Origin of the sequence: Pseudomonas sp. PS02302 (assembly GCF_029959585.1) — a bacterium.
GTDB lineage: Bacteria > Pseudomonadota > Gammaproteobacteria > Pseudomonadales > Pseudomonadaceae > Chryseomonas > Chryseomonas aestiva.
This window is the reverse complement of record NZ_JASCON010000006.1, coordinates 55993-103256: the sequence shown is the minus strand read 5'-3', so window position 1 is coordinate 103256 and position 47264 is coordinate 55993. Positions and strand designations below refer to the sequence as shown.

Below are 47264 nucleotides of genomic sequence, written 5' to 3'. Positions count from 1 at the left end.
TCTGGCAGAGCGGCATCAGCCAGGTCATCTGGATCGTCTGCATCCTGATGGTGGCCCTGCCCTTCTACCGTGCCTGGCGCAAGCGGCGCGCGCCCAAGCCCGCGACCGTCTGAAGTCGGTGACACCAGCGCCCGCGGCCGGAGTCCTTCCGCCCGCGGGCGCTTTCGTTCTGAGCGGCTAACAAAGCGTAGCGAGCGGCTGTCAGGCGGGTGCGCGCGGCGCGCAGGAACCGCACCGGGCTGGCGCTCGAGTGTACGAGCGGTACATGAGGATTCCGAGCACTGCACGCGCCCGCCTGGCGGACGCGCAGTAGGGTTGTCAGCTGCTCTAGGAGGACTTGAAGCTCTTCTTCGGATAGATGTCGTAGCGGCTGGACTTGCCCTCCAGCACATAGCCCGGCTTCACGCCCTCGATGGCCGGCGCCTTGCGCGGACGCTTGACCACCACCCGGTGACTCGCGCGGGCCAGGGCCGCGGCCAGCAGCGCCGGGGCGTCCAGGTCGTCGCCCACCAGCGGCCGGAACAGGCGCATCTCCTTCTTCACCAGGGCGCTCTTGTCGCGATGCGGGAACATGGGATCCAGATAGATCACCTCGGGCGCCTCGCCTTCCCCGCCTTGCAGGTAGGCGGTGGAATCGGCCGGCACCAGGGTCATCAGGGCGGCGATGCCGGCCGCTTCATGATCCCGCGCGGCGCGGGCGAGGCCGTCTTCGAGCAGGGCGGCGATCAGCGGCTGGCGCTCGACCAGCGTCACCATGCAGCCCAGGGTCGCCAGCACGAAGGCGTCGCGGCCCAGACCCGCGGTGGCGTCGAGCACGCGCGGGCGCACGCCGGGTCCGACCCCGACCGCCTTGGCGATCATCTGGCCGGCGCCACCGCCGAACTTGCGTCTGTGCGCCGCCGCGCCCTCGACGAAGTCCACCCGTACCGGACCCGGTGCATCCGGGCCGCGCTGCACCAGCTGCAGGCCCTGAGCACCGACCTGCAGGGCGAACTCCTCGGTCGTGGCGGTGCCCAGGGGCAGGTCAAGGCGCGCGGCCCAGGCAGCAGCAGCCTCGGTGAAGGCAGGTTCCAGGGCTTCGACGATAAGCGCGGGGCGGGCGGTGGACATGGGGGACTCGCTGGCGAAAGGACCGGCCATTCTACCGGCAGACGCGAAAGCCACCCATGTCGACATGGAAATGATCGCGGTGCGCCGCGTTGTAGTCCGGTCCCAGGGTGGTATTGAAGGACCGGCAGGCCCCATCGCGTACCAGGCGCAGGAAGCGCCGGGCCTGGGGATCGCCGTTCCAGTCCCGCGCCACGCTGATGCGGCGGCCATCGGCCAGGCGCAGTCCGGCGATGTCCAGGGCGTTGGCGGTGGCGTGCTGACTGCGCCGGCCGCTGGCGCGGCCATAGATGTTGCGGCAGGCAAAGCTGCCGTAGTGCTCCACTTCGGCCACCCGCTGGCCATAGACGGCTTCGGCCGCCGGCTGCAGGGCCTGCCGCTCGAACAGCGCGAAGCTCACCGCCAGGGGACAGCTGGCGAGGAAGCTGCCGCTGAGCCTTACCCCTTCGCCGCGCTGGATGCGCACCGTCCGCTCCAGCGGGCAGTCGGCCGAACCGGCATTGCCGCGCAATTCGCGATAGTTGAGCGCCGAGGTGGCCAGGGACGCCGCGCAATAGTCGGCATCGGCCTGCAGGCGCCAGAGCTTGAGTCGGGTGACGGCATTGGTGGGTGCCTGGATGTCCAGCGGCGCCCAGGGGTTGTAGGCCGGCGGAATACGCAGCCAACCCTGGTCAAAGGCGGTGTGCAGACCGCCATAGAGCAGGATGACGAGACCGAGCAGGTGTCTGGCTTTCATGCGGTGCGCCGAAGAGGATCGTCAAGCAGAGACTTCATCTGACCGGAGCGGACCACGGGAATGCCGGCGAAAACGTCGCCAAACGTATCGCGGTGGAGGGCGCGGACTAGAGCAGGCCGAGTTGTTCGGTGTCGGCGGTGCTCAACTCGGGTAACGCCGGCAAGCCGGGCAGGCGTTCGCGCAGCTGGGCGTGGAATCTCAGGGCCAGCTCGGGCGCCTGGCGGTTGTCTGGGGTGTGCAGGAAGACATAGGGCACCTTGCCCGCCTCGATCCAGTCGGCTACCCGGGTGACCCACTTGGCCAGGTAATAGTCGTTGGCGGCCAGCTCCAGGCGGCCGATGAAGCGCACCTGGGGATGCTCGCTGAACGCCAGAGCACGCGCCGGTACCCGCGGCTTCTTGGCCTGGGCCAGGCGCACGGCCGGCTCGCTCGGATCGGCGCTGAACAGGGCAGCCGAATCCAGGCCGACGCGCTCCACGCCCAGGTCCATGAGCAGGCGGTTCAAGGCCCGCTCGGACTCGCCCTTGTCAAAAAAGGCCAGGTGCCGGACCTCCACGGCCAGGGCGCAACGCGGCGCCATGGCCGAGAGAAAGACCTGCAGTTCCTTGAGCCGATCGGGCCCGAAGCCGGCGGGCAGCTGCAGCCACAGCGGACTGGCCCGCTCGCCCAGGGGCGCCAGCAAGTCGAGAAAGGTGCGCGCGCTGGCGAGTTGCACGCGCAGATCCTCGGCATGGCTGATGTCGCGGGGAAACTTGGCGCAGAAGCGGAAGTCGGCAGGCATCAGCTCGGCCCAGCGGCGGATGGTGTCCGCCGCGGGCCAGGCATAGAAGGTGGTATTGCCTTCCACGGCATTGAACACCTGGGCGTAGCGCGGCAGGAAATCACCCGGGCGCAGGCCGTGATAGAGGCTTTCACGCCAGGCGTTGTCGTTCCAGGAGGGGCAGCCGAGAAAGTACGGCAGCATCAGGCGTAGAGATCGAGACCCACGACGCTGGAGGAGCCGTCCGGCTCGGCGCCGAGGGCGGCGGTGCTGCCGTAGCTGGCCAGCGCCTGTTGCGCACGCGCGGTGAGCTGACTGGCAAAGCGCCCTTCCCGCTCGCTGAGCACCAGGCCATTGCCACCGCCGTTGCCGGTATCGGTCGCCGCGGCCGCCTCGACGCGGCGCACGGGCGCGACGTCGGGCCGGGGATTACCCGTGGCCTCGCGGGCGATGGCGTTCTGACGGGCGTCCTCGTCCTTCGCCACCTCGCGTACGGGCGTGACCGCGCGCGAGGAACGATTCAGGGGATAAGCAGAGGAGGAATAGCCGCTGTCAATGCGCATGGCAGGTCCCGAACGGATGGCACTACTGTAAGTAGGGTCGAAAGCTATGACAATCAAGGGCCGGACGCCCGTCGCGACCGGCGGACGAGCGGCATATACGGCTTGGACGTCAGACTATTACGCCGGGTTTCCTGACGTCAGACCGACTGCTTGGGAGTGGCGACCCGATCACGCAGATAGACGGGTTGCGCCGCTTCGGATTCGGCCGACACGGCTTCGCCGCGCTGCCAGGCCGTGGCCGCCAGCACCGCCAGATCCTGCGCATGGGGCAACAGGCTGGCATCCCGCTCGGTCAGGCGCACGGCCATGCGATCGCCGTAACCCCAGCCGGTGCCGGCACCGAACCAGTCTCCGGTGGCGGCAGCCGGCAGGCCAACGGCCTCGGGCGCCAGCACGGCTTCCGCCCCGGCCAGCACCATGGCCGCTTCGTCGAGGCGATAGCAGCCCCAGTAGACCTCGTCCATGCGCGCGTCGATGGCGGCGGCCACCTGGGTCACGCCGCGCTCGCGCCAGGCGCGCTGGGCGATGATCGCCAGATTGGACACCGGCAGCACTGGCCGGTCCAGGCCGAAGGCCAGGCCCTGCACCACGCCGATGGCGATCCGCACGCCGGTGAAGGCGCCGGGACCGCGACCGAAGGCGATGGCGTCCACCTGCACCAGACTCAGACCGGTTTCGGCCAACAGCTCCTGCACCATGGGCAGTACCCGCTGGGCATGCAGACGTGGCGCGATCTCGTAGCGATGGATGATCTCGTCGCCCAGATGCAAGGCGACCGAACAGGCTTCGGTGGCGGTGTCGAGGGCGAGCAGGATGGACATGGGGGCGAATCCGCGACGAGGAAAAGGGCTGCGCATTCTAGAGGAAGACGGGACGCGAGGGGACCCGCCCATCGGTCATGACGCCAGGGCGGCGCCTTGACCGGACCGCCTGCAGGCACAGGCGGCCGTTACCGGCGTTTAGTTCAGGGCCTGCAGCACCTTGGCGGTGATGGCATCCACCGAACCCACGCCCTCGATGCGGCTGCACTTCGGCGTGCCCTGGGCGGCGCCCAGCTTCTGGTAGAAATCCACCAGCGGCTTGGTCTGGGAATGATAGAGGTCCAGACGCTTGCGAATGGTGGCTTCGCGGTCGTCTTCGCGCTGTACCAGCGGCTCGCCGGTCAGGTCGTCGGTGTCGGCGACCTTCGGCGGATTGTGCTCGACGTGATAGACGCGACCCGAACCCGGGTGCACGCGGCGACCGGACAGGCGCTGGACGATTTCCTCGTCATCGACGGCGATTTCCAGCACGTGGTCGATCTTGACGCCCGCGGCTTCGAGGGCCTCGGCCTGGGGAATGGTGCGCGGGAAGCCGTCGAACAGGAATCCCTTGGCGCAATCGGCGTCGAGGATGCGTTCGCTGATCAGGGCGATGATGATCTCGTCGGAGACCAGGCCGCCGTTGTCCATGATGTCCTTGACCTGCAGGCCCAGGGGCGTGCCGGCCTTGACCGCGGCACGCAGCATGTCGCCGGTGGAAACCTGCGGAATGCCGAATTTCTCAGTGATGAACCGGGCCTGAGTACCTTTGCCGGCACCGGGCGCTCCCAGCAGGATTACGCGCATCTGTTGCTCCTTAGAATGGTCTCGGACTGGCAGCCCGCATAGGGCGCTGTCGCGATGATTGTTGTCGACGACACGAGACGGCCAAAGGGACCAACCATACACAGCGCCCCCTGGCCGCACAAGTTACCAAGCGTCGCAGGTGCCGGGGCCGTCCAGACGACGCCGAACCCCGGCAAAAGCGACAGTCTGTTCAACCGGTATTGCGCAGTCCGGCGGCGATCCCGGCCACGCTTACCAGCAGGGCCTGATCGAGTGCGGCCGGCTGGCTTTCGCCCGCCGCTCGCGCCCGGGCCAGCAACTCGATCTGCAAGAGATGCAGCGGATCGAGATAGGTGTTGCGCACGGCAATGAACACCAGGGTTTCCGGATGGTGCTCGAGCAATTCGGCCTGCCCGGTCAGGCGCAGGACCGCCACCCCGGCCTGGCGCAGCCGCTCGCGCAACTGGCTGCCGAGCACCTGCAGATCGGCTTCCACCAGGCGTTGGTCATAGAGCCGCGCCAGTTCGGCCTCGGCCTTGGCCAGCACCATTTCCAGCATGTCGATACGCGTCTGGAAGAACGGCCAGCGCTCGCGCATCTCGCGCAAAAGCGGCGATTCACCCCGGCGCTCGGCTTCTTCCAGCGCCCTTTCCCAGCCGAGCCAGGCCGGCAGCATCAGCCGGGTCTGGGTCCAGGCAAAGATCCAGGGAATGGCCCTGAGGCTTTCCACGCCGCCTTCGCGGCGCTTGGCCGGACGACTGCCCAGGGGCAACCGGCCCAGCTCCTGCTCGGGCGTGGCCTGCCGGAAATAGCTGACGAAATGCGGATCCTCGCGCACCACCCCGCGATAGGCCTGCAGACTGTCGCGGGCGAGGCGATCCATCTGCTCGCGCCAGGCTGGTTCGGGTGCCGGTGGCGGCAACAGGGTGGCCTCCAGCACCGCGCCCAGGTACAGCGCCAGATTCTGCTCGGCGATGGCCGGCTGACCGAACTTGAAGCGGATCATCTCGCCCTGTTCGGTGGTGCGGAAGCGCCCGGCCACCGAGCCCGGCGGTTGCGAGAGGATGGCCGCGTGAGCCGGGCCACCGCCCCGCCCCACGGTGCCGCCACGGCCATGGAACAGCAGCAGTTCGACGCCACGGCTGGCGCAGATGTCCACCAGGGCTTCCTGGGCACGGTACTGAGCCCAGGCCGCCGCCAGGGTGCCGGCGTCCTTGGCCGAGTCGGAATAGCCGATCATGACCTCCTGGGGACCGGCCAGACGCGCACGATAGTCGGGCAGGTCGAGCAGGCTGGCGATGGCCGTACCGGCGTGATCCAGATCGTCGAGGGTCTCGAACAGCGGCACCACGCGCATCGGCTGCCGCACCCCGCACTCGCGCAGCAGCAGCTGCACGGCCAGCACGTCGGACGCCGCGCCGGCCATGGAGATGACATAGGAACCCAGGGCGTCGGGCGGCGAGGCGGCGATGACGCGGCAGGTGGCGAGCACCTCCCGGGTATCGGCCTCCAGCTCGGCGTCCACCGGCAGCAGGGGCCGCCGACTGGCCAATTCGCCGCGGAGGAATTCCAGGCGCTGCTCCTCGCTCCAGGCGGCATAGTCGCCCAGGTCCAGGTAGCGGCAGATGTCGGCCAGGGCCGCGGCATGGCGCGCGGCGTCCTGGCGGATGTCCAGACGCACCAGATAGAGGCCGAAGGTGCGGGCCCGGCGCAGGGTATCGAGCAGGGAGCCGTCGGCGATGACCCCCAGGCCGCAGCGCTGCAGGGAGTCGTAGCACAGCTGCAGCGGCGCGATCAGCTCGGCGTTGTCGCTGAGGACATGGCGGGCGCCGGCATGGGGATCGGTGATGGCATGGGCCGCCCAGCTGCGGGTGATCTGCAGCCGTTCGCGCAGCACCTTGAGCACCTTGCGATAGGGTTCCGGGTGATCGCCGGCCTGCTCACGCAGGGCCGGACTCGCCGCCTGCATGGACAACTCGGCGGCGAGCCGGTCGACATCGCGCAGGTAGAGATCGGCGGCCATCCAGCGCGCCAGCAGGAGCACCTCGCGGGTGATGGCGGCGGTGACATTGGGATTGCCGTCGCGGTCGCCCCCCATCCAGGACGAGAAGCGCACCGGCGCCGCCGTCAGCGGCAACCGCTGGCCGGTGCGTTGCTGCAGGCCGGCATCCAGCTTGCGCAGCAGACTGGGTATCGCCTGCCAGAGCGAATTCTCGATCACCGCGAAGCCCCACTTGGCTTCATCCACCGGCGTCGGGCGCTGGCGGCGGATCTCCTCGGTGTGCCAGGCCTCGGCGATCAGCCGGCGCAACCGTGCCTCGATGGCGGCCACCTCGGTAGCGGTCAGGTCGCGATGATCGAGGGCCGCCAGTTGCGCGCTGATCTCGTCGTATTTCTGGATCAGGGTGCGCCGGGAAACCTCGGTGGGGTGGGCGGTCAGCACCAGATCGATGTCCAGCGCCGCGACCCGCTCGGCCAGCGCCTGAGCGGAATGCCCGGCCGCGCCCAGGCGCTCCAGCAATTCCGGCAGCACCTGCTGCTCGAAGGGCGGCGGCTCGTCTTCGGTGCGCCGTCTGACCCGGTGATATTCCTCGGCGATGTTGGCCAGGTTGAGAAAATGGCTGAAGGCCCGCGCCACTGGCAGCAGCTCGTCTTCGGCCAGGGTATCCAGGGTGTCGCCCAGTTGGCGGGCACCCTCCGCGGAGCCGCCACGAGCGGCCTTGGCGCCCTTGCGGATCCGCTCGATCTTGTCGAGAAAAGCCGCGCCATGCTGGTCGGCGATGGTCTGCCCCAGCAGATCGCCCAGCAACCGCACCTGCTCGCGCAGGCGAACGTCGATTTCCACCATCTCGTGCTCCTCGAAAGTACCGGTTCGGACCTCACGGCAACCGCTGCGGTCTAGCGCAGAGGACAGCACCCTGCTGTCACGGTTGCAAGCCCCGGCTGTTGCAGGGTGCCCAGCCTCGCTCAACCTGAATATCCGACCTTTGCCTAAGCCACGGGAGATGCTCATGAAGATTCGCGAACTCGCTCACCAATGGGAGCAGCAGGCCACCACCTCCAGCCCCACCCGCAGCTACCGCCTCGACCTGGAAGTCGAGACCGCGGCCCGTCTCGAGGCGCTCTGCGAACTCTATCCCCAACGCACGCCCGAAGCCCTGCTCGGCGAGTTGCTGGCGGCCGCCTTCGAAGAACTGGAAGCCAGTTTCCCCTATGTGCAGGGCGAGGAAGTGGTGGCCACCGATGAACTCGGCGATCCCCTCTATGCCGATGCCGGCACGACCCCGCGTTTCCTCGAACTGGCGCGCAAGCACCTGCATCGCCTGCAGTCCGAAACGGCCGGCTAGCGTCGACCTGCAGCTTTACCTACGCCGCTACCGCTCTGCCAAGGGCCTCCGCGCACGGCGAAATTCGATAGCCAGTGAACATTTTTGCCGGATGAGCGGTCACAGAGTCAGACCGCAGCGCTGGACGAGGGCTGGTTACCAGTACCCGTCACGGCCCCTTGGGGACGGATCGGACTTGCTTCCACGTGCGGCTTTCACCTGACCAGGCGCCCGCCCTGCCCGTGCCGGCGGCGCGCTTTTCGGATCAACAACGGAGCTTGAATCCATGAAGAGTGCCACTGCCCAAAAGTCCCTTTCCAAAGCCTGCACCCTGAAACTTGCAGCCCTTGCCCTGGGCAGCTCGCTGTTGCTGGCCGGTTGCGCCGGCAATCCGCCGACTGCGCAGATGGCCGTGACCCAGTCCGCCGTCAACGAGGCCGTGAGCGGCGGCGGCAACCAGTTCGCCCCGATCGAGACCAAGTCGGCCCAGGACAAGTGGACCCAGGCCCAGACTGCCCTCTCCAACGAGAAGTACGACGAAGCCAAGCAACTGGCCGAACAGGCCGAGTGGGATGCTCGCCTGGCCACCCGCAAGACCCAGGCCGCCAAGGCCGACGCTGCACTCAAGGATGCCCAGAACAGCATCCAGCAGATCCGTGAGGAAGGTCAGATCAACCTGCAGCTCCAGCAGAACCTGCAGAAGAAGGTCCAGCAGTAAGCGACCGCCCCTTTCCTCCCTTCACGAATTCAAAGGACGACAATCATGCGTAAACACATTCTGATCCCTGCCGTGTCGCTGCTCAGCCTGGCCCTGGCCGCCTGCTCCACGCCGCCTAACCCGAATCTGGAACAGGCCAAGTCCGACTATTCGGCGCTGGAATCCCAGCCCCAGGCCGCGCAACTGGCCGCCCTGGAAACCAAGGACGCCGGTGCCTGGCTGCAGAAGACCGAGAAGGCCTACAAGGACGGTGAAAACGAGAAGACCGTCGACCAACTGGCCTACCTGACCAACCAGCGCATCCAGACGGCCATGCAGACCATCAAGCTGCGCATGACCGAAGCCCAGATGCAGAATGTCGACGCCGAGCGCACCCAGGCTCGCCTGGACGCCCGTACCGCCCAGCTCAAGCAGCTGCAGGATGCCCTGCAGGCCAAGCAGACCGAGCGCGGCACCGTGGTGACCTTCGGCAACGTGCTGTTCGACTTCAACAAGGCCGAACTCAAGCCCCAGGGCTACGCCAATGCTCAGAAGCTGGCCGATTACCTGAAGCAGAATCCCGAGCGCAAGGTGATCGTCGAGGGTTACACCGACAGCGTCGGCAGCGACTCCTACAACCAGCAGCTGTCCGAGCGTCGCGCCCAGGCCATCCAGACCGCCCTGGTCAGCGCCGGCGTCGAGCCGAGCCGCATCCAGACCCGTGGCTATGGCAAGGCCTTCCCGGTGGCCAGCAACAGCAACGCCTCCGACCGCGCCCTGAACCGTCGCGTGGAAGTGACCATCTCCAACGACGCCAACCCCGTCGCCCCGCGCATGTAATGACTGCGTGAAGCGCAAGGACCCCGCCCAGGCGGGGTCTTTTTTTGCCTGCGGTCCGGCTAGCGGCGCTTGCCACCCAGCAGGGAGCCAAGCAGCCCCCGAACCAGCTGCCGTCCGAGCTGATTGGCCGCCTGGCGTGCCGCGCTCCTGAGTGCATTTCCCGCGAGTTGGCCTACCAGATCGCCGAGCGCACCGCCCTCCCCGGCCTTCTTTTCCGGTGCCGGCGCCTCGGCCGGTACCCGCTCGGCCTGACGCTCGCGCAGAATCTCGTAGGCCGATTCGCGATCCACGGCCCGGTCATAGCGACCCGCCTGGGGCGACTCGCGGATCAGCGTCTGGCGCTCGGCTTCGCTCAGCGGGCCGACCCGGGATTGCGGCGGGGCGATGGCCACGCGCTGGACCATCGCCGGTGTGCCCTTGTCTTCCAGGCTGCCCACCAGGGCTTCACCGATGCCCAGCTCGGTCAGCACCTGCAGGCTGTCGAACGCCGGATTGGGCCGGAAGCCGTCGGCCACCGCGCGCAGGGCCTTCTGCTCCCGGGCGGTGAAGGCGCGCAGGCCGTGCTGGATGCGCAATCCCAGCTGGGCGAGGATGGCGTCCGGCAGGTCGCTGGGCGACTGGGTGACGAAATAGACGCCGACGCCCTTGGAGCGGATCAGTCGCACCACCTGCTCCAGGCGATCGCGCAGGGCCTTGGGGGTGTCGCCAAACAGCAGATGGGCCTCGTCGAAGAACAGCGCCAGCACCGGCTTATCGGCATCGCCGCGCTCGGGCAGTTGCTCGAACAGCTCGGCCAGCAGCCAGATCAGAAAGGTGGCATAGACCTTGGGCGCCTCGTGCACCAGGCGACTGGCGTCGAGCAGATGGATGCGTCCGCGACCGTCGGCCTCCGGGCGCAGCACGTCTTCCAGTTGCAGCGCCGGCTCGCCGAAGAAGGCCTCGGCGCCCTGCTGTTCCAGGGTCGCCAGCCGCCGCAGCAGCGCCTGGGCCGAGGCGCCGGCGAACAGCGCGCGGTCTTCGCCCAGGGCCTCGGGCTGTTCGCGCAGGTGATTGAGGACGGCCTTGAGGTCCTTGAGATCGAGCAGCAGCAGGCCTTCGCGATCGGCCACCTTGAAGGCGGCGTGCAAGGCGGCCTGCTGGCTATCGGTCAACTCCAGCAGGTTGCCCAGCAGCAGCGGACCCATCTCGCTCAGGGTGGTACGCAGCGGATGACCGCGCTTGCCGTCGACGTCCCAGAGGGTGACCGGATAGGTCCGGGGCTGGTAGGGCAGGCCCTGGGCGGCGATGCGCTCGGCCAGCTTGCCCTGGGGCGTGCCAGCCGCGCCGAGACCGCAGAGATCGCCCTTGATGTCGGCGGCGAAGACGGCGACGCCGGCGTCGCTGAAGGCCTCGGCGAGGCGCTGCAGGGTTACGGTCTTGCCGGTGCCGGTGGCGCCGGCGATCAGACCGTGCCGATTGGCCAGCTTGAGCGGATGACCGAGCGGTTGGCCAGTGTTCGGGGCGGCAGAAACGGCAGTACCAAGGATCAGCAGGGGCGTCGAGGACATGGCGCAGCTCCGTAGCGGTTATGCGCCCAGCTTAACCCGGGACTCCGCGCTCAGGTACGGTTGCGGATCCGCTCGACGATAGCGGTGGTGGAGCTGTTTTCCACCAGGCCGAGGATGCGCACCTCGCCACCATAGGCCTGCACGATCTGGGCGCCGACCACCTCTTCGACGCTCTTGTAGTCGCCACCCTTGACCAGCACATCCGGACGCACCTGCTCCAGCAGGCGCTCCGGGGTGTTCTCGCTGAAGGGGATGACCCAGTCCACCGCGCCGAGGCCGGCCAGCACCGCCATGCGCCGGTCGACGCTGTTGATCGGTCGGCCCGGCCCCTTGAGGCGGGTCACGGAGGCGTCGTCGTTGACCGCCACGATCAGGCGATCGCCCTGGGCCCGCGCCTGTTCCAGATAGGTCACGTGACCGGCGTGGAGGATGTCGAAGCAGCCGTTGGTGAAGACGATCTTCTCGCCGTGGGCGCGGGCGTCCTCGATGGCCAGCTGCAGCTGTTCCAGGCTCAGGACGCCGCGCTCGGAGCCTTCCGAACGCTGCACCGCGCGCCGCAGCTCTGGAGCGCTGATGGCGGCGGTACCCAGCTTGCCGACGACGATGCCGGCAGCCAGGTTGGCCAGCCCCACGGCCTGGGGCAGGTCTTCACCGGCGGCCAGGGCAGCGGCCAGGGTGGAGATCACGGTGTCGCCCGCGCCGGTGACATCGAACACCTCGCGCGCACGCGCGGGCAGATGCACGGCCGGTTGAGCGGGACGCAGCAGGGTCATGCCGTGCTCGCCACGGGTCACCAGCAGCGCCCCCAGATCCAGGCGCGCCATCAGTTCGCTGCCCTTGGCGACCAGCTCGGCGTCGTCGGCGCAGACGCCGACGATGGCTTCGAATTCGGAGAGATTCGGCGTGATCAGGCTGGCGCCGCGATAGATGGAAAAGTCCTTGCCCTTGGGATCGGCCAGCACCGGGATGTTGCGCGCCTTGGCCAGCTGGATGAGGGCCTGGTGATTCTTCAGGGCGCCCTTGCCATAGTCGGACAGCACCAGCACCTTGACCCCGGCCAGCATGGCGGCGGTGTCCGAGGCCAGTGCCTGGGCATCGGTGTCGAAGGGCTCTTCGAAGTCGACCCGGATCAGTTGCTGATGGCGACTCATGATGCGCAGCTTGACGATGGTCGGCTGCTGGGCGATGCGCTGGAAGCGCACCTGCACATGGGCGGCTCTCAGGCTGTCGGTGAGGGCATCGGCGGCTTCGTCCTGGCCGGTGACGCCGACCAGATAGGCCGGCGCGCCCAGGGCGGCGATGTTGAGGGCGACGTTGGCCGCGCCACCGGGACGATCCTCGTGCTGGTCGACGCGCACCACGGGTACCGGTGCCTCGGGCGAGATCCGCGAGGTGGTGCCGTGCCAGTAGCGGTCGAGCATCACGTCGCCGACCACCAGGACCGGCGCGAGATCGAAGCGAGGCATGGTCAGCTTCATAGGGACAGGCTCCAAAGCGCGAAAATGGCGGCGATCATAGCATAGGGGCCCAGGCGTCCCGGAAGCGCCTGCCAGCGGGAGACGCCGGGTTCAGAGCTCGTCGCGGCGGTCTATCCAGAACAGCTCGTGACGGCGTACGGCCTTGCGAAAGAACTCGTCTTCGCCGGTGCGCGGCCAGCGGCGACCGGCCAGCAGCCACTGGATGGCCCGACGCAGGCGTTTCTTCGCCGGCAGCGGCACCAGCAGGTCGTGCTGCAACCCCAGGGCCATGGCCTTGTCCAGACGCTGCTCCGGCGTCAGCAACGGACTCCAGGGCACCAGCGGCGCGGGCGTCTCAATGGCCGGCGGCAGGGCGATGCCGCCCTCGGCCGGGCCCATGGGCCAGCGGTCGTTGTCGTGCAGGTGGTTGGCGTAGAGCAGTTCGAGTTCGGGCTGCCACTGGCTCAAGGTCAGGGCTTCGCGCAGGGCCTGGGTACTGGCCACGTGATCGGCATGGGGATCGATCTGCGGATGCGGCAGCACCACCACCTCGGGACGGAAGTGCTCCAGCAGGGCCACCAGATCGGCCACCAGATTGCGCCAGGTGGGGGCGCCGTCGACATCGCCGGGCAGTTGCAGGGGATTGTGGCGCCGGGCGCTGCGCACATCGCTGTCACCGGACTCGCGGGAGCCGAAGGTGTCTTCCGGCGCCTGGCGCATGGCTGGCAATTGCAGGCAGTAGTAGCCCAGCTGCACGCAGCGCTCCGGCGGTACCCCGCCCCACAGCGGCGTGACCAGGCTGTCCCAGGTGCGCAGCCGTCCCTTGAGCCGGGCCGCGGCCTGGCGATCAAGGCCCAGGCGCTGGTAGTACCCGGCCTCGATCTCTCCCTGGGTCAGGGTGACGATGCTGGCTTGCCGCGCCTGGCTGTAGAGGCCGAAGGCCGCCAGTTCGGCGTCGTCGGCGTGGGGCGCGATGACCATAACGCTCTTGCTGCGGAGATCCGGCTGGGCGAAGACGTGCAGGCGCAGCTCGCCCTGCAGCCGGCAGAAACGCGTCCAGAGGTGCAGTTCGCCACGCCGCAGGGCCTCGGCGTAGCCACTGAGATTGATGTAGCGCCGCCCGGCCACGCCGCGCTCGAAGTCCTGGCGATCGGTGTCATCACCGGCACGCAGGCGCACCTGGGGATCCAGCAGGCGACCGAGCCAGCCCGCCCGCAGCCGACCTTCCAGAAACAGCGTCAGCTCGCCCGGCGGCAACTCCACCGCGGCCAGTCGACCGTGCTCCAGATGCAGCCCCAGCACCAGGGTGTCGGCAGGGAACTGGTAGCTGTAGTTGTCGCGCGGCGAATAGAAGAGGTGATCGGCGAACCAGGCCTCGTGGCCAAGCCAGACCAGCAGCGCCAGCAGTGGCGCGCTCCACCAGGGCCCGAGCGCCAGGCAGCCGAGCAGCACGACGGCGATGACCGCCAGGACCAGCCGCTTGTGACGGCGGTGACGTTTGAGCAGGGCTTGTTTGCGGGCGGTCATCTCAGCTCTCGAAGACGGTGACGCGGTGGCACCAGCGGTCCTTGTAGTCGCGATCGGCGCGGCCGAAGGAGTAGCGCAACGCCTTGCCGAGGGCGCGGGCATCCTGCCAGGCGGCCTGGGTGTTCAAATAGGTAAGGACGCTGCCGGGACTCAGGTCGCTAGCAGCGGGATCGACACCGCCGTTGACGTATTCGACGCTGATCCAGTCGGGCGCTTCAACCCGATAGAGCACCTGGATGGCCACCGGACGTTCGCCGAGCATGAGCAGCGAACCGGTCATGAATTCCCGCAGCAGGCCGAACACCTCGGCCAGCCGGGCCTTGCCCGGTACCTCGAAGCCCCAGCGCGCCTCGAACAGCTCGGCATAGATCCGCGCCTGCTCGGCGCTGTCCAGCTCGGCCACGGGGACCACGCGGCCACCGGCGTCTTCGAACAGGCGCTGCTCGCGACGCTGGTTGTAGCGGAATTTCTTCGACCAGGCTTCCGGCTCGCGAAGCATGGCCAGTTCTTCGCTCTGCCGGCGCAGGCCGGCGAAACGCTCGTCGCACAGGGGCGACAGATAGCGGGCGCGCTGGCGCAGGGGCGCCGCGCTATCCGGGGCGGCGGGCAGGATGATTTCGGCGTTGCCCAGGTCGAACAGGGCACGCTGGCGGCGCTTCTTGAGCACCGTGCGCGACAGCGCCAGCTCGCGTCCCCAGCAGGGCACCGCGGCCTGCAGGCCATCCGCGCCAGGCCAGCCCAGGTAGCGCACCGGAATGCCGGCCAGTCCGGCCAGCCGGTCGACCACCTCGGGGTGGCTGGCGACGCTGCCGCCATGGCGCTGCCAGGCGGCGGCGTAGTCGGCGGCGGAAATGGTCGTCCAGCCGCGCTCACGCCAGAAACGGAATCTATTCAGCATTCGATCGTCGGCGCCGGCGGCACGACCTCCTCGAATTGCTTGGCGTGCAGGCGCGCATAGTAGCCGTTCAGCGCCAGCAGCTCACTGTGGCTGCCGCGCTCGACGATGCGACCATGGTCCATCACCAGGATCAGGTCGGCCTTCTCGATGGTGGAGAGGCGGTGGGCGATCACCAGGGTGGTCCGGCCCTGCATGACCCGGTCCAGCGCCGCCTGGATGTGGCGTTCGGATTCGGTGTCCAGCGCCGAGGTGGCCTCGTCGAGGATCAGCAGCGGTGCGTTCTTCAGCAGCGCCCGGGCGATCGCCAGGCGCTGGCGTTGACCGCCGGAGAGCAGCACGCCGTTCTCGCCGACCTGGGTGTCGTACTGCTGCGGCAGGCGCTGGATGAATTCGTCGGCATAGGCCGCCTCGGCCGCTGCCCTGACCTGCTCCATCGGCGCCCCGGCCAGATCGCCATAGGCGATGTTGTTGGTGACGCTGTCGTTGAACAGGGTGACGTGCTGGGTCACCAGGGCGATGTGCCGGCGCAGGTTGGTCAGCCGATAGTCCTGGATCTCCAGGCCGTCGAGGAGGATCTCGCCCTGCCCGTGCTGATAGAACCGCGGGATGAGGTTGGCCAGGGTCGACTTGCCGCTGCCCGAACGGCCCACCAGGGCCACCATCTGGCCGGGCTCGGCGACGAAGTCGATGCCTTCCAGCACCGGCTTGTCGGTGCCCGGATAGCGGAAGGTCAGGTTGCGTACTTCCAGGCGCCCCTGAACGTGCTCGCGTTCTTCACGGCCGTCGTCACGTTCGGCGGGCTCGTCGAGTTGCTCGAAGATGCTTTCCGCACCGGCCACGCCGCGCTGGATGGTGGAGCTGACCTCGGAGAGCTGGCGGATCGGCTTGGGCAGCAGGCCGGCCATGGTGATGTAGGCCACCAGGTCACCGGCGGAGGCTTCGCCACGCAGCCAGAGCACCAGGAACATCAGCACCGCCATGGCGGAATAGATGACCAGCTGCAGCATCGGCGTATAGACCGCGCCGGTCTTGGTCATGGTCAGCTGCTTGTCGGTGTTGGCCAGGCTGGAGTCGAGGAAGCGCCGTTGCTCATAGGGCTCGCCGCCGAAGCTGCGCACCACCCGATAGCCCTGAATGGCCTCGGAGGTGATGTGGGTGACGTCGCCCATGGCCGACTGGATCTTGCTGCTCTGCTTGCGGAACTTGCGACTGGCGCTGGTCACCATCAGGGCGATCAGCGGCAGGATGGCCACCATCACCAGGGTCAGCTTCCAGTTCATCCACAGCAGCGAGGCGAACAGGAAGACCACGGTCATGCCTTCGCGGATCACCACCTTGATCGCCTCGGTGGCGGCACCGGTCACCATGGTGACGTTGAAGGTGATGCGCGAGATCAGGTGACCCGAGTTGTTGGCGTCGAAGTAGCGATTGGGCAGGCGCAGCATGTGGTTGAACAGCGCCACCCGCAGGTCGTGCACCAGGCCGAGGGAGACCCGCGCCAGGAAGTAGTTGCCGAGAAAGGAACCGACCCCCTGCCAGGCGGCGATCAGGATGATCATCAGCGGCACCGCCTGCACCAGGTGCAGGCCACCGACGATGGGCCAGCCCGGGAACATGGAGGCGTTGGGGTTGTTCAGGCCATCGACGAAATACTTGAGGATGCCCGCCAGCATCGGCTGGGTGGAGGCGAAGATCAGAAAGCCGACGATACTCAGGGCGAACATGCCGATGTAGGGCCGCACGTAGCCGAGCAGGCGGAAATAGATCTTCAGACTGGAGGTCTGCGCAGGGGAGTCTTGGCTCATGGTCTCGTCGTGACGCAAAAGCGCCATGTTAACACGCACCCGCCGCCGGCCCAGCGGCGGGATTTTCCGCTAGGCTCTGCACGAAAAGTCGTTGAGCGAAGGTCAGGCGAGGCGAAAAAGGCTGAAGAAGCGGAGTTTACGAGCGGTAAATGAGCATTCCGAATGCCTTTTTCAACGAAGCATCACCGAGCGCAGACACTTTTCGTACAGAGCCCAGGCTTGCCCTACCCCGACCCGGAACACCTATCATGTCGCCGCTGATCGCCACCTTCGCCGAACTCAAGGATTACTGGCGCCTGGAGGTGCTGGACGCACCCGGCAAGCCCTTGCGACTCAAGCGTCTGCTCCGGCGCGTCACCGCGGGAGAGAGTCCGAGCTTTCTATTCTGGTATCGCCTGGCGCAATTCCTCTATTGCCGACCGCGCGGCCTGCTCAACTACCGCAAGCTGGCCGAGCGGATCAATCGCCGGCTGATCCGTCGCCACAATATCGAGATCCTGCTGGGCGCCCGTATCGGCCCCGGGCTGCGCCTGCCCCATCGCATGGGCATCTGCGTGTCCAATCTGGCGGTGATCGGCCGCAACGTGATGATCCGCCAGCACACCACCATCGGCATCAAGAGCGATGATCCGGCGCAACTGGTCGGCATCTTCATCGGCGACAACGTCAGCCTCGGCGCCCACGTCTGCATCGTCGGCGACCACCTGACCATCGGCGACAACGTGGTGGTCGGCGCCGGCGCCCTGGTGATGCGCGACATTCCCGCCGACAGCCTCTACTACAGTCGCCACGAGGCGGTGATCCGTCCGCTGCCGGGCGCTACGCCCGGGGATGCCGCCCGCTGAGGACGGTCCGCAGCATCTGCGGCAGCACGCCGTACAGATACGGCCGATTGCCCAGCAGCTGCCGCACCAGGTAGCGCAGCACCTTGCCGCGCGAGGCGCCCTTGTAGTGCAGGCGCAGCAGCAGGGCGACATAGAACTTCTCGATGTCGCGAAAGCGCCGCTGGGCCGGGGTTTCCGCTTCCAGTTCGGACAGCGAATGATCGAGGATGCCCGCGCACAGCAGCTCCACCGGCTCGTTCCGCGCCAGCGCCTGCACCCGCAGGAAAAAGGACACGTCCACGCCATAGAGGGCGAAGCGCTCGTCGAAGACATCGCCGTGGCGGGCGGCGATACGCGCGGCCAGGCCCTGCGTCAGGCACAGGCCCGAACTGATGGTCACGGTGGCCTGGGGATCCAGGGGTCCCTCTGCGGTCACCACCGCCTTGTACTGATGGGGATAGCGGATGGCGCCCGCCCCCTGCACCAGGGGTACCAGCAATTCGGCGTCCTGGCCAAGCGCCTGCAGAAAGCGCCCGTCCACCACGCTGTCCTGGTCGAAGACCACCAGACGCTCGGCGCCCAGCCGCAGGGCCTGGTTGTAGACCCGACTCAGGGGCGGATTGCCGAGGTCTTCCTCGATCAGGACCGTCGTCCAACCCGGGGCCGCCAGCAGCGCCTGGCGCTCCGCGGCCGCCAGCGTCCGGGGGCCGTTGTTCCAGACCAGCAGGGCGCTGTCGGCCGGCAGGCTGGCCGGGGGCTGGGCCAGCAGGCTGTCGAGGGTGGCCGACTCCGCGGGACGCAAGCCATAGAGGACGACGAGAAAGAGCGTTCGCATGGAATTTCCTGGGGATCGCGGCCTAGCCGCGCACCCGCTTGCGCAGATAGTCGAGGGCCGCGCCGGCTTCGTCGGCCAGGTGCGGACGCGGCAGGTCGTTGGGCCAGATGCCTTCGGCGAAGGCCTGGCGATCGCCGCCGCCGAGACGCTCGCTCAGCGCCCGCTCCCACCAGACGTGGCGACAGGCACGGGCATAGCTGTCCTGGGGCGCCAGGCAGCCATAGAGCAGCTTGCGTCCCAGGCTCGCCCGCTGCTTGTCCAGGCCGGCCAGCTGCCACTTCACCCGCAACCGGGTCCAGACATCGGGCAGCGGCTTGGTCAGGGGTACCTCCTGCCAGTGCTGCTGCAGCGCCGGCGAATAGTCCTCGCCATAGCGCTCGAAGAAGTGCGCCAGCATGAAGTGCAGAAAGCGCTTTTCCGCGTAGTAGTGGCGTACGGGGCCACGCGCCTCGCCGATGGCCAGATCCGCCAGGCTGAACGACAGGGCGATCTGCTCCAGGGTATGGACCTCCTCGTCGTGGCCATGCCAGTCATCGATCAGGGCGATGGCCTGCTCGACCCGCGGCAGATGGACCCGCGCCAGACCGCAGACGCCGCTGTTGTAGAGCCGGGTCTCTTCCGCCGGCTCCTGGCCACGCGCGGCCAGGGCCGCCGCGAAGCGGGCGAATTCCGGGCGGGTACGGGCCTTGCGCCAGGGCCACTCCTCGATGTCCAGCAGCCCGCGTCCGCTGTCGATGCCGTCGAATAGTGAAGCCAGCGGCGCCTGGACCACGGTGTCGCTATCCAGGAACAGGGTCTTGTCGGCCCGCGGCAAGGCCCAGGCGATGGCGCAGGCCTTGCTGCGATGCAGATAGCCGTGCTGCCCCTGCCACTCCCTGAGCGTCGCGGCCTCGATGGCCACGACTTCCGCCGGCCAGCCGCGGTAGTCCTGCGGCCGATCGGTCAGGATACGGAGGGCGATGTCCTGGCCCTGCCGCCAGTACAGGGCGCTGAGCAGGCTGAACTTCAGCTCCTGCCGATAGGCCTGGGCACCGCCGTAGACGAAATACAGGAGTTGACGTGTGGGGCGCATGTAAAGCTGCCGGCAAAAATCTGATTTCTGATTCTAGCAACAAGCGACCGGATAGGTCGCAGGGGTCACTTCACAGCCTGCCACCTTCGGGTAACATGCACGCCCTGACGTTGACGGGTCCTGCATGAAGCCTCTCGAACATTCGCGCTATCTCGAACTGCGCGACGCCGCCCAGGTAGTGGAAGCCGATCACCATGGCGACAAGGTCCTGCGCCTCACCGATGGCAGCTATCTCAAGCTCTTTCGCCGCAAGCGGCTGCTGACCTCGGCGGCGCTGTTTCCCTATGCCCAGCGCTTTGCCGACAACGCCCGCCAACTGGCCGAGCGCGGCATTCCCTGTCCGCAGGTGCTGGAGGTCTATCGCGCCGCCTCGCTGCAGCGCGATCTGGTGCACTACAGCCCGCTGCCGGGTGCCACCCTGCGCCAGCTGCGCACCTCGGACGAGGCCGCGGCGCTGCGCCCCGCCCTGGGTCGCTTCATCGCCGAGCTGCACGACAGCGGCGTCTACTTCCGCTCGCTGCACCTGGGCAACGTGGTGCTGACCCCCGCCGGCGAACTGGGGCTGATCGACATCGCCGATCTGCGCTGTCATGCGCGGCGTCTGCCGCTGCGCCTGCGGGTGCGCAACTTCCATCACCTGCTGCGCTACGACGAAGACCGCGACTGGCTGTTCGAGCCCGGTCGCGAACCCTTCCTCAGGGCCTATGCCGAAGCCTGTCGCCAGCCCCTGGACTGGCGCGAACTCGACCGGCAGCTGCAGGACTAGCTCAGGACTGGACCGGCACCGCCTGTCCCAGCGCCAGCTTGCGCCGGCGCTGCACCTCGGCGCCGACGATCATCGCCGCAGGCAACAGCACCAGCGGCCACAACTCGTCCGGATTGCCGATCAGCTTGGCGCCGTCGAAATTGAGCATCAGCAGGGCCACCGCCAGATAAAGCCCCCAGGGATCACGCTGGCGCAGGGCCGCGCCCAGGCTGGCCAGCATCAGCACGCCGAAGATCAGCAGCGACACCAGGCCGGTGTAGATGCCGAAGGAGACGAAGATGTTGTGCGGGTGCTGGATGGCTTCGGTGCCATGCAGCAGGTCGTGACTCTGGTAACCCAGGCCGCAGCCCAGCCACCAGCCGCAGGACTCCCAGTCCTTGATCATGAAGTGGAACAGCTCGATGCGTCCGGAATCCGCCCGACCCCAGAAGGCGACAAACCAGGCCTCGGTATGCACCACCTGGACCACTCCGGCGATCAGGGCACTGACCAGGACGACCAGCGCCAGGGTACGCAGCGGAAAGCGTGGAAAGGCAAACAGCACGCCGAGGGCGGCCAGGAAGCCGATGCCCACCAGACCGGTGCGGGTCTGCAGGGCAAAGGAGATGCCGACGATGCTGACCACCACCGCCGCCAGCAACTCGATCCAGCGCCGCTCGCGGATCCAGGTGGGCGCGGCCAGGCCGCCCAGGCAGACCATCCAGATGCTCACATAGATGGGATTGGAGATGCGTCCCGGCAGGTGGATGACCCGCTGGCCGACGGCATAGTGGCCGGTCAGCCAGAACACCAGGCTGGAGCCCACGGCATAGGCGCAGACCACCCAGAAGGCCAGGCGTACGAGGCCGGGGCGACGAAAGAAGTCGCCATCCACCAGGCAGGCCACGGTCAGCACGAACAGCAGCACATAGAGGATGTGCTTGAAGAACTGCCCCTCCTCGGCCCGTGCCCCCGGCACGATGAACCAGGCGAGAAACACCAGCCAGAGCAGCAGCAGCGGCGAGCGCCAGTCGATCAGCCGCGGCCGCAGCACGAAGAGGATCAGCGCCGGCAGGGCGATCGCCGCATAGAAGTAGCTGTTGATCCACTTGGCCGTGGGGATGCACAGGTAGGCGGCCATGAACACCAGCACCGCCAGGGTGAAATAACGACTCTGCTGCAGGCGATCGAGCAAGGGTGTCACCACAACAGGGCTCCCAGGAGTGCGCCGACCAGGAAGGCCAGTGCCAGTTTGATGCGTTCCATCCGCCGCCGCTTCTGCTTGTCGTTGCGGTCCTTGTCGCTGACCACGTGCTGGCCGAAGCCGGTGTGCAGCACGGCATCGTTTTCCAGGATCAGCGCGTGGCGATGGGCGTCGGCATAGCGCCGGGACAGCTCCTTCTCGCCGCTCAGGTCGCCGTAGGGGGCGTGCAGCAGGTAGTCGGCGCGCCGGCGCAGACCGGGATTGAAGGAAAAGCCCTGCCATTCGGGCTTGTGCGAACCGACTTCGTAAAAGGCGATACCGGCATGCACCTGCCGCGACTTGAGATAGACGTAGGGGCTGTGGATCGCCAGGTCATGGGCATGGCTGCGCAGCCAGACCTGCAGCGCCTGGGGATCGGCCTCCAGCAGCGCCTGGGAGTCCTCGATGAAGCCCGGGCGATAGAAGGCCCAGTCATCCTCGCAGTGGAAGATCCAGCGGGTCTCGACCCGGGCATAGGCGGCGTCGACACTGCGCATCTGGCCAAGCTTGGGGTTGTTGACGATGAACTCGGTGTGCTCGCGCCAGTGGGCCGGGATGCAGTCCCGTACCGCCTCGTCACCGGAGTCCTCGGTAATGAAGACGCGGCGGATGGGCGCGCTGTTGAATGCGTCGAAGGTCGCCAGCGTCTGCCGCAGCAGGTCGAAGCGCCCGCAACTGGTGACCACCACGGAGATGTCGCTGTCGGCGGAAAACTGCACGTTCTACCCTTTCTGCCAGTTGAGTCGAAAGCCGGACCTCGGGCAGCGCATCAGCGTCCCAGCCTGCCGAGCAGGCGGTGCAGGAACCCCGGAGCGACTGCCGGTCGCAGCGCTGGGGTTATAGCCGAAACGATGCGCTCACCCAAGTGGCCGAAAGCGAAAGAGTGACGCGCCAGGGCCTCTCCAGCCCTGGCGATGGCCGCGGCGTGCGCCGGATCGCCGCGCAGCCGGGCGAGTTTCTCGCGCAACTCGTCCAGCGAGCGATAGAGCACCACGTTGACGTCATCCGCGAAACCCAGGGCGCGGTTCTCCTCTTCACCCTGATCGAAGGTGAAGAGCACGCAACCGCAGGCCATGGCCTCGAAGTTCTTGATCATGTATTCGCCCATGCCGACATCGGCGCCGACAAAGAAGCGGATGCGGTTGAGGGTCTGCAAGTATTCGTCGCCCGAGCGGGTCTTGGTGATCAGCAGCGGCTCGACCTGAGCCAGGTCTTCCAGCAGCTGCTTGCGCCCACTGTAGGCCACGCTGCCGAGGCTGCCGACGAAGCCCAGCTCGATGTCGCGTTCGAGCCCCAGGTCGCGCAGGCGGCTGTCGTCGTAGCCCTTGGGCACGAAGTGGGCGTCCACCCCCTCCTCCTGCAGCCGCCGCGCCACGCCGGCGCCGGAGACCAGCACCCGCACGTGGGGCATGGCCCGGTAGTAGCGGCTGAATTTGCCGGTGTACTTGCAGGGGATGAAATTCTGGTAGGCGTCGTGCTCCAGCTCCACCAGATTGGGCAGGCTGCGGATGAAGGCGACCTGCCTGAGCTGCTTCTTGAATCGCAGAAACAGCAGGATGCGATCGTATTGCTCGGGCTGGGGCACCGCGCGGCGGAAATAACCGCGCAGATCGGCCTGTTCCTCATCACTCAGCCAGCGCAGGTCGCAGTCGCAGTGGGCGGCGATGCTGGCATAGAAGTGGTCCAGCAGGATGCGTTGCTCCTTCTGGACCAGGAACAGGACTTTCACGGCGCCGGGGCCCTGAAGGCGGCGACCATCGGCAGGCGCCAGAAGTCACGGCGCACCGCTTCGTCGGAGAAGCGTTCGGCCAGGCGCTCGCGCATGTGCTGCACGCAGGCGCGTCTCTGGCTCGGCGCCAGGCGGCCGAGGTGCTGCAGGCCCTGAGCAAGGGCTTCGGCGTCGCCCAGGGGAAAGAGGAAGCCGACCCCCTCGACAATCTCCCGGGCGCCGCCGCAGGAAGTGGCGATCAGCGGGACGCCGGCGGCCATGGCCTCCAGCAGGACCATGCCGAAGGGCTCGTGGTCGGAACTCAGGGCAAAGACGTCGAAAGCCTTGAAATAGCGCCGGGCGCCGTCCACCTGACCAAGGAACAGCACCCGGTCGGCGATGGCCAGTTCGCGGGCCAGGTCCTTGAGGTCTTCTTCCAGGCGGCCCTTGCCGAGGATCGCCAGCAGGGCATTGGCCGGCAGATTCGGCAGGGCGGCGGCGAAGCCGCGCAGCAGGGTGGCCTGGTCCTTGTCCGGATGCAGGCGACCGACGTTGCCGACGATCCAGGCGTCCTGGGGCAGCTTGAGCCCGCCGCGGGCCTCGTCGGCCGGCAGCAGTTCGCGCTCCACCGCCTCGACATCCAGACGGTTGTAGAGGGTCTCGATGCGCTCCGCTGGCCAGTCCTTGAGGCGCTGCCGCAACTCGTCGCGCACCGCGTCGGAGACGCCCAGCAGGGTCAGGCGCTTGCTCATCAGCTTGGCGAACAGCCGCCGGCCGAGCCGGTCGTAGTCGCCAAAGGCATGGTGGACGCCGATCACCGGGAGGTTGGTGGCCAGGCAGGCGATCCAGATCGGCTTGAATCTATGGGCGATGACGAAGCGGATACCGCGCGAGCGGACGATCTCGCGCAGCGCCTGGATGGCGCCGAGCTTGAGACCGCGCACGTCCTTGGAGGAATACTCCAGGAACAGCACCTCGTCGCTGCCGCAGCCGGCGGCCACCTCGGCATCGGCCGTACCGGTGAGAAAGACCGTGGTGACGCGATAGCCGCTGCCCGCGAAGAGGCTGGCGGTCTGGCGAGCGCAGTCGAGGAAGGGACCGTCGTAGCCATGACAGAACTGCAGCACCCGCGGTTCGGCGGAACGCGTCATAGGCCGGCCCCCTCCTTGATCACCAGGACGTCTTCCATAATCAGGTACTGCAGGTCCGAGCCGAAGAACATGTTCAGGGCATCGGTGGGCGAGCAGACCATGGGTTCGCCGCGGCGGTTGAGCGAGGTATTGAGGGAGACACCGTTGCCGGTGAGCTTTTCCAGCTCGACCATGAGGTCGTACCAGCGCGGATTATGCCGGCGCTCCAGCACCTGGGCGCGGGAGGTGCCGTCTTCGTGGACCACCTCGGGCACCCGGTTCTTCCACTCGTCATTGACCTCGAAGGTAAAGGTCATGAAGGGCGAGGGATGGTCGACCTTGAGCATCTGCGGCGCCACGGTATCGAGCATGGACGGGCAGAAGGGCCGCCAGCGCTCGCGGAACTTGATCTGGGCGTTGATGCGATCGGCCACGCCCGGCACGCTGGGGCAGCCGATGATGGAGCGACCGCCCAGGGCGCGCGGACCGAACTCCAGGCGACCCTGGAACCAGGCCACCGGGTTGCCGGCCACCATGATCTCGGCGATGCGCTGGGGCATGTTGTCGATCCGCTCCCACCTGGGTGCGTTGGGATGGCGGGCGCAGGCGGCGATGACGTCCTCGTTGCTGTAGCCGGGGCCGAGATAGACGTGCTCCATCTTCTCCACCGGCACGCCACGGGCGTGGGAGACGTAGGCGGCAGCGCCGACGGCGGTGCCGGCGTCGCCCGAGGCGGGCTGGACGAACAGCTCCTTGACCTCGGGACGGGCGATGATCTTCTGGTTGAGCTTGACGTTGAGCGCGCAGCCGCCGGCAAAGGCGATCTTCCCGGTCTGGCGGATGATGTCGCCCAGGTAGTAGTCCATCATCTCCAGCGCCAGGCGTTCGAACAGTGCCTGCATGCTGGCGGCATAGTGGATGTAGGGATCGTCGGCGATGTCGCCTTCACGCTTGGGTCCCAGCCACTCGATCAGCTTGGGCGAGAAGTAGTAGCCCTTGCCCTTTTCCTTGTAGCGGCGGAAGCCGATGACGTTGGCGTAGTCGGTGTTGATGATCAGCTCGCCGTTCTCGAATTTCGCCAGGCGCGAGAAATCGTACTTGCTGGCATCGCCATAGGGCGCCATGCCCATGACCTTGAATTCGCCGTCGAGCATCTCGAAGCCGAGGAATTCGGTGAGGGCGCCATAGAGGCCACCCAGGGAGTCCGGGTCGTAGAACTCCTTGATCTTGTGGATCTTGCCGTTCTCGCCGTAGCCGAAGAAGGTGGTGGCGTACTCGCCCTTGCCGTCGATGCCGAGGATCGCGGTCTTTTCGCTGAAACCCGAGCAGTGGTAGGCACTGGAGGCATGGGCCAGGTGGTGCTCGACGGCTTCCAGCTTGACCTTCTTCAGGTCGAAGCCGAGCTGCACCAGGCACCACTCGATGCGCTTCTGGTAGCGGTGGTAGCGACGATTGCCGAACAGGATGGCGTCCAGGGCGCGATCCGGGGCGTAGGCATAGCGCTTGGCGTAGTGCCAGCGGGCTTCGCCGAAGAGACTGATGGGCGCATAGGGAATGGCCACCACGTCGACATCGGCGGGGCTGATCCCGGCCTGTTCCAGGCAGAACTTGGCCGACTCGTAGGGCATGCGATTCTTGGCATGCTTGTCGCGCACGAAGCGTTCTTCTTCCACCGCGGCGATCAGCTTGCCGTCGATATAGAGCGCGGCGGAGGGATCGTGGCTGAGGGCGCCGGACAGGCCAAGGACGGTCAGGGACACAGGTAAAGCCTCTGTACAGGGCGAAGCCAGAGGAGTTCGCCGGGGTTTCGCGAGGCCGCTGCAGGCCCGCCTCGCCTCAAAAACGGCGAATTATAGCTGTTCAGGCAGGCCACGGGTAATGGCCGCACGCCGGAGCGGGGCCTAGCGCACGGCGATTCAGCCCCGGTACAGATGGCGGGTCGGCGCTCAGGCCGGCGGCAGGCGCTCGTCGAGCAGGCGATGCAGGGCGCTGTCGGCCGGCCAGTTGCGCAGCAGTCGGGCGCGGTCGCGGGCATAGGCGGCGGCGTAGGCACGGTCGCTGGCGTGGGCCTGGAGGGCGTCGAGGTCGATCACCAGCCAGCGACCTTCATGCCAGATCAGGTTGGTGCCCTTGAAATCGCCATGGCCGAGGCGCTCGCGACGCAGGGCCTCGACCAGCGCCAGCAGGGCCTCCAGCTCGACCGCGGGTGGCGCCGACTGCACATAGGGCGCGAAGCGCTCCAGCAGATTGGGCCCGTCGACGAAGGGCGTGACCAGATAGGCGCGCCCGCGCAGGCCGAGAAAGCGGCGCTCGCGCACGGCCAGCGGCTCGGGGGTGGGAATGCCGAGGAATCGCAGCCGGTGCCCTTCGCGCCAGCTGTGCCAGGCCCGGCTCGGTCGCCAGAAGCGCGTCAGCCAATGGCCGAAGCCCTTGATGTTGTATCTCTTGAGCACCAGGCCCTGGTCCTGCCACTGCACGCGGGCCACGGTGGCGGCGCCGCCGTCCTTGAAGGTCGGCAGGCCGGCCAGGGCGGCGTCGGGATCGGCCAGCAGGCCTTCCAGGCGACTCAGCCAGGTGCGCCGCACGGCGATCAGGCCAAAGGCGCTACGGGTGACGGCGAACAGCGTGCACTCCCGGCCGCTCTTCTTCAGGTAGTCGGCCAGGCGCCAGCGGCGGATCTCGGCGGTGCGCGCCAGCAGGGCTTCCAGGCGCAGGGCGTGTTCGGCATTGACCAGCAGGTAGTGGATCAGCAGCTCTTCCAGCTGGGCATCCAGGGTGGCCGGCAGCTGGGCGAAGAACACTGCCAGATTCTCCTGCACCCGCGCCTGGGACAGCGGCTGGCCGACGGTCTCGGCCTGGATGTCCGCCGCGTCTATGACCAGAGCGGCGCCGTCCTTGACCAGCAGGTTGTCCAGGTGCAGATCGGCCTGCCAGAGCCCCTGGGCATGCAGCCGCGCCAGGGTGGCGAGGGCCGCGCCGAGCAACGCGTCCTGTGCCGGCGACAGGGGCGGTTCGGTGGCGAGCGGCTGCCAGAGCTGCTCGACGCTGGGCGCCGCCGCGATGAAGTCGAACAGCAGCCAGGCGCCCTGCCCGCTCGTCTCGCCGCTCTCCAGCAGCGCGGGGGTCGGCGCCGCGGCGGCCGCCAGCAGGCGACAACCCTCACGCTCGCGGGCGAATTGCCGACTCGCGCGCTCGCCGACCAGCAGCTTGGCCAGCACCCGCCGGCCCTGCCAGCGGGCCTCGCCGACATAGCGCTGACCGGGCAGCACCCTGAGCAGCGACAGCAGTTCCAGCTCGCCACTGGGCAGTTCGATGCGCAGTGGCAGGGTCGGCGCACGACCGGCCTTGGTCAGTTGCTCCAGGGTCATGCCTTGCGCTCCTTGTGGCGGCGACGCCCGGCCAGACGCCGACTCCAGTCGCGTACGGCAGCGCTGTCCAGCGGCTGGTCCAGATAGCTCGCCAGCAGGTGGGCGATGTCCTGCTCGCGCCATTGCGGCGCGCGGCGCAGCAGGGGTTCGAGATCGCGCAGGCGATCGCGCCGGCCGAACAGCAGCGGCCGGGTCTTTTCCAGATCGATCAGCCGCGCGGCCAGGCCTTCGCCCTGACGCTGCAGGAACAGATGCTTGGGATAGAAGCAGCCGTGCACCTGGCCGGCGGCGTGCAGCTGGCGAGCCAGTTCGCCGACGGCGACCAGCACCGCCTGGCGCTCTTCGGGGGCCAGGTGCGTCCAGACGCGTAGCCAGCTGTCGAGATCGCGCCAGTCATCCAGCGCCCGCGTCAGCAGGATGGCACGCCAGCCCTGGTCATCGCGGCGCTCGCCGTAATAGGCCAGCTCCAGCGCCGGGATGCCGCGCTCGGCGTAGCGGCGGATATTGCGACTCTCGCGGGCGAAGGTCGGCTCGCCCAGCGGGCGGGCCAAAGTGCGGGTCAGGTAGTCGCGCTGGCGCTTGAGGTAGTAGCCATGGCCGCCAACGTCCAGGCGAAACACCTGGCTGAACCCGCCGCGTCCCTGGTTGGGTTCGTCCACCGCGGTCAGCTCCAGCGCCCATAGCGCCGCGAAGCTGTCCAGGCCCTGGCCGGCCAGCACGGCCCGATCCTCGGCCGCCCACACCTCGTTCATTCCCGCCCCTTGAAATAGTCCAGCACCTCGCGGATGCGCCCCTTGTCGTTGTCGCTGAGGCGCGCGCGACCGCGGTATTGCAGATAGAACCTGAGGCGCTGGGTGCGCGACAGCTGGTACTTGGCCACCTTGTCCAGGCAGGCCAGGTCCTTGACGATGCGCCAGCGCAGCCAGTGGCCGACCCAGAAGGCGCCGGCCGGGCAGTCGATGAGATAGAGCACGCCCTGGCCATCCACCAGCAGGTTGCGCCACTTGAGATCGTTATGGACGAAATGGTGGTCGTGCAGGGTCCGGGTCGCCGCGGCCAGCTGGCGGCTGACGTTGTCCACCCACACCCGGTCGCGCAGCCGCGGATCTTCGCGGCGGGCCAGCTCGGCAAGATCCAGGGTGTCGGGAATCTCGCGGGTGATCATGGCGCCGCGAGCGAAGCCCCGGGGCGAGCGCTCCATCCCCCAGGCCACCACCGGCGCGGTGGCGATGCCCCACTTGGCGAAACGCTTGAGATTCTGCCATTCGGCCTTGACCCGCGGCCGCCCGACATAGCGCCGCAGACCCTTGCCGGCGCCGTGGTAGCGCTTGACGTAGTAGCGGATGCCGTCGCGCTCGATGCGCACCACTTCCGACAGCGGATCGCTGGTCAGGCGTTCGCCGCCGAGGGCGAACACCGCTTCCAGGGTGGCGAATTCGGGCAGGTGGGCGACGCTGGAATCGATGCGCCAGTCAGCCATCAGAGCCGGTCCCCGTAGCGTTCCTTGCGTTCCAGCAAGGCGGCGGCCTTGCGTTCCAGACGCGCCAGCAGCGGCGCCTCGTCGCGCAGGATCTCGCGCAGCGGCCGCTGGAAGTAGCCGCGCAGGAAGCGCAGGAAGTCACGTCGCGTCAGGCCGATGCCCAGGGCGGAGAAATACAGCCCGGCCAGGTCCTTGTCGCGCCAGCGCCGGGGCACCTGGGTGCGGCACTGGGCGCGGTGCAGGTCGATCAGCCAGAGTCGCAGAGTGGCCACGGTGACCGGCTGGGCGGTGTCGAGCAGGAAATGGCAGATGTAGCAGTCGCGATGGTTGACGCCCGCCCGGTGCATAGCGCCGGTCATGCGTGCCACCTCGGCGATCAGCGCCCGCTTGAGCAGGGGTTCGGGCGGCTGGCAGAGCCAGTCGAGGCTGAAGTCTTCGAGACTGACGGTGGGCGCCAGCTCCTCGGTGATGATGAAGGAGTGCTGGGTCGCCGGATTGGCGCCGCGCTCGCCGAAGGCCACTGCGGTCATGGTCGGCACGCCGACCTGGTGCAGTCGCTCGATGGCCTGCCATTCCTGGCGCGCGCCCAGCACCGGCTGCTTGGCCTGCAGCAGATTCTTGGCGATCTCGCCCCAGCCGATACCGCGGTGGATCTTGACGAAGTAGCCACGGCCGGCCACCTCGGTGCGCAGGGTGCGGCGTCCGTCCAGCTCGCGATAGACCTGGCCCTGCAGGGCCTCCACGGCGACGAAGGGATCCTGGCCGGCCCAGCGGCTGGCGAAGGGCTCACGCAATTCCAGGGTCATGCCACCCCCAGGATGACATCGGCGGCGCGTTCGGGCAGCGAATAGAGATCGGCGCTGGCGGCGAAGGTCAGGCCATTGCGGCCCTGCACCGCGCGGCGCTCGGGATCGGCCAGCAGCTCGGCGAGCATCCTATCTAGCGTCTCCTGGGCGAAGGGTGACGGCACCACCGCGCCGGCGCGGGCCTCGTCGATGTAGTGGGCATAGCCGCAGACGTCGGTGACCAGCACCGGCAGCCCGGCGACCAGCGCCTCCAGCAGCACGGTGCCGGTGTTCTCGTTGTAGGCCGGATGGATCAGCAGATCGGCGCCGAGCAGGAAGCGCGGGATATCGCTGCGCCCCTTGAGGATCTCGACCCGCTCGCTGACGCCCAGGGCCTTGGCCTGCAGCAGGAAGGGCTTGGGATCGTCCTGGCCGATGGCGAACAACCGGGTGCGGCGGCGCAGTTCCCTGGGCAGGGACGCCAGGGCGCGCAGGCTGCGATCCAAGCCCTTGGTCTTGAAGCCGGAACCGATCTGCACCAGCAGCAGCTCGCCCTCCTCCAGCCCGAATTCGCGCCGGAAATCGGCGCGGATCTCGGCGGCGTTGGCCGGCGCGCGGCGATCGGCGGCGATGCCGGGCGGCAAGAGGTGGAAGCGCGGCGCCGGCGTGGCGTAGTGCTTGACGAACAGCGGCTGCTGCACCTCGGAGATCATCAGGATCTCGGTCGACGACTCGGGGGCGAACACCGCGCGTTCGTACTCGGCGAAATGGCGATAGCGGCCCCACTGGCGATACAGCGGATTGCGCAGGGTCTGGGCCTTGTCCTCGAAGCAGGGATCGGCGGCGTAATAGACGTCCAGCCCCGGCATCTTGTTGAAGCCGATCACCCGGTCCACCGGATCGCGGGCGAGATCGGCCTGCAGCCAGGCGTGGAATTTCTCGTTGCGTCTGTGATTGAACAGGGCGCTGACCCTGGCCACCCGCACGTCGAAGCCCTCCGGCACCGGGCCTTCCCAGATCAGGGTGTAGACGCGGATGGCATGGCCCCGGCGCTGGCACTCCTGGGCGATGCGCAGGAAGTCCCGCTGCAGGCCGCCAAAGGGAAAGTACTTGTAGAGCACGAAAGCCAGGGTCATGCGGGGAGGTCTTCCAACAGCAGGGTTTCCAGTTCCAGTTCGACCCGCTCCGGGGTCAGGGCGGCGAGACTGGCCGCGGGCTGGTCGCGCGGCTCGTCGGTGCCGTCCAGCCCCACGGCGCTCAGGTGCACCTGGGAGCGGCCATAGGCGCCGACCTTCTTCGGACTGGTCGGGCCATAGAGCGACACGCTGGGCACGTCCAGGGCCGCGGCCAGATGACCGAGGCCGGTATCCACCGCCACGCAGGCACGGGCGCCGGCCAGGACCTTGGCCACCCCGGCGAGATTCAGTCGCGGCAGCACCTGGACGCCATCCAGGCCGTCGGCGATGCGTTCGGCACGGGCATGTTCCGCCTCGCTGCCCCACAGCAGTCGCACCGGCCAGTCCAGCCGGCTCATGCGTTCGGCCAGTTCGCGCCAGTGGGCCTCGGGCCAGTGCTTGCTGACCCAGGTGGTGCCGTGCAGGAAGACCACATAGGGCGTCTCGTTGGGGCCGGCCAGGCGTTGCCGATCCAGGCCGTAGTCACCCACGCCCGCCGGCAGCGGATAGTCCAGGGCCTGAGCGAACAGCTGGCGGATCCGCTCCAGGGCGTGCTGCCCCTTGGCGACGTGATAGCGCTCGTCATAGAAGCGGCTGGCCAGGGGCTCGCGGGCGGAGTTGCGGTCGAGACCGGCCACCGGCGCCTCGGCGTAGCGGGTCAGCCAGGCGCTCTTGAGCAGGCCCTGGGCATCGATCACCCGGTCATAGCGCTGCTCGCGCACGCGCGCCTTGAATTCGCCCCACTCGCCACTGGCCCAAGCGGAAAAGGGCTGCTTGCGCCAGCGGCGCAGGGCCACCGGGATCACCTGGCTCACCGCCGGGTGCCAGGCGGGAATCTCGGCGAAGCCCTCCTCCACCACCCAGTCGAAGCAGATGCCGGGGATGGCCCGGGCCGCATCGGTCAGGGCCGGCAGGGTATGGATGACATCGCCAAGGGAGGAGGTCTTGATCAGCAGCACGCGCATCTAGCCCACCTCGATCGGATCGGCGACCAGGCGGCCGAGCGCCTCTTGCACCAGGCTCGGCTGCAGCAGGCGCAGGCAATCGTAATGGCCGAAGCGGCAGGTACGGTCGAAACAGGGACTGCACTCCAGCCCCAGGCGCACCACCTCGAACTGGCTGGCCAGCGGCGGCGTGAAGCCCGGCGAGGTGGAGCCATAGACCGCCACCAGCGGGCGATCCAGGGCGGCGGCCACGTGCATCAGGCCGGAATCGTTGCTGATGACCGCACCGGCACAGGAAAGCAGATCGATGGCCTCGGCCAGGGAAGTACGCCCGGCCAGGTTGTAGACATCTTCCTCGAAACCGGGGGTGACCCACTCGCGGATCTCTTCGCCACCGGGGGCGTCCTTCTGCGAGCCGAACAGCCAGACCTGCCAGCCCTGACGCAGCCGGGCATCGGCCACGGCGGCGTAGTGCTCGGCCGGCCAGCGCTTGGCCTCGCCGAATTCGGCGCCCGGACAGAGCGCCAGCACCGGCCGGTCCAGACTCAGGCCGAAGCGCTCCAGGGCGGCGTCACGGCTGGCCGGGTCGATGGCCAGCCGTGGCTTGGGATAGGGTTTGGGCAACTCCGCACCGGGCGCGTAAGCCAGCGCCATGAAGCGCTCGATCATCAGCGGATAGCGCGCCTTATCGAGGGTGCGGATATCGTTGAGCAGGCCGAATCTCATCTCGCCACGCCAACCGGTGCGCGTAGGAATGCCGGCGAAATAGGGCACCAGCGCCGACTTCAGCGAATTGGGCAACAGAATCGCCTGGTCATAGCGACCGCGCAGCTGCTGGCCGATGCGCCGGCGGGTGGCCAGCTCGAAGGCGCCGTGGCCGAGGGGAAAGCTCAGGGCTTCGCGCACCTCGGGCATGCGCTCGAGCAGCGGGCGACTCCACTCGGGGGCGAGGACGTCGATCTGGCAGTCGGGGTGCTGGCGCTTGAGGCAGACGAAGAGGGTCTGCGCCATCACCATGTCGCCGACCCAACTGGGTCCGATGATCAGAATATTCATGCTGGAAGGCGATCGGCACCTAGCGGGTGGCCGACTCCCACTCCCTCAGACCCGGCCTGATCGAAAGCTCGCGCACGGACATCGACATCTTGCCTCTCCTTACTGATGACGGCCTAAAAGGTGGCCGGATTGCCAGACGGCGTGTCCAGCCCCAGGCCGTGCCAGATACGGCGCACTTCGTCGCGCTCGGCGAGAAAGCCGTCGGCCGGCACCTTGCCCGGCTGCTTCTGCAGCACCAGGCGGTGCAGCGCGGCGCGGTAGACCTTGTAGGCTTCGCGCAGGGCAATGGCGTCCGTGGCCGGTACCAGACCAGCCGCTTCGAGGGATTCCAGGATGCGGATGTTGTCGGGAAAACGCAGCAATTCGGGATGCTGCCACGACCAGGCCAGAACGGCATATTGGACCATAAATTCGATATCGACGATACCGCCGGCATCCTGCTTGAGGTCGAAGCGCTGCTCCGGCCGGCGCGCGTTCGGCCCCAGTCCGCCGGCGGTCACCGCGGTACCGAGGTTGTCGAGCATCTTGTCACGCATGCCGGCCACGTCGGCCTGCAGGGTCGCCAGCTCCCGCTGCCGACCGAGGATGCGCGCCCGCACCGCGTCGAAGCGCGCGCCAAGCTGCGGGCAACCCGCCACCACCCGCGCGCGCACCAGTGCCTGGTGCTCCCAGGTCCAGGCCTCGCTCTGCTGGTAGCGCTCGAAGGCCTCCAGCGAACTCACCAGCAGCCCCGCCGCGCCGGACGGCCGCAGGCGCATGTCCACCTCGTAGAGGGTGCCCACCGGGGTGATGGTGGTGAGCAGATGGATGATGCGTTGCCCGAGGCGATTGAAGAACTGGGCGCCATCCATGGGCTTGCCGCCATCGGTCTCGGCCAGGGGATCGGCGTCGTGGATGAACACCAGGTCGAGGTCCGAGCCGTGGCCGAGTTCGATGCCGCCGACCTTGCCGTAGCCGACGATGACGAAGTCCGGCTGGCAGGGCGAGCCGTCGCGTCGCTGCGGCGTGCCATGGCGCTGCACCAGCTGGCGCCAGGCCAGGCCGAAGACCTCTTCGAGGATCACCTCGGCGAGCCAGGTGAGATAGTCGCTGACCTTCATCAGCGGCAGGCTGCCGGCGATTTCCGCCGCCGCCACCCGCAGGCTGTGGGCGCGCTTGAAGTGACGCAGTACGTCCATCTGCTGCTCCAGGTCCTCTTCGGGCAGGCGCATCAGGCGTTCGCGCAATTCGGCGGCCAGTTCCGGCTTTTGCGGCGGATGATAGAGCCGGCCCTCGTTGAGCAATTCGTCGAGCAGCGCCGGATAGCGGGTGATCTGTTCGGCCACCCAGGCACTGGCGCCGCAGAGCTCCAGCAGCCGCGCCAGGGCCGGCGGATTCTCGCTGAGCAGGACCAGGTAGGCGGAGCGTCGCGCCACGGCTTCCACCAGCGGCAGCACCCGCTCCAGCGCCCGATCGGGCTGCTCGTCGGCGCTGACCGCATCCAGCAGCCGCGGCATGAAGGCATCCAGGCGCTCGCGACCGGCGCGCTGCATGGCCCGCACCTGGCCGCTGGCCCGCAGACTGGCCAGCAATTCCAGCGCCTGCTCCGGCGCCTGGAAGCCCGCCGCGCGCAGTCGCGCCAGGGACTCCTCGGGGTCGAGCAGGTCGTCCCACAGCGGCAGCCAGCTGTCTTCCAGCTCGGCGCTCTGGGTCTCCTCCTCGGGATCGGCGATGGTCTGCTGGAAGTGCCAGTCGATGCGGCTGCGCCAGCCGTCGAGTGCCGCGCTGAAGTCATCCCAGTCGGCATACCCCATGAGGAAGGCCACCCGCGCCCGGCCCTGGGGGTCCACCGGCAGGGTCTGGGTCTGCTGGTCGGCGATGGCCTGCAGCCCGTGCTCCACATAACGCAGGAAGCAATAGCCCTCGCGGAGCTCCGCTTCCGCCGCGGCCGGCAGATAGTCGCGCTCGCGCAGACTGGTCAGCACCCTGAGCAGCGAGCGCTGCTGCAGCGCCGGATCGCGCCCGCCATGGATCAGCTGGTAGGCCTGGGCGATGAATTCCACTTCGCGGATGCCACCCGCGCCCAGCTTGACGTTGTCGGTCATGCCGCGCCGGCGCACCTCCTGGCGGATCAGCTGCTTCATGCTGCGCAGGGCTTCGATGGCGGAGAAATCCAGGTAGCGCCGATAGACGAAGGGCCGCAGCAGGGTCAGCAGCTCGGCGCCGCTGGCCTGATCGCCGCCGACCACCCGTGCCTTGATCATGGCGTAGCGTTCCCAGTCGCGGCCCTGGTCCTGGTAGTAGAGCTCCATGGCGGCAAAGCTCAGCACCAGGGCGCCGGCGCTGCCATAGGGTCGCAGGCGCATGTCGACGCGAAAGACGAAGCCCTCCACCGTGGTGGCGTCCAGCGCCTTTATCAGTCGCTGCCCGAGGCGGGTGAAGAATTCCTGGTTGTCCTGCTCGCGCCGCGCGCCGCGCGTCTCCCCGCCCTCGCCATAGGCGAAGATCAGGTCGATATCGGACGACAGATTCAGCTCTCCCGCACCGAGCTTGCCCATGCCCAGCACCACCAGCTGCTGGGGCTGGCCGCTGTGGCGTCCGGTCGGCACGCCGAACTGGCTGCACTGCTGGGCATAGAGCCAGGCGCAGGCCTGGTCGATGCAGGCGTCGGCCAGGTCGCTGAGGTCGCGACAGGTCTCCACCAGATCGGCGCGCCGGGTCAGGTCGCGCCAGACGATGCGCACCTGCTGCAGCATGCGAAAACGCCGCAGCCGACGCCCCAGTTCGGTTTCGTCCGGGCAGTCGGCCAGGGCCTCGCGCAGGCGCTGCGCCATCGCCCCCGGCGCCAGCGACAGCTCCAGATCGCCGCTGTCGACCAGCGCCAGGCAGGCCTCGGGCAGGCGACAGAACTGCTCGACGACGAAATCACTGAGGGCCGTCACCCGCCGCCAGTCGGCGCGCAGCGGCGCGGACCAGTTCGCCTGGCGGGCCGCTGCCGCGGGCAGCGTGGCCAGGGCGTCGGCCAGGCGCCGGTCGGCGAGTTCGGCACAGGCGACAAGAGTCGGAGGCAGTTCGGGACGAAGGAGGGGTATCATGGGCAGTCCTGCGCAGGGACGGTCGAACCCCACCACCCTGCCGCGAACCCCCTACCAGGGACATTCCGACGGACCACCTGGTCCGAGCGGGAACCGTTTTCACGCCCGCGGTTCGGAGTTCGCGAGCCCTTGAGCAGCGCGTTCGACAAACGTCGAATTGTTTTTTATCGCATTACAGCTCGGAGCTGAAACGGATTTGAATTTGTAGTAAAACTACACGCCGATCGGAACCGTCCGGTCATAAATCCAAGAATTTTCGCTGCCCCCAAGAGGCCGGCGGCGACCCTGAGGCGACCGATTTTGGAAGCCTTTCCGCCCTGGAGCAAGCCATGCAAGATCTCGATCCCGTCGAAACCCAGGAATGGCTGGACGCCCTGGAGTCCGTCCTCGACCACGAAGGCGAGGAGCGCGTTCATTATCTGATGACCCGCATGGGCGAACTGGCTACCCGCAGTGGTACCCAGCTGCCCTACTCCATCAATACCCCCTATCGCAACACCATTCCGGTGACCAAGGAAGCCCATATGCCGGGCGACCTGTTCATGGAGCGGCGCATCCGCTCGCTGGTCCGCTGGAACGCCCTGGCGATGGTCATGCGCGCCAACCTCAAGGATCCGGATCTGGGTGGTCACATCTCCACCTTCGCCTCCAGCGCCACCCTCTATGACATCGGCTTCAACTATTTCTGGAAGGCGCCCAACGAAGAGCACGGCGGCGACCTGATCTACTACCAGGGCCACGCTTCCCCCGGCGTCTACGCCCGTGCCTTCCTGGAAGGCCGCCTCTCCGAAGACCAGATGAACAACTTCCGTCAGGAAGTGGACGGCAAGGGCCTGTCGAGCTACCCGCACCCGCACCTGATGCCCGACTTCTGGCAGTTCCCGACCGTGTCCATGGGTCTGGGTCCGATCACCGCCATCTACCAGGCGCGCTTCATGAAGTACCTGGAGAACCGCGGCTACATCCCCGCCGGCAAGCAGAAGGTCTGGTGCTTCATCGGCGACGGCGAGTGCGACGAGCCGGAAACCCTGGGCGCCATCTCCCTGGCCGGCCGCGAGAACCTCGACAACCTGATCTTCGTCATCAACTGCAACCTGCAGCGCCTCGACGGCCCGGTACGTGGCAACGGCAAGATCGTCCAGGAACTGGAAGGCATCTTCCGCGGCGCCGAGTGGAACGTCACCAAGGTCCTCTGGGGCCGCATGTGGGATCCGCTGTTCGCCCGCGACACCGAAGGCCGCATGCAGCAGCGCATGGACGCCGTGGTCGATGGTGAATACCAGAACTACAAGGCCAAGGACGGTGCCTATGTGCGCAAGCACTTCTTCGGCGCCAATCCCGAGCTGCTCAAGATGGTCGAGGACCTGTCCGACGACGAGATCTGGAAGCTCAACCGTGGCGGTCACGATCCCTACAAGGTCTATGCGGCCTACCACCAGGCGGTCAACCACAAGGGCCAGCCCACCGTCATCCTGGCCAAGACCATCAAGGGCTACGGCACCGGTGCGGGCGAAGCCAAGAACACCGCGCACAACACCAAGAAGGTGGATGTGGAGTCGCTGAAGAAATTCCGCGATCGCTTCGACATCCCGCTGAACGATTCCCAGCTCAGCGAACTGCCCTTCTATCGTCCGGCCGATGACAGCGCCGAGATGAAGTACCTGATGAGTCGTCGCGAGTCCCTGGGCGGTCACCTGCCCCAGCGTCGCGCGCGCAGCCTGAGCATCCCCACCCCGCCCCTGGAAACCCTGAAGGCGGTGCTGGACGGCTCCGGCGATCGCGAGATCTCCACCACCATGGCCTTCGGCCGCATCCTGTCGCAACTGGTCAAGGACAAGGACCTGGGCAAGCGCATCGTGCCCATCCTCGCCGACGAGGCCCGTACCTTCGGCATGGAAGGCATGTTCCGCCAGCTGGGCATCTACTCGCCGCACGGTCAGCTCTATGAGCCGGTTGATCGCGACCAGGTGATGTACTACCGCGAAGAGAAGGACGGCCAGATCCTCCAGGAAGGCCTCAACGAGGCCGGCGCCATGTCCTCCTTCATCGCCGCCGGTACCGCCTACAGCAACTACAACCAGCCCATGCTGCCGGTCTACATCTTCTATTCGATGTTCGGCTTCCAGCGTATCGGCGACCTGGCCTGGGCGGCGGGCGATGCCCAGACCCGCGGCTTCCTGCTGGGCGGCACCTCCGGCCGTACCACCCTGAACGGCGAAGGCCTGCAGCACGAGGACGGTCACAGCCACATCCTGGCTGGCACCATCCCCAACTGCCGCAGCTACGATCCCACCTATGCCTACGAGCTGGCGGTGATCATGCGCGAAGGCATCCATCAGATGATGGAACTGCAGCAGAGCGTCTTCTACTACATCACCGTGATGAACGAGAACTACCAGCAGCCGGCCATGCCCCAGGGTGTCGAGGAAGGCATCATCAAGGGCATGTACCTGCTGGAAGAAGAACAAGGCGACTTCAAGCATCGCGTCCAGCTGCTGGGCTCGGGCACCATCCTCAACGAGGTCCGCGCGGCTGCGAGCCTGCTGCGCGAGATGGGTGTCGGCGCCGACATCTGGAGCGTCACCAGCTTCAACGAACTGCGCCGCGAAGGCCTGGCCGTCGACCGCTGGAACCGCCTGCACCCGCTGGAAGAGCGCCGCCTGACCTACGTCGAGCAGTGCCTGGGCGAGCGCCAGGGTCCGGTCATCGCCTCCACCGACTACATGAAGCTGTTCGCCGACCAGATCCGCCAGTGGGTCCCCACCGAATTCCAGGTGCTGGGTACCGACGGCTTCGGTCGCAGCGACAGCCGCAAGAAGCTGCGTGATCATTTCGAGGTCGACCGTCGCTGGGTCGCCGTCGCCGCTCTGCAGGCGCTGGCCAACCAAGGCAAGCTGGAACGCAAGGTCGTGGCCGACGCCATAACCAAGTTCGGCATCGACACCGAGAAGCGCAATCCCCTGGATTGCTGATGCGGCACACGGATAAGAGGAAACAACTGTGAGCGAGACCATCCGCGTACCCGACATCGGCAGTGGCGACGGCGAAGTCATCGAGCTGCTGGTGAAGGTCGGCGATACCGTCGAGGCCGAACAGAGCCTGGTGGTGCTGGAGTCCGACAAGGCCAGCATGGAGATTCCGGCCCCCAAGGCCGGCAAGATCGCCGCCCTGCACATCAAGGTCGGCGACACTCTCAAGACCGGTGATCTGCTGATCGACCTGGAAGGCGAGGACGCCGCCAGCGGCAGCGAACCCGCCGCCGAACCCAAGGCCGAGTCCAAGCAGACCCAGGTCGAGGAAAGCGAAACCCCGACGCCGGCCGGCGACGAGGACGCCTCGGCGTCCGCCGGCGAAGGCGAGTCCCAGGAAATTCACGTTCCGGACATCGGCTCCAGCGGCAAGGCCAGCATCATCGAGGTGGCGGTCAAGCCCGGCGACACCATCGCCGCCGAGCAGACGCTGATCACCCTGGAATCCGACAAGGCCAGCATGGAAATCCCCTCCCCCGCCGCCGGCGTGGTGGAGAGCGTTTCCGTCAAGGTCGGCGACGAAGTGGGCACCGGCGATCTGATCCTGGTGCTCAAGGGCGCCGCCAATGCCAAGCCGAGCAAGAGCGTCGAGTCCAAGGCCGGCGACAAGCCCGCCACGGAAGCCGCCGAGCCCGAGCTGCACGAGGAAGCCGCCGCCGAGCCGGCCGGTGAATCGGTCGAGGAGATCAAGGTCCCCGACATCGGCTCCACCGGCAGTGCCAACGTCATCGAGGTGCTGGTCAAGGCCGGTGACCAGGTCAAGGCCGAGCAGTCGCTGATCGTGCTGGAGTCCGACAAGGCCAGCATGGAAATCCCGGCGCCCAAGGCGGGCGTGGTGGAAAGCGTCGCCATCAAGGTCAATGACCAGGCCAAGACCGGCGATCTGATCCTGACCCTGAAGGTGGCCGGTGCCGCGCCCAAGCAGGCGGCCAAGCCGGCTGCCGGCAACGCCGCCGCCAGCGCGCCGGCGGCCGAGAAGAAAGCCGAGGCTCCGGCCAAGGCCGCCGCTCCCGCCAGCGCCCCTGCCGCCGGCAAGGGCAAGAAGGTCCATGCCGGTCCGGCCGTGCGCATGGTCGCCCGCGAGTTCGGTGTCGATCTGGGCGAGGTCACCCCGACCGGTCCCAAGGGTCGCATCCTCAAGGAAGACGTCCAGACCTACGTCAAGGATCAGCTGCAGAAGAGCAAGGCGGCTCCGGCCGCGGCCGCAGGCGTCACCGGTGGCGCCGGCATCCCGCCGATCCCCACCGTGGACTTCAGCAAGTTCGGCGAGATCGAAGAGGTGCCGATGACGCGCCTCATGCAGGTCGGTGCCAACAACCTGCATCGCAGCTGGCTGAACGTGCCCCACGTCACCCAGTTCGACCAGTCCGACGTGACCGAGCTGGAAGCCTTCCGCGTCGGCCAGAAAGCCGTGGCGGAAAAGGCCGGCGTCAAGCTGACCATCCTGCCGTTCCTGCTCAAGGCTTGCGCCCATGTGCTCAAGGAACTGCCGGACTTCAACGCCTCCCTGGCCCCCAGCGGCAAGGCGGTGATCCGCAAGAAGTACGTGCACATCGGCTTTGCCGTGGACACCCCGGACGGCCTGCTGGTCCCGGTCATCCGCAACGTCGACCAGAAGAGCCTCCTGCAACTCGCCGCCGAAGCCGCCCAGCTGGCGGAAAAGGCGCGGACCAAGAAGCTCAGCGGTGACGACATGCAGGGCGCCTGCTTCACCATCTCCAGCCTGGGTCACATTGGCGGTACCGGCTTCACGCCGATCGTCAATGCCCCGGAAGTGGCGATCCTCGGGGTGTCCAAGGCCAGCATGCAGCCGGTCTGGGACGGCAAGGCCTTCCAGCCGCGCCTGATGCTGCCGCTGTCGCTGTCCTACGATCACCGCGTGATCAACGGGGCGGCCGCCGCGCGCTTCACCAAGCGCCTGGGCGATCTGCTGGCGGAAATCCGCAGCCTGCTGCTGTAAGCCGCCACAGGACGGTAACGGCTGCCCGCTACCGTCTTCTGGTGTAGCGCAAGAACCCCGCTCAGGCGGGGTTTTTGCTGCCAGATCAACCGAAAGATCCAGGAAAAAGGTAGGATGGGCGCCCCGAGCGCCGCCCCTTGCATGGGCCGGCCTCTATCGGGCAACCTTGACAGCCATCCCAGCGTGCTGGCGAGGCGGAAAGGAAAAAGGATTAATGATTTGTCTGTCCTTTCCGATAAACCTAGGACATCTTTCCGTCTTCACAAGGACGCGGACCCTCGCATGAGTATTCACTCCGATGCTGCCGATGCCGCGGTAGCCGATCAGGCGGGCGCGCTCAGCGCTCCTGCCCGGTTGGGCTTGCTGCGTTTCGAGCGTCTGAATGAAGCCTCCTGGGCGATGCTCTATCTCGATCCCCGCTGTGACGCCAGCCTCGGCCTGCCCGCCCAGGCGCTGTGCTCGCTCATCGATGCCCCCTATGCCAGCCTGATGGAGCCGAGCGTCCGTCATCGCCTGCACGAAGACATCCAGCTGCAACTCGCCGAGCACGGCAGCTATCAGGTGCGCTACCTGTTCCACTCCCCTACGGCCCCGTACCAGGTGGTTGAGGTGGGTGAAAGCCTGCAGCGCCATGGCCGTCCCCTGCTGCGCGGCTATCTGCTGCGGGTGATGAACGACGACGCCCTGGCCGGCGAATGGGAAGCCCACAACCTGGCCCTGCGCTCCACCCTGGCGCTCCTGCAGGACAGCCAGGACCACAGCCAGCAACGGCTGGGGATGGCCCAGGCGCGACAGACCCTGCTGCTCGAACTGTCCCGGCTGGCCCTGCGCCAGGCGCCGGTCGACGACGAACTGGTGCAGTTGCTGCGCGCCGAGGGCCCGGCCGCCTTTGCCGCGGACGAACTCAGCCTGTGGCGTTACGAAGGCAATGGCCTCGTCACCCTGTGCAAGGAAGAGCGCCTGCCGACGCTGTGCAGCGACCACCGTCGCCGGTTGCGCGAGCAGGGCGTGATCGAAGACGCCAGTCAGGTCCTGCACCCGCCCCATACCGGGGGTGGAACGGCGCTGGACGTGGCACTGCTGCATGACAATCAGCTGACCGGTCTGCTCTGCCTGCGACGAGACCGCCCGGCCACCTGGGAAGCCGAGGACGTCGCCTTCGCCCGCAGCCTGGCGGAATGCCTGGCCGCCCTCCTTCAGCAACCGGAGCGCCTGCCCAAGGTCGCCCACCCCCTGACCCGGGTGATGGAAGCCAGCAACGATGCCTTCCTGCTGCTGGATGCCAGTGGTTGCCTGGAGCACGCCACCGACAGCTTCGCGCGGATCACTGGATACCCCATCGGCAAGCTCCAGGGTCTGCACGTCGAGTCCTTGCCAGCCCTGGAAAACTGGGGCGAGCTGCTCTACGAAGCCTGGCAGCGGTTGGCGCACCAGGACAGCTGGCAAGGCGAACTGCGCTGCTATCGCCGGGACGGCGAGACCTACTGGGGCCAGCTGTCGCTGTCCAAGATCCAGCAGCCCAATGGTGGCCTGCAGGGCTATCTGGGCATCTTCCAGGACACCAGCAAGACCCGCTTCGCCCAGCAGCACAACGACGAACTGGTGTTTCGCGACAGCCTTACCGGGCTGGCCAACCGCAGCCACTTCATCGCCCGCCTGGAGGCGCGCCTGGAGCAGTCCAGTCCGAGCCGCGAACACTCGCTGCTGCTGGTGGACGTCGACAACTTCAAGAGGGTCAACGACAGCCTCGGTCATCGCATCGGCGACCAGTTGCTGGTGGGTCTGGCCCGGCGCCTGCGCAGCGCGCTGGGCAAGGGCGCACTGATCGCCCGCATCGCCAGCAACGAATTCGCCGTGCTGCTCGAAGGCATGGATGCGGTCTCCGCTGACAGCCTGGCCCGCGATACCCTGGTGGCCCTGGATCCGCCACTCTATGTGGAGGGCCACCCGACCCTGATCAGCTGCTCGATCGGCCTGACCACCGCCCGGCCGCACGAGACCGATCCACAGACCCTGATCAAGCACGCCGGCCTCGCCCTGCACAGAGCCAAGGCCACCGGCGGCCATCAGGTCCAGGTGTTCACCGAGGCGCTGATCGCCGAAGCCAGCAATAAGCTGTTCGTGCAGAACAATCTGCGCCGGGCCCTGGAACAGAACGAACTGCTGGTGCACTACCAGCCCAAGGTCTGCCTGAAACGCGCCAAGCTGCTCGGCCTGGAAGCCCTGATCCGCTGGCAGCACCCGGAAAAGGGCATGATCCGTCCGGACCAGTTCATCAGCATCGCCGAGGAAACCGGACTCATCGTACCCATCGGCAAATGGGTCATCCGCGAGGTCTGCCGCCAGCTGCACCGCCTCGACGCCGCCGGTTTCGACGATCTGCAGATCGCCATCAACCTGTCGCCCAAGCAGTTCACCGATCCCGACCTGGTGCAGTCCTTCGTCACCATCCTCGACGAGGAGGGCATCGCGCCCAAGCGTCTGGAGCTGGAACTGACCGAAAGCCTCCTGCTGGATGCCACCGACGCCACCCGCAACACCCTCGAAGCCCTCAAGCGCCTGGGCATGAGCCTGGCGATGGACGACTTCGGCACCGGCTATTCGTCGCTCAGCTACTTGAAAAAATTCCCCATCGACATCATCAAGATCGACAGGAGTTTCATCAAGGACATCCCGGACAACCAGGACGACATGGAAATCACCTCCGCGGTGATCGCCATGGCCCATAACCTGCGGCTGCAGGTGGTTGCCGAGGGCATCGAGACGACCGAACAGCTGGCGTTCCTGCGCCACCATCGCTGCGATATCGGCCAGGGCTATCTGTTCGACAAGCCCATCCCGGCCGATCAGCTCGACGCCGCCCTGGCGCGTTACCTGCCGACGCGCTGACCCGCCGCGCGGACTCGACCCCGCTGCAGCGATTTTGCGTACACTGAGCTTTTCGCCTGGCCCTTTCCCACGAGGTATCCCATGGTCCTGCGTTCCGAAATCCTGACCAAGAAGACTCATCTGCCCGCCGCCGAGCAGGCGCTGCCCGGCCGCGAGACGGCCATGGCCGTGCCCGCGGCCCACTATGTCAACGGCAATCCGTTGCAAGGCCCCTTCCCCACCGGTCTGCAGAGTCTGGTGGTAGGCATGGGCTGCTTCTGGGGCGTCGAGCGGCGCTTCTGGCAACAGCCAGGAGTCTGGACCACCGCGGCCGGCTATGCCGGCGGCCATACCCCCAATCCGACCTACGAAGAGGTGTGTTCCGGCCTGACCGGTCATACCGAGGTGGTGCTGGTGGTGTTCGATCCGGCGCAGACCTCGCTGGAGGCGTTGCTGAAGATCTTCTGGGAAGCCCACGATCCGACCCAGGGCATGCGCCAGGGCAACGACGTCGGCACCCAGTATCGCTCGGCGCTGTATTACACCGACGACAGTCAGCGGGAAGCCTTTGAAGCCAGCCAGGCCGCCTTCCAGGCGCAACTGGCCGAGGCCGGTTATGGCGAGATCACCACCGAGATCGCCCCGCTGCCGCCCTTCTACTACGCCGAGGCCTATCACCAGCAGTACCTGGCGAAGAATCCCAACGGCTATTGCGGCCTGGCCGGCACCGGTGTCTGCCTGCCGCCCAGCCTGGCGGTCTGATCCCGAGCCGCTGCGGCGGCTCTCTTTGTTGGGCTTCGGCGGTAGAGCCGCCGCAACCCAGCCTACGCCAACCTTTCCCGTAGGCTGGGTTGAGCGCAGCGAAGCCCAACGTCCCCAGGCTTGACACCCTGCTTTGGGGCTTCGGCGGTAGAGCCGCCGCAACCCACCTTACGCCAACCTTTCCCGCAGGTTGGGTTGAGCACAGCGAAGCCCAACAGCGCCGGGCCTCGCTATTCCGCGATCAGCCAGTCCAGCCGCCAGCTGCTTTCGCCCTGGGCCAGATGCTTGGCCAGCCAGGGCAGCAAGTCGCGCAATTCTTCCTCCAGGCCCCACGGCGGATTGACGATGGCCAACCCCGAGCCATTGAGCCGGGTGGCATCGTCCGCCGCGCGGATCAGCAATTCGACATTGAGCAGCTTGGGCGCGCCGCTGGCCTGCAGACCGGCATGAAAGCGTCGGAGCTGACGGCGATCCTTGATCGGATACCAGAGCATGATCACCGTCTGGCGCAGCCGGCCGATGGCCTCCGCAATTGCCTTGACGCAACGCTCCAGCTCGTCGGCCTTCTCGAAGGGCGGATCGATCAGCAGCAAGGCCCGCCGCTCGGGGACCGGCAGCAGCGCCCTGGGCAGTAGCCAGCCATCCTTCTGGTGCACCGCGACCCGGCGATCGCGAGCCATGTTTTCCTTGAGCAGCCGACCATCCTCCGGATGCAGCTCGTTGAGCAGCAGGCGATCCTGGGGGCGCAGGGCCTGGCGCATCAACTCGGGCGAGCCGGGGTAGTAGCGCAGCGCGCCATCGGGATTGAGCGCCGCCACCGCCTCGCGATAGCCGACAAAGGCCGCCGGCGCGGACTCCAGGGTCCACAGCCGTCCGATGCCTTCGCGCCATTCGTCGGTACGACTGGCCTGATCGCCGGCCAGGTCATAGCGACCGACGCCGGAATGGCTGTCCAGATAGACGAAGGGCGTCTCCTTGCGCGCCAGCAGCGCGGCCAGGCGCAACAGGATGGCGTGCTTGAAGACATCGGCGTGATTGCCGGCGTGGAAGGCGTGTCGGTAATTCATGGGATACTCCAGCGTCAGCCCTACAGTGTACCGTCTTCCTCGGGCGCCAGCGGCGTCGCGCTTTGACACCCCGGCCACCCAGCGGGTTAAATCCCCAGGTTCTTCAATTCTTTACCCCAGGAGTCACGCTTGGACGCTGTCACCATCAACAGCCTGTTCTTGATCGGTGCGGTGCTGATCGGCCTGTCGATTCTGGTCAGCTCGATTTCCTCGCGGGTCGGCATCCCGATTCTGGTGATCTTCCTGGTGGTCGGCATGTTCGCCGGCATCGACGGTCCCGGTCACATCGCCTTCGACAACTATCCGATGGCCTACCTGGTGGGCAACCTGGCGCTGGCGGTGATCCTGCTCGACGGCGGCATGCGCACCCGGGTGTCGAGTTTCCGGGTGGCGCTCTGGCCGGCGCTGTCGCTGGCCACCGTGGGCGTGATGATCACCACCGGCCTGACCGGGGTCGCCGCCGCCTGGCTGTTCGACCTCAGCCTGCTGCAGGGGCTGCTGATCGGCGCCATCGTCGGTTCCACCGATGCCGCGGCGGTGTTTTCCCTGCTCGGCGGCCGCGGCCTCAATGAGCGGGTCACCGCCAGTCTGGAAATCGAATCGGGCAGCAACGACCCCATGGCGGTGTTTCTCACCGTTACCCTGATCGAGATGCTCGCCAGTGGCGAAAGTGGCTTCAGCTGGAGTCTGCTCGGTCACTTCGTCAGCGAATTCGCCATCGGCGGGGTGATTGGCCTGGGCGGCGGCTGGCTGCTGCTGCAGCTGATCAATCGCATCCACCTCGCCGACGGCCTCTATCCACTGTTGGCCATCAGCGGTGGCCTGCTGATCTTTGCCCTGACCAACACCGCCCATGGCAGTGGCATCCTCGCGGTCTACCTGGCCGGTCTGCTGATGGGCAATCTGCCGATCCGCAGTCGCCACGGCATGCTGCACATGCTCGACGGCATGGCCTGGCTGGCGCAGATCGGCATGTTCCTGGTGCTGGGCCTGCTGGTGGAGCCGCACAACCTGCTGCCCATCGCCCTGCCCGCCCTCGGCCTTGCCCTGTGGATGATCCTGGTCGCCCGCCCATTGTCGGTGGCCATCGGCCTGCTGCCCTTCCGCGCCTTCCACGACCGCGAAAAGGCCTTTATCGCCTGGGTCGGGCTGCGTGGCGCGGTCCCGATCATTCTGGCGGTGTTCCCGATGATGGCCGGGCTGCCCCAGGCCCAGCTGTTCTTCAACGTGGCCTTCTTCATCGTGCTGGTGTCGCTGCTGGTGCAGGGTTCCAGCCTGCCGCTGGCCGCC

The 47264-nt window shown here is 67.3% G+C and carries 38 protein-coding genes and 1 other RNA gene (1 of these 39 running past the window's edge); 10 read left to right on the top strand and 29 right to left on the bottom strand.

The features are described 5' to 3' along the window. Positions 1–175: 175 nt before the first annotated feature. From QMX82_RS03925 to ppc, 8 genes are all read right to left on the bottom strand, one after another. A non-coding RNA gene (locus QMX82_RS03925) (sX9 sRNA) lies at positions 176–267 on the bottom strand. Between the two features lie 60 nt (positions 268–327). Continuing rightward, positions 328–1110, bottom strand: a complete 783-nt coding sequence (locus tag QMX82_RS03920; protein WP_282281307.1) for a class I SAM-dependent methyltransferase — start codon at positions 1108–1110, stop codon at positions 328–330. 31 nt (positions 1111–1141) lie between these two features. Further along, positions 1142–1843 carry an extensin-like domain-containing protein gene (locus QMX82_RS03915; RefSeq protein WP_208694165.1) on the bottom strand — a complete coding sequence of 234 codons (702 nt, stop codon included), beginning with the start codon at positions 1841–1843 and terminating at the stop codon, positions 1142–1144. A 106-nt stretch (positions 1844–1949) separates the two neighbouring features. Next, positions 1950–2807 (bottom strand): DUF72 domain-containing protein, encoded by an 858-nt coding sequence (locus QMX82_RS03910; protein ID WP_133862964.1) that lies wholly within the window; start codon positions 2805–2807, stop codon positions 1950–1952. After that, entirely contained in the window at positions 2807–3166 is a 360-nt protein-coding gene (locus tag QMX82_RS03905; RefSeq protein ID WP_282281306.1) for a hypothetical protein, read from the bottom strand. The genes QMX82_RS03910 and QMX82_RS03905 overlap by 1 nt, the downstream gene beginning before the upstream one ends. A gap of 137 nt (positions 3167–3303) precedes the next feature. Continuing rightward, the gene (gene tsaB / locus QMX82_RS03900) at positions 3304–3987 is read right to left on the bottom strand and encodes a tRNA (adenosine(37)-N6)-threonylcarbamoyltransferase complex dimerization subunit type 1 TsaB (protein WP_282281305.1); all 684 of its coding nucleotides are present in this window, start codon (positions 3985–3987) and stop codon (positions 3304–3306) included. A 138-nt stretch (positions 3988–4125) separates the two neighbouring features. Then, positions 4126–4773 carry an adenylate kinase gene (gene adk, locus QMX82_RS03895; protein WP_133862967.1) on the bottom strand — a complete coding sequence of 216 codons (648 nt, stop codon included), beginning with the start codon at positions 4771–4773 and terminating at the stop codon, positions 4126–4128. A gap of 190 nt (positions 4774–4963) precedes the next feature. Beyond that, on the bottom strand, positions 4964–7600 hold the full coding sequence (gene ppc, locus QMX82_RS03890) for a phosphoenolpyruvate carboxylase (protein ID WP_282281304.1): 2637 nt from the start codon (positions 7598–7600) through the stop codon (positions 4964–4966). A gap of 163 nt (positions 7601–7763) precedes the next feature. Here ppc and QMX82_RS03885 point away from each other — a divergent pair, with 163 nt between their 5' ends. The 3 genes from QMX82_RS03885 (at position 7764) to QMX82_RS03875 (ending at position 9615) form a co-directional block, all read left to right on the top strand. Then, positions 7764–8099 (top strand): pilin assembly protein, encoded by a 336-nt coding sequence (locus tag QMX82_RS03885; protein WP_208694160.1) that lies wholly within the window; start codon positions 7764–7766, stop codon positions 8097–8099. A 265-nt stretch (positions 8100–8364) separates the two neighbouring features. Then, positions 8365–8796 (top strand): DUF4398 domain-containing protein, encoded by a 432-nt coding sequence (locus tag QMX82_RS03880; RefSeq protein WP_133862970.1) that lies wholly within the window; start codon positions 8365–8367, stop codon positions 8794–8796. A 45-nt stretch (positions 8797–8841) separates the two neighbouring features. Then, complete coding sequence (locus tag QMX82_RS03875; RefSeq protein ID WP_208694159.1) at positions 8842–9615, top strand: OmpA family protein; 774 nt, start codon at positions 8842–8844, stop codon at positions 9613–9615. A gap of 59 nt (positions 9616–9674) precedes the next feature. Here the strand turns inward: QMX82_RS03875 and QMX82_RS03870 are convergent, their stop codons facing one another. From QMX82_RS03870 to msbA, 5 genes are all read right to left on the bottom strand, one after another. Next, on the bottom strand, positions 9675–11162 hold the full coding sequence (locus QMX82_RS03870; protein ID WP_208694158.1) for a helicase HerA-like domain-containing protein: 1488 nt from the start codon (positions 11160–11162) through the stop codon (positions 9675–9677). 50 nt (positions 11163–11212) lie between these two features. Beyond that, positions 11213–12640: a bifunctional D-glycero-beta-D-manno-heptose-7-phosphate kinase/D-glycero-beta-D-manno-heptose 1-phosphate adenylyltransferase HldE gene (hldE, locus tag QMX82_RS03865; RefSeq protein WP_208694157.1), complete on the bottom strand. Its 1428-nt coding sequence runs from the start codon at positions 12638–12640 to the stop codon at positions 11213–11215. A 90-nt stretch (positions 12641–12730) separates the two neighbouring features. Beyond that, on the bottom strand, positions 12731–14146 hold the full coding sequence (locus QMX82_RS03860) for a PIG-L deacetylase family protein (protein ID WP_282281303.1): 1416 nt from the start codon (positions 14144–14146) through the stop codon (positions 12731–12733). A 1-nt stretch (position 14147) separates the two neighbouring features. Continuing rightward, the gene (locus tag QMX82_RS03855) at positions 14148–15044 is read right to left on the bottom strand and encodes a GNAT family N-acetyltransferase (protein WP_208694155.1); all 897 of its coding nucleotides are present in this window, start codon (positions 15042–15044) and stop codon (positions 14148–14150) included. After that, positions 15038–16849, bottom strand: coding sequence for a lipid A export permease/ATP-binding protein MsbA (gene msbA, locus QMX82_RS03850; RefSeq protein WP_282281302.1), 1812 nt, complete (start codon positions 16847–16849; stop codon positions 15038–15040). The genes QMX82_RS03855 and msbA overlap by 7 nt, the downstream gene beginning before the upstream one ends. Positions 16850–17097: 248 nt before the next feature. Here msbA and QMX82_RS03845 point away from each other — a divergent pair, with 248 nt between their 5' ends. Further along, entirely contained in the window at positions 17098–17694 is a 597-nt protein-coding gene (locus QMX82_RS03845) for a serine acetyltransferase (RefSeq protein WP_282281301.1), read from the top strand. Here QMX82_RS03845 and QMX82_RS03840 read toward each other — a convergent pair. Both QMX82_RS03840 and QMX82_RS03835 read right to left on the bottom strand, forming a co-directional pair. Beyond that, positions 17669–18508 (bottom strand): hypothetical protein, encoded by an 840-nt coding sequence (locus tag QMX82_RS03840; protein ID WP_208694152.1) that lies wholly within the window; start codon positions 18506–18508, stop codon positions 17669–17671. The genes QMX82_RS03845 and QMX82_RS03840 overlap by 26 nt on opposite strands. 22 nt (positions 18509–18530) lie before the next feature. Next, positions 18531–19580, bottom strand: a complete 1050-nt coding sequence (locus QMX82_RS03835; protein ID WP_282281300.1) for a hypothetical protein — start codon at positions 19578–19580, stop codon at positions 18531–18533. Positions 19581–19704: 124 nt separating this feature from the next. Between QMX82_RS03835 and QMX82_RS03830 the strand changes: the two genes are divergently transcribed. Continuing rightward, a complete protein-coding gene (locus QMX82_RS03830; protein WP_282281299.1) occupies positions 19705–20346 on the top strand; it encodes a lipopolysaccharide kinase InaA family protein in 642 nt (213 codons plus the stop codon). A 1-nt stretch (position 20347) separates the two neighbouring features. Here QMX82_RS03830 and QMX82_RS03825 read toward each other — a convergent pair whose 3' ends face one another. From QMX82_RS03825 to glnE, 13 genes are all read right to left on the bottom strand, one after another. Further along, positions 20348–21520 carry an O-antigen ligase family protein gene (locus QMX82_RS03825; protein WP_222613579.1) on the bottom strand — a complete coding sequence of 391 codons (1173 nt, stop codon included), beginning with the start codon at positions 21518–21520 and terminating at the stop codon, positions 20348–20350. Between the two features lie 5 nt (positions 21521–21525). Continuing rightward, the gene (locus QMX82_RS03820) at positions 21526–22287 is read right to left on the bottom strand and encodes a glycosyltransferase family 2 protein (RefSeq protein ID WP_208694148.1); all 762 of its coding nucleotides are present in this window, start codon (positions 22285–22287) and stop codon (positions 21526–21528) included. Between the two features lie 50 nt (positions 22288–22337). Then, the gene (locus tag QMX82_RS03815) at positions 22338–23297 is read right to left on the bottom strand and encodes a glycosyltransferase family protein (protein ID WP_282281298.1); all 960 of its coding nucleotides are present in this window, start codon (positions 23295–23297) and stop codon (positions 22338–22340) included. Next, on the bottom strand, positions 23294–24427 hold the full coding sequence (locus tag QMX82_RS03810) for a glycosyltransferase (protein ID WP_282281297.1): 1134 nt from the start codon (positions 24425–24427) through the stop codon (positions 23294–23296). Before QMX82_RS03810 ends, QMX82_RS03815 begins: the two co-directional genes overlap by 4 nt. Further along, the gene (locus tag QMX82_RS03805; protein WP_208694145.1) at positions 24424–26166 is read right to left on the bottom strand and encodes a carbamoyltransferase family protein; all 1743 of its coding nucleotides are present in this window, start codon (positions 26164–26166) and stop codon (positions 24424–24426) included. Before QMX82_RS03805 ends, QMX82_RS03810 begins: the two co-directional genes overlap by 4 nt. Positions 26167–26352: 186 nt before the next feature. Further along, on the bottom strand, positions 26353–27774 hold the full coding sequence (locus QMX82_RS03800) for a lipopolysaccharide kinase InaA family protein (protein WP_282281296.1): 1422 nt from the start codon (positions 27772–27774) through the stop codon (positions 26353–26355). Further along, on the bottom strand, positions 27771–28526 hold the full coding sequence (locus tag QMX82_RS03795) for a lipopolysaccharide kinase InaA family protein (protein WP_282281295.1): 756 nt from the start codon (positions 28524–28526) through the stop codon (positions 27771–27773). The genes QMX82_RS03800 and QMX82_RS03795 overlap by 4 nt, the downstream gene beginning before the upstream one ends. Continuing rightward, positions 28523–29254 carry a lipopolysaccharide kinase InaA family protein gene (locus tag QMX82_RS03790; protein WP_133862986.1) on the bottom strand — a complete coding sequence of 244 codons (732 nt, stop codon included), beginning with the start codon at positions 29252–29254 and terminating at the stop codon, positions 28523–28525. Before QMX82_RS03790 ends, QMX82_RS03795 begins: the two co-directional genes overlap by 4 nt. Next, positions 29254–30060 (bottom strand): lipopolysaccharide core heptose(I) kinase RfaP, encoded by an 807-nt coding sequence (gene rfaP / locus QMX82_RS03785; protein WP_282281294.1) that lies wholly within the window; start codon positions 30058–30060, stop codon positions 29254–29256. The genes QMX82_RS03790 and rfaP overlap by 1 nt, the downstream gene beginning before the upstream one ends. Beyond that, entirely contained in the window at positions 30057–31175 is a 1119-nt protein-coding gene (locus QMX82_RS03780; RefSeq protein WP_282281293.1) for a glycosyltransferase family 4 protein, read from the bottom strand. Before QMX82_RS03780 ends, rfaP begins: the two co-directional genes overlap by 4 nt. Further along, complete coding sequence (waaC, locus tag QMX82_RS03775; RefSeq protein ID WP_282281292.1) at positions 31172–32179, bottom strand: lipopolysaccharide heptosyltransferase I; 1008 nt, start codon at positions 32177–32179, stop codon at positions 31172–31174. Before waaC ends, QMX82_RS03780 begins: the two co-directional genes overlap by 4 nt. Beyond that, positions 32180–33214: a lipopolysaccharide heptosyltransferase II gene (gene waaF / locus QMX82_RS03770; protein WP_282281291.1), complete on the bottom strand. Its 1035-nt coding sequence runs from the start codon at positions 33212–33214 to the stop codon at positions 32180–32182. 113 nt (positions 33215–33327) lie between these two features. Beyond that, on the bottom strand, positions 33328–36288 hold the full coding sequence (glnE, locus tag QMX82_RS03765; RefSeq protein ID WP_282281290.1) for a bifunctional [glutamate--ammonia ligase]-adenylyl-L-tyrosine phosphorylase/[glutamate--ammonia-ligase] adenylyltransferase: 2961 nt from the start codon (positions 36286–36288) through the stop codon (positions 33328–33330). Positions 36289–36617: 329 nt separating this feature from the next. Between glnE and aceE the strand changes: the two genes are divergently transcribed. From aceE to msrA, 4 genes are all read left to right on the top strand, one after another. After that, positions 36618–39260: a pyruvate dehydrogenase (acetyl-transferring), homodimeric type gene (gene aceE / locus QMX82_RS03760; RefSeq protein ID WP_208694137.1), complete on the top strand. Its 2643-nt coding sequence runs from the start codon at positions 36618–36620 to the stop codon at positions 39258–39260. Between the two features lie 28 nt (positions 39261–39288). Next, entirely contained in the window at positions 39289–41277 is a 1989-nt protein-coding gene (gene aceF, locus QMX82_RS03755; protein WP_208694136.1) for a dihydrolipoyllysine-residue acetyltransferase, read from the top strand. Between the two features lie 282 nt (positions 41278–41559). Beyond that, positions 41560–44166 carry a putative bifunctional diguanylate cyclase/phosphodiesterase gene (locus QMX82_RS03750; protein WP_208694135.1) on the top strand — a complete coding sequence of 869 codons (2607 nt, stop codon included), beginning with the start codon at positions 41560–41562 and terminating at the stop codon, positions 44164–44166. Positions 44167–44247: 81 nt separating this feature from the next. Further along, the gene (msrA, locus tag QMX82_RS03745) at positions 44248–44907 is read left to right on the top strand and encodes a peptide-methionine (S)-S-oxide reductase MsrA (protein WP_158889466.1); all 660 of its coding nucleotides are present in this window, start codon (positions 44248–44250) and stop codon (positions 44905–44907) included. Between the two features lie 230 nt (positions 44908–45137). Here msrA and QMX82_RS03740 read toward each other — a convergent pair whose 3' ends face one another. Next, the gene (locus QMX82_RS03740; protein WP_282281289.1) at positions 45138–45974 is read right to left on the bottom strand and encodes a 23S rRNA (adenine(2030)-N(6))-methyltransferase RlmJ; all 837 of its coding nucleotides are present in this window, start codon (positions 45972–45974) and stop codon (positions 45138–45140) included. 129 nt (positions 45975–46103) lie between these two features. Between QMX82_RS03740 and QMX82_RS03735 the strand changes: the two genes are divergently transcribed. After that, on the top strand, positions 46104–47264 hold the 5' portion of the coding sequence (locus QMX82_RS03735; RefSeq protein WP_158889462.1) for a potassium/proton antiporter. Its footprint extends 579 nt past the window's final position; the window shows 1161 of its 1740 coding nt (coding positions 1–1161); it begins with the start codon at positions 46104–46106; the stop codon falls past the right edge of the window.

Bases quoted from the DNA above. Each gene is read 5' to 3' on its own strand.
- tsaB (WP_282281305.1), bottom strand. From the start codon at position 3,987: ATGTCCATCCTGCTCGCCCTCGACACCGCCACCGAAGCCTGTTCGGTC.
- adk (WP_133862967.1), bottom strand. From the start codon at position 4,773: ATGCGCGTAATCCTGCTGGGAGCGCCCGGTGCCGGCAAAGGTACTCAG.
- QMX82_RS03880 (WP_133862970.1), top strand. From the start codon at position 8,365: ATGAAGAGTGCCACTGCCCAAAAGTCCCTTTCCAAAGCCTGCACCCTG.
- QMX82_RS03790 (WP_133862986.1), bottom strand. From the start codon at position 29,254: ATGGCTGACTGGCGCATCGATTCCAGCGTCGCCCACCTGCCCGAATTC.
- waaC (WP_282281292.1), bottom strand. From the start codon at position 32,179: ATGCGCGTGCTGCTGATCAAGACCTCCTCCCTTGGCGATGTCATCCAT.
- QMX82_RS03810 (WP_282281297.1), bottom strand. From the start codon at position 24,427: ATGACGCGTTCCGCCGAACCGCGGGTGCTGCAGTTCTGTCATGGCTAC.
- QMX82_RS03740 (WP_282281289.1), bottom strand. From the start codon at position 45,974: ATGAATTACCGACACGCCTTCCACGCCGGCAATCACGCCGATGTCTTC.
- QMX82_RS03835 (WP_282281300.1), bottom strand. From the start codon at position 19,580: ATGCGCCCCACACGTCAACTCCTGTATTTCGTCTACGGCGGTGCCCAG.
- msbA (WP_282281302.1), bottom strand. From the start codon at position 16,849: ATGAGCCAAGACTCCCCTGCGCAGACCTCCAGTCTGAAGATCTATTTC.
- aceE (WP_208694137.1), top strand. From the start codon at position 36,618: ATGCAAGATCTCGATCCCGTCGAAACCCAGGAATGGCTGGACGCCCTG.
- QMX82_RS03855 (WP_208694155.1), bottom strand. From the start codon at position 15,044: ATGCTGAATAGATTCCGTTTCTGGCGTGAGCGCGGCTGGACGACCATT.
- ppc (WP_282281304.1), bottom strand. From the start codon at position 7,600: ATGGTGGAAATCGACGTTCGCCTGCGCGAGCAGGTGCGGTTGCTGGGC.
- QMX82_RS03830 (WP_282281299.1), top strand. From the start codon at position 19,705: ATGAAGCCTCTCGAACATTCGCGCTATCTCGAACTGCGCGACGCCGCC.
- QMX82_RS03870 (WP_208694158.1), bottom strand. From the start codon at position 11,162: ATGTCCTCGACGCCCCTGCTGATCCTTGGTACTGCCGTTTCTGCCGCC.
- glnE (WP_282281290.1), bottom strand. From the start codon at position 36,288: ATGATACCCCTCCTTCGTCCCGAACTGCCTCCGACTCTTGTCGCCTGT.
- QMX82_RS03910 (WP_133862964.1), bottom strand. From the start codon at position 2,807: ATGCTGCCGTACTTTCTCGGCTGCCCCTCCTGGAACGACAACGCCTGG.
- msrA (WP_158889466.1), top strand. From the start codon at position 44,248: ATGGTCCTGCGTTCCGAAATCCTGACCAAGAAGACTCATCTGCCCGCC.
- rfaP (WP_282281294.1), bottom strand. From the start codon at position 30,060: ATGACCCTGGAATTGCGTGAGCCCTTCGCCAGCCGCTGGGCCGGCCAG.
- QMX82_RS03840 (WP_208694152.1), bottom strand. From the start codon at position 18,508: ATGCGAACGCTCTTTCTCGTCGTCCTCTATGGCTTGCGTCCCGCGGAG.
- QMX82_RS03885 (WP_208694160.1), top strand. From the start codon at position 7,764: ATGAAGATTCGCGAACTCGCTCACCAATGGGAGCAGCAGGCCACCACC.
- QMX82_RS03860 (WP_282281303.1), bottom strand. From the start codon at position 14,146: ATGACCGCCCGCAAACAAGCCCTGCTCAAACGTCACCGCCGTCACAAG.
- QMX82_RS03920 (WP_282281307.1), bottom strand. From the start codon at position 1,110: ATGTCCACCGCCCGCCCCGCGCTTATCGTCGAAGCCCTGGAACCTGCC.
- waaF (WP_282281291.1), bottom strand. From the start codon at position 33,214: ATGAATATTCTGATCATCGGACCCAGTTGGGTCGGCGACATGGTGATG.
- hldE (WP_208694157.1), bottom strand. From the start codon at position 12,640: ATGAAGCTGACCATGCCTCGCTTCGATCTCGCGCCGGTCCTGGTGGTC.
- QMX82_RS03750 (WP_208694135.1), top strand. From the start codon at position 41,560: ATGAGTATTCACTCCGATGCTGCCGATGCCGCGGTAGCCGATCAGGCG.
- QMX82_RS03780 (WP_282281293.1), bottom strand. From the start codon at position 31,175: ATGACCCTGGCTTTCGTGCTCTACAAGTACTTTCCCTTTGGCGGCCTG.
- QMX82_RS03845 (WP_282281301.1), top strand. From the start codon at position 17,098: ATGTCGCCGCTGATCGCCACCTTCGCCGAACTCAAGGATTACTGGCGC.
- QMX82_RS03905 (WP_282281306.1), bottom strand. From the start codon at position 3,166: ATGCGCATTGACAGCGGCTATTCCTCCTCTGCTTATCCCCTGAATCGT.
- QMX82_RS03875 (WP_208694159.1), top strand. From the start codon at position 8,842: ATGCGTAAACACATTCTGATCCCTGCCGTGTCGCTGCTCAGCCTGGCC.
- QMX82_RS03800 (WP_282281296.1), bottom strand. From the start codon at position 27,774: ATGACCCTGGAGCAACTGACCAAGGCCGGTCGTGCGCCGACCCTGCCA.
- QMX82_RS03915 (WP_208694165.1), bottom strand. From the start codon at position 1,843: ATGAAAGCCAGACACCTGCTCGGTCTCGTCATCCTGCTCTATGGCGGT.
- QMX82_RS03795 (WP_282281295.1), bottom strand. From the start codon at position 28,526: ATGAACGAGGTGTGGGCGGCCGAGGATCGGGCCGTGCTGGCCGGCCAG.